This is a genomic window from Shewanella mytili (assembly GCF_046765975.1).
In the GTDB taxonomy this organism is placed as follows: Bacteria; Pseudomonadota; Gammaproteobacteria; order Enterobacterales; family Shewanellaceae; genus Shewanella; species Shewanella mytili.
Genome location: NZ_JBKOUD010000006.1, coordinates 1 through 57,671, shown reverse-complemented (window position 1 = coordinate 57,671; position 57,671 = coordinate 1). Strand labels below are relative to the sequence as shown.

The 57,671-nt window shown below is 52.1% G+C and carries 53 protein-coding genes and 1 pseudogene; 20 read left to right on the top strand and 34 right to left on the bottom strand.

Features of this window, described 5'->3' with window-relative positions; genetic code table 11:
• Positions 1-192 precede the first annotated feature (192 nt).
• A complete protein-coding gene (locus ACIDEJ_RS07800; RefSeq protein WP_411987523.1) occupies positions 193-318 on the top strand; it encodes a hypothetical protein in 126 nt (41 codons plus the stop codon).
• A gap of 9 nt (positions 319-327) precedes the next feature.
• On the opposite strand, the gene ACIDEJ_RS07795 is transcribed toward ACIDEJ_RS07800, so the two are convergent.
• The 3 genes from ACIDEJ_RS07795 to ACIDEJ_RS07785 form a co-directional block, all read right to left on the bottom strand.
• Positions 328-657: a hypothetical protein gene (locus ACIDEJ_RS07795; protein WP_411987522.1), complete on the bottom strand. Its 330-nt coding sequence runs from the start codon at positions 655-657 to the stop codon at positions 328-330.
• A gap of 166 nt (positions 658-823) precedes the next feature.
• Positions 824-2,530: a formate--tetrahydrofolate ligase gene (locus ACIDEJ_RS07790; protein WP_411987521.1), complete on the bottom strand. Its 1,707-nt coding sequence runs from the start codon at positions 2,528-2,530 to the stop codon at positions 824-826.
• Between the two features lie 134 nt (positions 2,531-2,664).
• Positions 2,665-3,501 carry a MaoC/PaaZ C-terminal domain-containing protein gene (locus tag ACIDEJ_RS07785; RefSeq protein WP_411987520.1) on the bottom strand — a complete coding sequence of 279 codons (837 nt, stop codon included), beginning with the start codon at positions 3,499-3,501 and terminating at the stop codon, positions 2,665-2,667.
• A 183-nt stretch (positions 3,502-3,684) separates the two neighbouring features.
• Between ACIDEJ_RS07785 and ACIDEJ_RS07780 the strand changes: the two genes are divergently transcribed.
• Positions 3,685-4,452, top strand: a complete 768-nt coding sequence (locus ACIDEJ_RS07780) for a methyltransferase domain-containing protein (RefSeq protein WP_411987519.1) — start codon at positions 3,685-3,687, stop codon at positions 4,450-4,452.
• A 73-nt stretch (positions 4,453-4,525) separates the two neighbouring features.
• Here ACIDEJ_RS07780 and ACIDEJ_RS07775 read toward each other — a convergent pair whose 3' ends face one another.
• Positions 4,526-5,395 (bottom strand): TraB/GumN family protein, encoded by an 870-nt coding sequence (locus ACIDEJ_RS07775; RefSeq protein ID WP_411987518.1) that lies wholly within the window; start codon positions 5,393-5,395, stop codon positions 4,526-4,528.
• A 43-nt stretch (positions 5,396-5,438) separates the two neighbouring features.
• Here ACIDEJ_RS07775 and ACIDEJ_RS07770 point away from each other — a divergent pair, with 43 nt between their 5' ends.
• Complete coding sequence (locus tag ACIDEJ_RS07770) at positions 5,439-5,753, top strand: prephenate dehydrogenase (RefSeq protein WP_411987517.1); 315 nt, start codon at positions 5,439-5,441, stop codon at positions 5,751-5,753.
• Between the two features lie 101 nt (positions 5,754-5,854).
• Positions 5,855-7,594, top strand: a complete 1,740-nt coding sequence (locus ACIDEJ_RS07765; RefSeq protein ID WP_411987516.1) for a GGDEF domain-containing protein — start codon at positions 5,855-5,857, stop codon at positions 7,592-7,594.
• A gap of 1 nt (position 7,595) precedes the next feature.
• On the opposite strand, the gene ACIDEJ_RS07760 is transcribed toward ACIDEJ_RS07765, so the two are convergent.
• Complete coding sequence (locus ACIDEJ_RS07760) at positions 7,596-8,144, bottom strand: DUF3016 domain-containing protein (RefSeq protein WP_411987515.1); 549 nt, start codon at positions 8,142-8,144, stop codon at positions 7,596-7,598.
• Positions 8,145-8,315: 171 nt separating this feature from the next.
• Between ACIDEJ_RS07760 and ACIDEJ_RS07755 the strand changes: the two genes are divergently transcribed.
• The 3 genes from ACIDEJ_RS07755 to ACIDEJ_RS07745 all read left to right on the top strand — a co-directional run bounded on the left by ACIDEJ_RS07755 (position 8,316) and on the right by ACIDEJ_RS07745 (position 10,022).
• Positions 8,316-8,621 carry a hypothetical protein gene (locus ACIDEJ_RS07755; protein WP_411987514.1) on the top strand — a complete coding sequence of 102 codons (306 nt, stop codon included), beginning with the start codon at positions 8,316-8,318 and terminating at the stop codon, positions 8,619-8,621.
• 136 nt (positions 8,622-8,757) lie between these two features.
• Complete coding sequence (locus ACIDEJ_RS07750) at positions 8,758-9,030, top strand: HU family DNA-binding protein (RefSeq protein WP_411987513.1); 273 nt, start codon at positions 8,758-8,760, stop codon at positions 9,028-9,030.
• A gap of 299 nt (positions 9,031-9,329) precedes the next feature.
• Positions 9,330-10,022 (top strand): TorF family putative porin, encoded by a 693-nt coding sequence (locus ACIDEJ_RS07745; RefSeq protein ID WP_411987512.1) that lies wholly within the window; start codon positions 9,330-9,332, stop codon positions 10,020-10,022.
• 153 nt (positions 10,023-10,175) lie between these two features.
• Here ACIDEJ_RS07745 and ACIDEJ_RS07740 read toward each other — a convergent pair whose 3' ends face one another.
• The 11 genes from ACIDEJ_RS07740 to ACIDEJ_RS07690 all read right to left on the bottom strand — a co-directional run bounded on the left by ACIDEJ_RS07740 (position 10,176) and on the right by ACIDEJ_RS07690 (position 22,819).
• Entirely contained in the window at positions 10,176-11,915 is a 1,740-nt protein-coding gene (locus ACIDEJ_RS07740) for a putative bifunctional diguanylate cyclase/phosphodiesterase (RefSeq protein ID WP_411987511.1), read from the bottom strand.
• 6 nt (positions 11,916-11,921) lie between these two features.
• Positions 11,922-12,356 (bottom strand): response regulator, encoded by a 435-nt coding sequence (locus ACIDEJ_RS07735; RefSeq protein ID WP_411987510.1) that lies wholly within the window; start codon positions 12,354-12,356, stop codon positions 11,922-11,924.
• Positions 12,353-14,413, bottom strand: coding sequence for a CHASE domain-containing sensor histidine kinase (locus tag ACIDEJ_RS07730; protein ID WP_411987509.1), 2,061 nt, complete (start codon positions 14,411-14,413; stop codon positions 12,353-12,355). Before ACIDEJ_RS07730 ends, ACIDEJ_RS07735 begins: the two co-directional genes overlap by 4 nt.
• 462 nt (positions 14,414-14,875) lie before the next feature.
• Positions 14,876-16,228: an alanine/glycine:cation symporter family protein gene (locus ACIDEJ_RS07725; protein WP_411987508.1), complete on the bottom strand. Its 1,353-nt coding sequence runs from the start codon at positions 16,226-16,228 to the stop codon at positions 14,876-14,878.
• A 161-nt stretch (positions 16,229-16,389) separates the two neighbouring features.
• On the bottom strand, positions 16,390-17,322 hold the full coding sequence (locus tag ACIDEJ_RS07720; protein ID WP_411987507.1) for a DMT family transporter: 933 nt from the start codon (positions 17,320-17,322) through the stop codon (positions 16,390-16,392).
• 92 nt (positions 17,323-17,414) lie between these two features.
• Positions 17,415-18,860: an MBL fold metallo-hydrolase RNA specificity domain-containing protein gene (locus ACIDEJ_RS07715; protein ID WP_411987506.1), complete on the bottom strand. Its 1,446-nt coding sequence runs from the start codon at positions 18,858-18,860 to the stop codon at positions 17,415-17,417.
• Between the two features lie 75 nt (positions 18,861-18,935).
• Complete coding sequence (gene arsJ / locus ACIDEJ_RS07710; protein WP_411987505.1) at positions 18,936-20,144, bottom strand: organoarsenical effux MFS transporter ArsJ; 1,209 nt, start codon at positions 20,142-20,144, stop codon at positions 18,936-18,938.
• Positions 20,144-21,163: an ArsJ-associated glyceraldehyde-3-phosphate dehydrogenase gene (locus ACIDEJ_RS07705; RefSeq protein ID WP_411987504.1), complete on the bottom strand. Its 1,020-nt coding sequence runs from the start codon at positions 21,161-21,163 to the stop codon at positions 20,144-20,146. Before ACIDEJ_RS07705 ends, arsJ begins: the two co-directional genes overlap by 1 nt.
• A gap of 29 nt (positions 21,164-21,192) precedes the next feature.
• Positions 21,193-21,429 carry a thioredoxin family protein gene (locus ACIDEJ_RS07700; RefSeq protein WP_411987503.1) on the bottom strand — a complete coding sequence of 79 codons (237 nt, stop codon included), beginning with the start codon at positions 21,427-21,429 and terminating at the stop codon, positions 21,193-21,195.
• A 9-nt stretch (positions 21,430-21,438) separates the two neighbouring features.
• Positions 21,439-22,434 (bottom strand): permease, encoded by a 996-nt coding sequence (locus tag ACIDEJ_RS07695; protein ID WP_411987502.1) that lies wholly within the window; start codon positions 22,432-22,434, stop codon positions 21,439-21,441.
• Between the two features lie 16 nt (positions 22,435-22,450).
• Positions 22,451-22,819 carry a metalloregulator ArsR/SmtB family transcription factor gene (locus ACIDEJ_RS07690; protein WP_411987501.1) on the bottom strand — a complete coding sequence of 123 codons (369 nt, stop codon included), beginning with the start codon at positions 22,817-22,819 and terminating at the stop codon, positions 22,451-22,453.
• 697 nt (positions 22,820-23,516) lie between these two features.
• On the opposite strand from ACIDEJ_RS07690, the gene putP reads away from it, so the two are divergent.
• From putP to ACIDEJ_RS07670, 4 genes are all read left to right on the top strand, one after another.
• Positions 23,517-25,013 (top strand): sodium/proline symporter PutP, encoded by a 1,497-nt coding sequence (gene putP, locus ACIDEJ_RS07685; protein ID WP_411987500.1) that lies wholly within the window; start codon positions 23,517-23,519, stop codon positions 25,011-25,013.
• Positions 25,014-25,083: 70 nt separating this feature from the next.
• Positions 25,084-26,232: a glutamate 5-kinase gene (gene proB, locus ACIDEJ_RS07680; protein ID WP_411987499.1), complete on the top strand. Its 1,149-nt coding sequence runs from the start codon at positions 25,084-25,086 to the stop codon at positions 26,230-26,232.
• Complete coding sequence (locus ACIDEJ_RS07675; protein ID WP_411987498.1) at positions 26,229-27,476, top strand: glutamate-5-semialdehyde dehydrogenase; 1,248 nt, start codon at positions 26,229-26,231, stop codon at positions 27,474-27,476. Before proB ends, ACIDEJ_RS07675 begins: the two co-directional genes overlap by 4 nt.
• Positions 27,477-27,740: 264 nt before the next feature.
• Positions 27,741-28,844, top strand: a complete 1,104-nt coding sequence (locus ACIDEJ_RS07670) for a phosphoribosylaminoimidazolesuccinocarboxamide synthase (protein WP_411987497.1) — start codon at positions 27,741-27,743, stop codon at positions 28,842-28,844.
• A 205-nt stretch (positions 28,845-29,049) separates the two neighbouring features.
• Here the strand turns inward: ACIDEJ_RS07670 and ACIDEJ_RS07665 are convergent, their stop codons facing one another.
• Positions 29,050-29,571, bottom strand: coding sequence for a hypothetical protein (locus tag ACIDEJ_RS07665; RefSeq protein WP_411987496.1), 522 nt, complete (start codon positions 29,569-29,571; stop codon positions 29,050-29,052).
• 264 nt (positions 29,572-29,835) lie between these two features.
• Here ACIDEJ_RS07665 and ACIDEJ_RS07660 point away from each other — a divergent pair, with 264 nt between their 5' ends.
• Positions 29,836-30,480, top strand: coding sequence for a nucleoside triphosphate pyrophosphohydrolase family protein (locus ACIDEJ_RS07660; RefSeq protein WP_411987495.1), 645 nt, complete (start codon positions 29,836-29,838; stop codon positions 30,478-30,480).
• On the opposite strand, the pseudogene ACIDEJ_RS07655 reads toward ACIDEJ_RS07660, so the two are convergent.
• The 6 genes and pseudogenes from ACIDEJ_RS07655 to ACIDEJ_RS07630 form a co-directional block, all read right to left on the bottom strand.
• Positions 30,446-31,478: pseudogene (locus tag ACIDEJ_RS07655) on the bottom strand (NAD(P)H-dependent flavin oxidoreductase). The gene ACIDEJ_RS07660 and the pseudogene ACIDEJ_RS07655 sit on opposite strands and share 35 nt — an antisense overlap.
• A gap of 60 nt (positions 31,479-31,538) precedes the next feature.
• Entirely contained in the window at positions 31,539-32,411 is an 873-nt protein-coding gene (gene ubiA, locus ACIDEJ_RS07650; protein ID WP_411987494.1) for a 4-hydroxybenzoate octaprenyltransferase, read from the bottom strand.
• A 105-nt stretch (positions 32,412-32,516) separates the two neighbouring features.
• Entirely contained in the window at positions 32,517-34,682 is a 2,166-nt protein-coding gene (gene uvrD, locus ACIDEJ_RS07645; protein ID WP_411987493.1) for a DNA helicase II, read from the bottom strand.
• Between the two features lie 180 nt (positions 34,683-34,862).
• Positions 34,863-35,609, bottom strand: coding sequence for a fumarate reductase iron-sulfur subunit (locus ACIDEJ_RS07640; RefSeq protein ID WP_411987492.1), 747 nt, complete (start codon positions 35,607-35,609; stop codon positions 34,863-34,865).
• Positions 35,606-37,594, bottom strand: coding sequence for a fumarate reductase flavoprotein subunit (locus ACIDEJ_RS07635; protein WP_411987491.1), 1,989 nt, complete (start codon positions 37,592-37,594; stop codon positions 35,606-35,608). The genes ACIDEJ_RS07640 and ACIDEJ_RS07635 overlap by 4 nt, the downstream gene beginning before the upstream one ends.
• Before the next feature lie 141 nt (positions 37,595-37,735).
• The gene (locus ACIDEJ_RS07630; protein ID WP_411987618.1) at positions 37,736-38,458 is read right to left on the bottom strand and encodes a fumarate reductase cytochrome b subunit; all 723 of its coding nucleotides are present in this window, start codon (positions 38,456-38,458) and stop codon (positions 37,736-37,738) included.
• Positions 38,459-38,823: 365 nt separating this feature from the next.
• Between ACIDEJ_RS07630 and prmA the strand changes: the two genes are divergently transcribed.
• The 7 genes from prmA to ACIDEJ_RS07595 all read left to right on the top strand — a co-directional run bounded on the left by prmA (position 38,824) and on the right by ACIDEJ_RS07595 (position 44,007).
• Positions 38,824-39,711: a 50S ribosomal protein L11 methyltransferase gene (prmA, locus tag ACIDEJ_RS07625; RefSeq protein WP_411987490.1), complete on the top strand. Its 888-nt coding sequence runs from the start codon at positions 38,824-38,826 to the stop codon at positions 39,709-39,711.
• Between the two features lie 168 nt (positions 39,712-39,879).
• Positions 39,880-40,851 carry a tRNA dihydrouridine synthase DusB gene (dusB, locus tag ACIDEJ_RS07620; protein WP_411987489.1) on the top strand — a complete coding sequence of 324 codons (972 nt, stop codon included), beginning with the start codon at positions 39,880-39,882 and terminating at the stop codon, positions 40,849-40,851.
• A gap of 12 nt (positions 40,852-40,863) precedes the next feature.
• Positions 40,864-41,169 carry a DNA-binding transcriptional regulator Fis gene (gene fis / locus ACIDEJ_RS07615; RefSeq protein WP_037441607.1) on the top strand — a complete coding sequence of 102 codons (306 nt, stop codon included), beginning with the start codon at positions 40,864-40,866 and terminating at the stop codon, positions 41,167-41,169.
• A 279-nt stretch (positions 41,170-41,448) separates the two neighbouring features.
• On the top strand, positions 41,449-41,709 hold the full coding sequence (locus ACIDEJ_RS07610) for an AlpA family phage regulatory protein (RefSeq protein ID WP_411987488.1): 261 nt from the start codon (positions 41,449-41,451) through the stop codon (positions 41,707-41,709).
• Between the two features lie 415 nt (positions 41,710-42,124).
• Positions 42,125-42,364: an AlpA family phage regulatory protein gene (locus ACIDEJ_RS07605; protein WP_411987487.1), complete on the top strand. Its 240-nt coding sequence runs from the start codon at positions 42,125-42,127 to the stop codon at positions 42,362-42,364.
• Between the two features lie 433 nt (positions 42,365-42,797).
• A complete protein-coding gene (locus ACIDEJ_RS07600; RefSeq protein WP_411987486.1) occupies positions 42,798-43,430 on the top strand; it encodes a YagK/YfjJ domain-containing protein in 633 nt (210 codons plus the stop codon).
• 445 nt (positions 43,431-43,875) lie between these two features.
• Positions 43,876-44,007: a hypothetical protein gene (locus tag ACIDEJ_RS07595; protein ID WP_411987485.1), complete on the top strand. Its 132-nt coding sequence runs from the start codon at positions 43,876-43,878 to the stop codon at positions 44,005-44,007.
• On the opposite strand, the gene ACIDEJ_RS07590 is transcribed toward ACIDEJ_RS07595, so the two are convergent.
• The 10 genes from ACIDEJ_RS07590 to ACIDEJ_RS07545 form a co-directional block, all read right to left on the bottom strand.
• Complete coding sequence (locus tag ACIDEJ_RS07590) at positions 44,004-44,387, bottom strand: hypothetical protein (protein WP_411987484.1); 384 nt, start codon at positions 44,385-44,387, stop codon at positions 44,004-44,006. The genes ACIDEJ_RS07595 and ACIDEJ_RS07590 overlap by 4 nt on opposite strands.
• Before the next feature lie 21 nt (positions 44,388-44,408).
• Positions 44,409-45,134, bottom strand: a complete 726-nt coding sequence (locus ACIDEJ_RS07585) for a M48 family metallopeptidase (protein ID WP_411987483.1) — start codon at positions 45,132-45,134, stop codon at positions 44,409-44,411.
• Positions 45,131-48,292: a type I restriction endonuclease subunit R gene (locus tag ACIDEJ_RS07580; protein ID WP_411987482.1), complete on the bottom strand. Its 3,162-nt coding sequence runs from the start codon at positions 48,290-48,292 to the stop codon at positions 45,131-45,133. Before ACIDEJ_RS07580 ends, ACIDEJ_RS07585 begins: the two co-directional genes overlap by 4 nt.
• Positions 48,289-48,960, bottom strand: a complete 672-nt coding sequence (locus ACIDEJ_RS07575) for a hypothetical protein (protein ID WP_411987481.1) — start codon at positions 48,958-48,960, stop codon at positions 48,289-48,291. The genes ACIDEJ_RS07580 and ACIDEJ_RS07575 overlap by 4 nt, the downstream gene beginning before the upstream one ends.
• Complete coding sequence (locus ACIDEJ_RS07570; protein ID WP_411987480.1) at positions 48,948-49,793, bottom strand: hypothetical protein; 846 nt, start codon at positions 49,791-49,793, stop codon at positions 48,948-48,950. The genes ACIDEJ_RS07575 and ACIDEJ_RS07570 overlap by 13 nt, the downstream gene beginning before the upstream one ends.
• Before the next feature lie 12 nt (positions 49,794-49,805).
• Positions 49,806-51,062 carry a restriction endonuclease subunit S gene (locus ACIDEJ_RS07565; protein ID WP_411987479.1) on the bottom strand — a complete coding sequence of 419 codons (1,257 nt, stop codon included), beginning with the start codon at positions 51,060-51,062 and terminating at the stop codon, positions 49,806-49,808.
• Entirely contained in the window at positions 51,055-52,779 is a 1,725-nt protein-coding gene (locus tag ACIDEJ_RS07560) for a type I restriction-modification system subunit M (protein WP_411987478.1), read from the bottom strand. Before ACIDEJ_RS07560 ends, ACIDEJ_RS07565 begins: the two co-directional genes overlap by 8 nt.
• Positions 52,780-53,097: 318 nt before the next feature.
• A complete protein-coding gene (locus ACIDEJ_RS07555) occupies positions 53,098-53,553 on the bottom strand; it encodes a helix-turn-helix transcriptional regulator (protein ID WP_411987477.1) in 456 nt (151 codons plus the stop codon).
• Positions 53,550-54,887 carry a type II toxin-antitoxin system HipA family toxin gene (locus tag ACIDEJ_RS07550; protein ID WP_411987476.1) on the bottom strand — a complete coding sequence of 446 codons (1,338 nt, stop codon included), beginning with the start codon at positions 54,885-54,887 and terminating at the stop codon, positions 53,550-53,552. Before ACIDEJ_RS07550 ends, ACIDEJ_RS07555 begins: the two co-directional genes overlap by 4 nt.
• Before the next feature lie 169 nt (positions 54,888-55,056).
• Positions 55,057-56,280 (bottom strand): tyrosine-type recombinase/integrase, encoded by a 1,224-nt coding sequence (locus tag ACIDEJ_RS07545; RefSeq protein ID WP_411987475.1) that lies wholly within the window; start codon positions 56,278-56,280, stop codon positions 55,057-55,059.
• Positions 56,281-56,859: 579 nt separating this feature from the next.
• On the opposite strand from ACIDEJ_RS07545, the gene ACIDEJ_RS07540 reads away from it, so the two are divergent.
• Entirely contained in the window at positions 56,860-57,123 is a 264-nt protein-coding gene (locus ACIDEJ_RS07540) for a hypothetical protein (protein WP_411987474.1), read from the top strand.
• A 45-nt stretch (positions 57,124-57,168) separates the two neighbouring features.
• On the opposite strand, the gene ACIDEJ_RS07535 is transcribed toward ACIDEJ_RS07540, so the two are convergent.
• The coding region (locus ACIDEJ_RS07535; protein WP_411987473.1) for an integrase core domain-containing protein at positions 57,169-57,671 on the bottom strand (503 nt) is incomplete at its 5' end.

Here is a 57,671-nt window from a genome sequence, read left to right as displayed (position 1 = left end):
AGCCCTCAAAATCCTTGATGAAACACCACCCAAAACTTGCAGCAGCAAGACTTGGCATCCCGCAAGACACCCGCCACGCACCAAGGGCTGATTAAACAGGGCAAAAAGCCCTTCAGTGGAGATTAAGTTGCGATTAAGCTATGACTAATAAACTCTGCAAGATGCACAGTAAATCTGTATTGGGGGATTGATATGCTTGCTTTTATTCGCAACAACCTGGGGCTTATCCTGTTCGCCATCCTGTTTTTCGGGATTGTATTTGGCGGGATCTATTATGTTGAACACTCACTGGAGTCTCAGGTACAGGTCATCAACTAATCGCTTTCCCTAGCGATATTTTTGGCGCTGTTGGCTATCGTCGGGCACCGGCGGTTTTTCCGTCACTTTGAGCTGATCCATCAAGTGCGACATCAACAGCGCAATCAATGCCAAAATCCCGAGGGGAATGCCAAAGTGACGACTGGCAGGCCACCACCACACCACGACCACCGCCAACAACATCAGGTAAAAGCTCACCATTTTGAGTTGCAGCAACCAAGGCGTGCGTCCCAGCCATACCTGACAATGGGGGCACTGGATCTGCGCGGCAAACCCCTTGCCCCGCTGATGTTCAATCATGTCTACTTTTATGGCCTTGCCGCAGTGGGGACAAATCATTGGCCGTTCTCCGTTGCTACAAACGTTAAAAACCGCCGCATTCTAGCAGAAATCCGCCCACACAGGGGAATGGCCGGTAAAGCCTGCGGCCTTGAACACGGACAAGCCCAACCCCCGATGACAGGCACCCCCTGACTGACACGTCTCCAACAATGACAGCGCTGGCCTAAAGCCCGCAGACATTGCCGTCTGCATCAATATCAATATGCAGATAACCGGGTTTCAAGCCCAGCCCCGGCATGGTCATCACATTACCGGCCAAGGCGGTGACAAATCCTGCCCCGGCGTTTAATTTCAGTTCGTTAATGGGCACCACAAACTGTTTGGGCACACCTTTAAGTGCCGGGTCATGACTGATGGACATGGGTGTTTTGGCCATGCATACCGGCAGCGTGTCGGCGCCAAGCGCTTTTATCTCCTGCAACTGCTGCTGCGCAGTCTCTGACAGAGAAAAACCCGCAGCGCCATATCCCAACTCCACCAAAGAGGCCAGACTGGCCTCCAGCCCGGCTTGCGGATCATAAAGGGGCCGGAAGGCTGCTGGCTGAGCCAATGCCCGGGTTACCGCCTGAGCCAATGCCAACGCGCCTTCAGCACCTTTGGCAAAAGCGTCGCTCACCACGCAATCTGCGGCGCCCGCCTCAATGGCAGCCTGGCGCAACCAAGCCAGCTCCTGCTCGCAATCCTGGGGGAAGCGGTTAATGGCCACCACCACCGGCACCCCGTAACGGCGCACATTGGCCACATGCCACGCCAGATTGGCAAAGCCTTGCTGCAAGGCATCCATGTCGCTGGCATTGATATCCGCAGGCGGTGTGGCCGCATGGCTTTTCAATGCCTTAAGCGTTGCCACCAGTACCGCACAATCCGGCTGATGTCCCGAGGCGCGGGTTTTAATGTTGCAGAATTTTTCAAACCCCATGTCGGAGCCAAAGCCGCCTTCGGTCACCACGTAATCCGCCAGTTTTAATGCCACTTCATCGGCAATAATGGAGGAGTTGCCATGGGCAATATTGGCAAAGGGGCCGGCATGGATTAAACAAGGCGCACCGTTCAACGTTTGCATCAGGGTGGGTTCAATGGCCTGGCGCATCACCGCGGTCATGGCACCGGCAACCCCGAGTTTTTCCGCTGTCACCGCTTGTCCGTCTTTGTCAAAGGCCAACAAGAGCTGGCCTATGCGCCGGCGCATATCATGCACATCCCGGCTAAGGGCCAACACCGCCATGAGTTCTGAAGCGGCGGTGATCATGAAGGCATTGCCGTGTTCCGGGCCGTTGTTACGCCCCTGCCCCACGGTTATCTGCCGCAACGCCCGATCGTTGTGATCGGTCACCCGTGGCCATAACAAGCGCTCAGGGTCTATGTTCAGTGCCGGCAAGCCGCTTTGGCGCTCAAATTCCTGCGCCCCCAAACGCTGCTCATGGTGCAAACGGGCATCCAGTGCGGCGGAGGCCAGATTATGGGCACTGCTGACGGCGTGAATATCACCGGTAAGGTGCAAATTGAGCTCTTCCATGGGCACCACCTGGGCATAGCCGCCACCGGCTGCCCCACCCTTCACCCCGAATACCGGCCCCATACTGGGCTGGCGCAAGCACACACACACTTTTTTACCCAGCGCATGCAATGCCTGGGTCAGGCCAATACTGGTCACCGTTTTGCCTTCACCGTAAGGCGTGGGGTTGACGGCAGTCACCACGATGAATTTGCCACAGGGATTGTCTGCCAAGCGTGGTAGCACATTTAACTGCACTTTGGCTTTGTCATCGCCAAGGGTGTGGTATTCGTGGGAAGCCAATCCCAGGGATTGGGCTACATCAGCAATGGGACGGCGCAAAGTTTGACGGGAGATCTCAATATCTGACAGCATGTAAGGCTTCTGCTCGTTGGGCGGTTTTATGGTGAAGCGCGCATACTAGAACAATCATCGCGCAGGCAAAAGCCGCCAGCCGTTTCGAGGGGTAAATACTGAATCCGTCTCACCGAAATCTAGGTTCAGGAGGGTCATTCCAGAAACGTGATGTTACCGGTCAGGTGAGGACGACGCCCTTTTTGATCCCGCAGTTCAAAACAGATCCCTTGCGCCATGCTTTGTGCATTGAAGCTCACATTGGCTGGCATGAAGAGTGGCAGTTTGAATGTGACATCTATGGCAAAGGGGCGCTGTGCAATCTGGGGCATCAGTTCGGCAAGACAACGGGCCTTGGACCACATGCCGTGCACCAGAATGCGATCGAATCCAAACCGTTTGGAAAGCAAAGGGTGTAAATGGATAAGGTTGTAATCTCCGGAGGCGCGGGCGTAACGGCGACCCAAATCTTCCCCAAGCGACCAAAACACCGGCGCCTGCCAGTCCATCTCTGAGGCCTTGGGCGGTCGGGTTCGGCGACCGGGTTTGTCAATGCGGTACAGATAGGTGGACACCGCTTCCCACACCAGCTCATCGCCATTGTAGACTTTGGATACCAGCTCGAATTCCAGCCCGGAGTCGGTTTCCCGGCTGTCGGTAATGGCGCAATCGATATCCAGCCATTCATACAAGGCTACCGCCCGGTAACAGCGAATTTGGTTACGCAGGTGGATAAGCCCGATAAGCGGGAAGGTAATGGCTTCGTGGGTAAAGATGGTGGCATGTAGCCGAAATGCCGCCACATACAAATAGGTAGGCGGCAGCATGCGGCCGTCAAAGGCAAAACCACACACCTCGGCATATTCCGCCACCTTAAGCGGCGACAGCTGTATCTGCCGGGCACTCACCTGCAGCCGGGGCAGGGGTTGCTGATCCCAGCCGGGTTTGCGCCCAAAGAAAATTTTGCGATATAGAGAAAACAACGAGGGCATAGCCCGCAATTCTACACAGGGTTCCGTGACCAACGATGACGACTCCTATTCATTCAGGCGCACATTATAACCATACTTTGCCCTAACGCTTAATCGGATAATGCGGCAGCTGCCTGCAGATACTGTGCGAAGGTGGTCGAGTGTGAGACACTATGCGTTTTTCACACCCTAAGTGATCCCGCCGTGCAGGACAAGAATTTCGACAAGCTGGCGCAAAAATTTGCCCACAATATTTATGGCACCACCAAAGGCGACATCCGCATGGCGGTACTGTGGAGAGACTTGCAAGAGCAGTTGCCGCTATTGGGCAACAAGCCGTTACGGATACTGGATGCCGGTGGCGGCTTTGGTTATTTCAGCCTGAAACTTGCCAGGCTCGGCCACCAGGTGGTGTTATGCGACCTGTCCCAGGAGATGCTGAAACAGGCGCAGCAATTGATTGATGAAGAGCCACATGAGGTGGATGTCACCTTGCACCATTGTGCCATCCAGCAACTGGACGCCTCGGCGCTGGGCCAGTTTGATCTCATTTTGTGTCACGCCGTGGCCGAGTGGTTGGCCGATGCCCAGCAAACGCTGGCGCATTTACTGACCCTGTTACGCTCTGGCGGCCTGTTCTCCTTGATGTTTTACAACAAAGAGGCCATGCGTTTTCATGCCCTCACTGCCGGTAATTTTGATTATGTGCGCAACGGTTTGAAGTCAAAAAAGAAAAACCGTCTTAGCCCCGAGCACCCACTGGACATCGCCACGGTAAGACAATGGTTCACCCAATGGGAGTTGAGGTTGTGCTGCGCATCCGGCGTGCGGGTCATCCACGATTACATGAACAAACGCCTGCCGGACAACTATGATGAACGCCAGTTAATCGAGATGGAGCTGGAATATTCCCGCCGAGAGCCCTACTTGTCATTAGGGCGTTATGTGCACTTTATCGGCCACAAACCCTGAGTTTTCCGGCAACTTGCCCGTATTGCTGGCCTTTGCAAATGCCGCCGTGTAAGGGGTTCTCGTGAATACTGGGTCACTTTTCTAACCGGCATGTTTCCTGCCAGCAGTCGCGCACGTTTGCTCCTGCCTGCTGCAAATACCGCAGCAGGCTGTCTGTGCCCGCCAAATGAGCACTGCCCACGGCCACAAATAATGGCGAGTCGTGTTGTTGCAGCAGTTGTTGCAGGCGCTGCGCCATCTGGCGGTTGCGTTGCCATAACATCTTTTCCAGCAACACATCGCCGCCCTGGTGTTGTAACTGGCTGCTGGTCAGTTGGGCAATGGCCGCGGCATTGCCCTGTTGCCAGGCATCCACCAGGGCTTGCATCTCTTCATCAGGCGCCGCGATGCTCTCGCGGACCATGCGCCATTGGGTGGGCAAATCAACGCCTGCCAGCAATTGCAATTGACTCTCGACAGTTTCCAGAGTCAACAAGGGTTTTCCATAATGCAGCAAGTGCTGCTCCACGCCATAGTCGGCCGTCAATCCCATTTCGGCGAAACGCAACATGCTTATCTGTATGGCTTGCAACCAGGGAGACAAGCGGGCCAGTTGCTGGCAGTTGCCCATGGGCCGGCAAAAATCATCCACACGTTGCTGGGTGTCGCGGTCAGCAACCACCTTTTGCAATCCGTAACGCTGCATCAGCGTCGCCACGGCAGGTGCCTGAACATCCGCTTCCAATACCAAGGCACTGGATTGTGACAATGCCTTGGTAATCCTGGCGGGCAACGGATAAAAGTCGGCTTTGCCCACATGCAGTGTGCCCAACAGCCAGGCGCTTTTCCCTTGCCAGGTCACCTGATAGAACAAAGGGGTCACGGAGGGTGCAGCCAGCGCCAGGTTGCTCACAAACAGGGCAATTGCACACAGTAATCGCCAGCGATGCCTTGTTGATGCCATTAGGCTTCCTTATAATTTCATAAACTCTTTAAAAGGAATGGTTATGACATACGCTAAGGTCATAGCGCAACTGAAAACCAATCTGCAAACCGCCTACCGGCAAGCGGTTGATGCCGACAACAGCCTGGATCAGCTGCAACAGCAAGGCCACGCCAAATTTGCCAAAATCTTTACCGATGAGCAGGGTTTTACCACATCAAGCACCCGATTTTTGCCCTATGTTCAAGAGCTGGCAGACATTGTGGCCCGTCTGGAAGAAGAAACCTCTCCGTCACAGGAACAACTGGAACATCTGGTAAAACAGCTGGCCATTTTGTTGCAAACCTTGGCCCGCTTCAAAGTACAAAACAAGGCGTAATGGTTGCGGCTCACAAAACCCGCACCGGGCATAGAGTTGTCATATTGATGTCATTCTGGCTTCATATGCTGCGGCGACGGCCCGGATAATGCGGTAAGTAGATGAGCACCGATCAAAAAGCCCTGTTGCTGCAACAGCTTCTCCAAGACGCAAACATTGCCATACACTTTCAGCCGATTATTCACATTGAAACCAATCGCATGTATGGCTACGAAGCCTTAAGCCGTGGCCCGGAGCACAGCCTTTTATATTCGCCCATCGAATTATTCAGTACCGCCGAGCGACTGGGGCGGCTCTCAGAGCTGGAAACCCTCTGTCGCGCCCAGGCACTGCAACAGTTTCAAAAACAGCAGTTACCGGGGAAGTTGTTTATCAATATCAGCCCCATGGCGTTGCTGGACCCCCGCCATCCCAAGGGCCATACCCTGCGCCTGGCGCAGCAATTGGGGTTGTCCCCCTCCTCCATTGTGATTGAGCTGTCGGAGCAATATCCTGCAGAAGACATTGATCTGCTCAAAAGCTGTCTTGATTACTACCGTCACCAAGGCTTTCAAATTGCACTGGATGATTTGGGTGCCGGCTATTCCGGATTACGGTTATGGTCGGAGCTGGCGCCGGACTATGTGAAAATCGACCGGCACTTTATTGAGCGCATTCATGAGTTTCCGGTTAAACAGGAGTTTGTGCGCTCCATCGTGACATTATGCCAGAGCCTCACTTGCCAGGTGATTGCCGAGGGGATTGAAACCGAAGCCGAGCTGGCGGTGCTGCAAAGGTTCGGCATTCAGCTTTATCAGGGATTCTTGTTAGGAAAACCACAGCCCAATCCCCCATTAACGCCCCTTGCCCATTTTCCCAGTTACCGCGCACGACCCCAGCCACGCTATAACGAAACCGCCCATTGCCTGTGTCAAAAAGCCCTGTCCCTGCCACCGGACACCCGCTTGAAAACCCTCAGTCAATTGCCCATCTCCCGGCCGGACTTGCAAGCCGTGGTGGTGATTGAGGAAGACGAGGCACTGGGGCTGGTTTATCGTCAAAGCCTTTTGGAGCTGTTTTCCACCCCCTATGGCCGAGCGCTGCACGAAAATCATCCCCTGACGGAAATCATGGATAACAAGGTACTGATGGTGGAAGGCAATGAGCCGTTATCAGCCGTGAGCCAACAGCTTACCGCTGACTGCCATCAGCAAATTGCGCAGCAGTTCATCATTCTGCAACAAGGGAAATTTTGCGGATTGGGGCATACCCGTGACTTGCTACAACGGATTACCGAGCAGCGCATACAAACCGCCCGCCACGCCAACCCGCTCACCGGATTGCCCGGCAACGTGCCTATCCAGCAGGAGCTGCAGCGGCTGGTACAGCAACAGCAGCCCTTTTACCTGGCTTATCTGGACTTGAATAACTTCAAGCCTTACAACGATGTCTACGGCTTTTCCAAGGGAGATGAAGTGATCCGTTGCGTGGCCGATTTACTGCAACTTTACAGCAAACAGCACTTTATCGGCCATGTGGGCGGCGATGACTTTGTCATCATAGGGGAAGACGGCTCCATCAAGCGTCAATGCCAGCAAATACTGGCGGAATTCGACATCATCAAGCAGCACTTCTTTACACCGCAGCATTGGGCGGAACAATCCTTTTTAGCCCGCAACCGCCAACAGCAATTATGCCAGCAACCCCTGATGAGCCTGAGTGCGGGGGTGATCCCGCCCTATCTGACACAAGGCGGCAATGAAGCCAGGCTGTCGCACTTGTGCGCGCTGGCAAAAAAACAGGCAAAACTCAGCCATGGTGGATTTTGCCTGTTACAAATGCCGCTCCCCCAGCCCGGTTAAATCACATCCTTGGGGCAATGGTTTTGGCAAACCACTCTTTGAGCAGGGCGTGCTCATACTTGAAGCTGGAGTTATCGATTTTGCTGATCCGGTCCATGAAACTCATGTCTCGCAGCTTTTCCGACCCCACCATAATCACCTGCTCGCCATCCAGTAACCGGTAGGAAAAGTTAATTCTGGGAGGATAAATATCTTTCACAATGCGGATATCGGAGGCGGGGCCCTTGCCAAAAGTGGGCCGTAAGTCTCCGGCCAAATCCACATCCGTGACCACCAGCTCCAATGTTTCATTGCCCTTCAACACCTTGGCAGCGGCCTTATCGAGGGTTTTGGTCAGGCTGTCAAACAAGCGCTGCTCAAAACGCTGCTGCAACTCGGTGGCGCTACGGATATCGGTGTACTGATGCGGCTGTTGCCATTCGATTTTCACCTTCCCAGACACCGTGACGGGATTGGACATCTCTACCACCGCGCTGTTATCCGTTGCCAGCACACAACCGGCACTGAGTACGCTGAGCATCCCCGCAAACAGCAGATAGCCTATTCTCATTTCAACCTCCTTGGCGGTAACCGGAGCGTTCCTGTGACGGCAACGCACTGCCGATTACCGCATTAACTTGACATGTAATACCCAATAGTTGGATGCCGGCGATAACACCTAGTTCCGGTTTCGGGTTAACTTTATTATTACCAATCACTTCCCCGTCAGCAGGAGCTTTCTGTGAAATTGTCAATGCCGGTTATCTTCACCCTTTGTCTGTTCGGCGCCGCACTCGTTGCGGTGCTATGGATTAATGATAGTTCGCCGAAAAACGTGACCAGCAATTGGACGGCATTTATTTATCATCACGGTTTTGGCTCAGCCAACTATTTAAAGCAGGAAGACTTTAGCGATTATGCCTCCTGCCGCCAATACGCCATGGCCCAATCGCAACAGTACGACAATGCCCCCTGGGAATGCGGTAAGGGTTGCCGCTTTGATAGCCGCCGCCAAGGGTATATGTGTGATGAAATGCGCAATCATTAAATGTCCTGGCCAGCGCTTAAACGCCACCATGGTCTACCATGGTCAACGGGGGCAAAAATTCACTTTCATTACACTACCCCTTATGGCAACTTAACAAGGCAGTAACAATATCCACATCAAGACAGAGAGTATAACAATGAATAAAACGGAACTGATTGCCAGCATGGCAGAAAAATCTGAGTTGACCAAAGCTGAAACCGCCTTGGCGCTGAAAGCTTTTGAAGCCGCGGTTACCGAAGCCCTTCAGGCCGGGGATAAAGTCTCCATCGTGGGCTTTGGTTCATTTGAAACCGCCGCAAGGGCTGCCAGAACCGGCCGCAATCCATTGACCGGGGCAGAAATACAGATTGCCCAATCCATTGTCCCCAAATTCAAGGCGGGAAAACTCCTTAAAGACAGTGTTAACTGAATCCGTCCCCTCCCGCTTATTGCCGGTACAGCACCCCGTTTCAGCAACGGGGTGTTTTTATTTCCCCCAACCATAACCCGTAACGCACCATATTTGTGCAGATAGCCCCATCATAATGCATCATTTTGTTAATATATAAGCAACGTATTAGTTAAGTTTTTGTAAAATATCACTATTCAATTTTGGCACAGCTTTAGCTCATCTTTTTACCGAATTTCACTAGCACAATAAAAAAAGAGCCGACGTTCCGGTGTCAATGCCGGATCTCTGGCAACGGTAAGAAGGGAAAGGAGATAGGTATGAAACAGAAACTACTGTCACTGAGCGCGCTTGCTGGCCTGATGATGCTGGCTCCCATGAGTCAGGCAAGTGTCACTGGCAATATTGGTGCAACTTCCAACTATTTATGGCGCGGCGTGACACAAACCGCCAACGGTGCAGCAGTGCAAGGCGGCATTGATTACAGCCATGACTCCGGGTTTTATCTGGGCACCTGGGGCTCCAATGTGGATTTTGGGGACAACACCAGTTATGAAATCGATTTTTACGGCGGTTTTTCCAACGCCATCAATGACGATTTCAGTTACGACGTAGGTTATCTGTATTACGGCTATCCCGATGCCGACGGCTCGATTGATTTCAGTGAGTTATATGCCAGCCTGACCTGGAAATGGCTGGAGTTCGGCGTGGCCAAATTCGTCACCGCCGGTGATGACGTGGCAGGCCCTGGCCTGGATGATAAAGACTACACCTACTACCATGTTGCCGCCAGCTATCCATTGGCCGATAGCATCTCTCTGGGGGCTTACTATGCCTATTCCACCGGGGATGTGGTCAGCAGCTGGTACGGGGTGGATAACTACTCGGAATACAATGTGTCGGTTACCAAAGACACATCACTGGGCGCTGTGTCATTCAAGGTGGCAGACACCAACCTGCCGAATGATGACGTGAAGTTCCTGCTCGGTTACACCTACGAATTTGAGTTCTGATTGTCAGCACCACATTACAACAATAAATAACAATAAAATCGTCAGGATCTGACATGTGCCAAACCCGCTAATGTCATGATCCGTCACAGACAGGCACCCAACGGATGTCGCCACAGTTAGCCTGCCATGGCCTTGGCAGGCTTTATTTTTCCGCTAGCCTTTATCGCATGTGCAATGTTGAGGCAGTAACGGCGCTATGTAATCCCGAGTGAAGTCAGCTGCTGGCACCGGGCGGCCATACAAATACCCCTGCAGTAACTGGCAACCATGGTCACGGCAAAACTGCGCCTGCAGGTCTGTCTCAACCCCTTCGGCCACGGATAACACATCAAAGCCATGGGCAAAATTGATTAATGCCACCAGCAATCGGCGAGCTTTTTCATCCTCTTCAATACCGGCAGTGAAACTCTTGTCAATTTTCAGCACGCTGATGGGAAAATCCTTGATGTGTTCCAGTGAAGAAAAACCGGTGCCAAAATCATCCAATGACAAAGTGATGCCCAATGCCACCACCTCTTCCAGTACTTCAGCCAATTGCTCCGGTTGCTCAATCAGGGCATTTTCGGTAATTTCCAGCTCCAGCAGTTCAGGCGGCAACCCGCTCTCACGGGTGGCCGTTTGTACCTGGGACAGCAGTTTTTCCCGGAGATCCTGGGAGGGTGAAAGATTTACCGCAATGCTCAGGCGCTTGCCCGTGGGGGCCAACATCCTAAGCCACTGCTGCATCTGCCGGCAGGCACTTAGCAGCACCCACTCGCAAATGGCATCCATCATGCCCAAATCTTCCGCTACGGGTAAAAACACATCCGGTGTAATCACGCCTTCCCGTGGATGCTGCCAACGCAACAGGGCCTCTACCCCTTCCAGTTCGCCGCTATAGGCATCGAATTTGCCTTGATAGCACAAAAAGAACTGCTGTTGTGGTAATGCCTGGCGCAAGCCGGTGGCGATGTAATGACGCTGCTGCACCGCCAAATCCAGTGCTTCGGAATAAAACTGTAACTGGCTGCGGCCACACTGCTTGGCCCGGTACAGGGCAATATCGGCGCACTTCAGTAATCCTGAGCTGTCGGAAGCCAGCTCGCCGTAGCCAGCGATGCCGGCACAAGCCCCAATGAACAGTGGCAGTTCGTCAATCACAAACACCGGCTCCAGGGCACGTAGCAATGCCGTGGCCATCTCCTGGGCATGTTGCAGCGCATCAGGGCCCCGCAGCACCACACCAAACTCATCCCCGCCGATTCTGGCAAGTAAGCCGTTGGCGGGCACGATATTGCGCAGGCGCTCAGCTATCGCCACCAGCAGCCGATCCCCCAAATGGTGGCCATGGGTATCGTTAATCACTTTAAAATCATCAAGATCCAGCAGGATGAGTGCCAGTTCCAAGTGTTCGACCCTAGCGGTGTTTAAGGCCTGATCCAGGCTGATTTCAAAACCGTAGCGGTTCAGGAGTGCGGTCAGGGAGTCATGTTCGGCCAGTTCACGCAAGCGTTCATGGGTTTTTTGTAATGCCCGGCTCAGGCTCGCCCGTTGTCTGGCATGGCGGATGGCACGGGTAAGGCTGCGAGTATTCACTTCATCTTTGAGCAAAAAATCCTGTGCGCCCATCTGGATGCAGCGATCCGCCAAAGTCTCGTCCTCATAGCGGGAGATCATCACAATGGCCGTGCCATCTTCCAGTAATGCATTCAGCGACTTTAGCAGCTCAAGACCATCAGCGTCAGGCAAGCGGTAATCCAGCAAAATGCCATCAAACGCTTGTTTGCGGATATGCTCCATTGCCCGTTTGGCGCAGTTTGCCTCTATCACCGTAAAGCCAATATCCGACTTCGACAGCGCCCGGATAATGGCAGTTCTGTCGATTTCATCGTCGTCAATCAGCAATAAATCCATACCCGCTCACTCTCCGTCCGATGGCAAAACCACCACTTGCCAATAACTTCCCAGCATATTGAATATGCTGACAAATTCATCCTTAATGTGGTGTTTTACCATATAGCCTGCAACATGATGCCGATAGGCAGCAACCTTATCCTCATCAGCAGCGGAAGTCGTCAACACAAATACCACCGATGAAGTGAAGGTTTCTTCATGGCGCAACTGTTCCAGAAATTCTAGTCCATTCATCCGCGGCATGTTGAGATCCAACAAAATCACATAGGGATGGCAGACCCGTTTTTCCCGCAGCATCTGCAAAGCTTCCAGGCCATCCCGGGCGCGCACCAGCGGGTTCAGCAGCTTTAATTTGTTCATCGCCCGCGCAACAGCCATGTGATCAATATCATCATCGTCTACCAACAGTATGGTTACTTCCTTGTAAGACTGTGCTTTCATTCGGGGTTATCCTCTAAATTTTTAGGCCAGGTAAAGCAAAAACGGCAGCCTCTCCCTTCTGATTCAAGCCAGATGCGCCCGCCAAAATTTTCCACGCACTTTTTCACCAGCGATAGGCCAAGGCCGCTGCCTTCGACTTCATCCCGTGGACGCAATGTCTGGAAAATGGCAAACACCTTTTCATGAAACTGCGCGGGGATCCCCGGGCCGTCATCCTCCACGCAAAAACAGTATTGCGCTTTGAGTTCACAACAACTGACCGAAATCACGCCCTTATCCCGATCGTGATGCTTAAGGGCATTGCTGAACAAATTGCGAAATACCAGCTCCAAAGGCACTCTTGCCGTGACAAACTCCGGCAATGCCGACTGGATTTGCAATTGGTACTCAGGTTGCAAATTCACCAGCGCAAACACTTCCTGCACCAATTGGGCGCTGTCGGTTTTCACCAGTTGGGCATCAATGCGCCCGATGCGGGAATAGGTCAGCAGGCCTTCGAGCAACCGTTCCATACGTTGCACCCGGCTGCGGATCAAGCGCAAATACTGCTGCACCTTGGGGCTGGCATTCTCGGCCAAATCTTCATGCAGCCAGTCGGATAACTGCTCAATGCCCCGCAACGGGGATTTAAGATCATGGGAAGCGATATAGGCAAAGCTGTCCAGCTCACTGTTAATCCGTTCCAGCTCTGCGGTATGACGGGCTTTTTCCTGCTCAATCTGTTTGCGTGAAGAGATGTCATTGATGGTCACCAACACCGCCGGCCCGTTGCTGAACATGACTGGCGTCAGCCCCACTTCCAAGGCAATCAGTTGGCCATCACTGCACTGCCCGTATAAATCATCACGGCTGGACATGGTTCTGGCGGTAGGATGCTGGAAATATTTCGCCATGTGGCCACTGTGGCGCCTGCGTACCACTTCCGGTAACAGCATGTTAATTTCATGCCCCAACATCTCTTCCCGGGTATATTTGAACATCTGCTCCGTATGGGCATTCACCAGTGTCATCATGCCCTGGGCATTTACAATCACCATGGCGGTGGGCGAGGCTTCTATCACCAGCCTGAAACGTTCTTCATTGGCCAGCAATGCCTGGGATAACTGGGTTTCTTTGAACCTGGCCTTGGCATTGGTATAAAGAAAATAAAACAGCAGCAACCAGAACAATCCGCCAAATGCCAGCAGCAAAGCACGCTGTATGGACTCCGTGGTGGAAACAAAACTGGCATTACTGCGAGTGACCAGCAACCACTGGTGTCCGCCAATATCCAGCCTGACATTATGATGATAATAGCTGCTGGGCGGACGAGGGCGGCTGCGATACATTAACGTCTCGGGATTGCTGGCGGCATTGAGGCTCCCATCATAAATCTCCAGTTGCAAGCTGGAGAAATGATCGCCGGTAATGCCTTCCATCAGGTTATTCATTCGAAATGGCGCATACACCATGCCTTGTGGCCGGCGCTGGCCATTGGCCTGTTCAGCAAACAACGGCAGGTACATTAAAAAGCCGGCCTGCTGATCCTGCCCGGTTTCCTGCACCAAGGTGATTTTGCCCGAGATGGCAGCTTCACCGGTTGCCAAAGCCCGGTCAATGGCTTTGCGCCGCACCGGCTCCGAGTACATGTCATAGCCAAAAGCCCGCCGGTTGCGCCAATCGAAAGGCTCCAGGTAAATAATGGCCAAATAACGCTGCCGCCGCCCCTCGGGATGGACGCGATATTCAGGAAAGCCTTCGGCCTGAATCTGGGCTTCCTGCCCGGCTATCTGCTCCGCACTCAAAAACTGGCTGTAGCCCATGCCCTGAATGCCCGGATAAAACTCGTTGAGGCGGGCATTGCTTACATAGTCATGCCATTCCTCACGGGTAACCCCGTTTGAGGCCCGAAATAATCCCAGCCCGCCCCGCAGCACCTGTTCATAAGTGCGCATCCGGTCACTGATGGCATTTTTCAGTAAGCGGGTTTGAAATTCGAACCGTTCCAGCCCCCGTTGTTCAATGTAAAAATTAAACAGGTAGCCCCCCACCAACACAAAAACCAGGGCAAACGTCATCACCGTCCACAGCGATAACGGTATGGAAAACTCGGGGAACTCTTGGTTCGTTTTTAATGATGTAATACCGCTGGTTTCCTTTACCATCTTAGGCAATTCACCCCTAAAGGATTAACAGATGAAGTCTGGTAGTTAATTGAAAAAAATCAAGATATGTCATTTGCATCAACACTTGGCTTCTGGTTTTCACCATACGGCGGCATTACGGCGCAAACGATACGCAACATGAAATGGGTCTACATAAAGTACTCCTGAATATAGCAAGGTTATTCGGAGCCGCACGGAAAACAGCAGGCCGCGAGGCACATTGCCCACTACAAGAAAGCAACAAGCGCGATAAGGAAAAAGATTAGGAAGGGGAAAAATGTTGGCTTGGCAACATCTGGGTGCCTTTAAAAAAGGACCCGGTTTTAGGGAAAGCCGGTAAGCGGCAGCAAACCGCTTACCGGCCATCAGGCAAGGTTATTTGCGCTGCGCCGCAAAATAATCCTTCGTGAGCCTGAATACCACCGGGCTTAACAGTAATAAGGCGATTAAATTGGGCAGGGCCATCATGGCATTCAGAGTGTCGGCCAATAACCAGATGAACTCCAGTTTGGCTACCGCCCCAATGGGCACCACCAATGTGAATATCACCCTGAAGGGTTTAATGGCTTTTACCCCAAATAAGAATTGCACACATTTTTCGCTGTAAAAGCTCCAGCCAAGAATGGTGGTAAAGGCAAAAATGCTCAAGGCGATGGCCACCACATAACTGCCGATGGGAAAGGCATGACCAAAGGCATAAGAGGTAAGCGCCGCACCGTTTTCGCCGGAATCCCAGGCTCCTGACACCACAATGGCCAAACCGGTAATGGAGCAGACCACAATGGTATCGATAAAGGTGCCAAGCATTGCCACCAACCCCTGGGTGACCGGGTTATTGGTCTGTGCCGCAGCATGGGCAATGGGCGCGCTGCCCAAACCCGCTTCATTGGAAAAAATGCCACGAGCCACCCCAAAGCGGATAGCCGCCCACACCGCCGCACCGGCAAAACCACCCTGAGCGGCCACGGGGGTAAAAGCACTTTCAATTACCAGCATGAAAGCTTCGGGAATTTGATCCATATAGACCACCAATACCGCCAAACCGCAAGCGATATAAAACACGGTCATCAACGGCACCAATTTCCCGGCCACATCGGCAATGCGCTTGATGCCGCCCATCAGCACCGCGCCCACCAGACACATCATTATCAGCCCGGTCAGCCACGGCGCCACATTAAAATTGGACGACAGTGCATCGGCCACCGAGTTGGCTTGTACCGTATTGCCGATGCCAAAACCGGCAAATGCGCCAAAAAAGGCAAACAGTGAACCCAACCAGGCCCATTTGCTGCCCAAACCGTTTTTGATGTAATACATGGGGCCGCCAATATGGTTGCCCTGTTCATCCACCTCGCGGTATCGCACCGCCAGCACCGCTTCCGAGAATTTGGTGGCCATGCCCACCAGTGCGGTGCACCACATCCAGAACAGCGCCCCCGGGCCACCCAGCGCAATCGCGGTAGCCACCCCGGCAATATTACCGGTACCTATGGTGGCCGACAGTGATGTCATCAGCGCATTGAACGGGCTGATTTGCCCTTTTACGTCAGCATCTTTTTCCGGAATGCGACCAGACCAGAGCAACTTGAAGCCCGTACCCAGTTTGAGTACCGGCATTAACTTCAAGCCAACCGAAAGAAATAAACCCACACCCAGGATCATCACCAGCATGGGGACACCCCATACCAACGAGTTGAGTTGATTGACCAGTGAGACGATAACCTCCATCCGAACCTCATATCATTGTTATTGTTATAGACAGCGTGCCAGCCAAGCCCGTTTTGAAGCGTTAACCCACACAGCGGGGATTCAGATTACAACGAATGGTTAACAATTGGAAATCGCCGTCAACATCCCGAGGGGGATACCCGAACCATATTTTGGCCGGACTATCGCGATTGCCGCTGATGCCAGTAGGGCAACAACTGCACCAGCATGACCGACAACACTATCAGCACCACCCCGATTTGCGACAGCCCGTTAAGATGAACCGCGCGGAAACTGCCGGGCCACCACGCCAGCTGCACCACCAAATCGGTAACGGCAAAACTGAGCAAGGGAATGAGTGCCATCAACACCCCCACCTGCGCGGCCGACCAGTATTTGAGGGCCTGACCAAAACAGCCATAAGCCACTAGCGTGCTAACGGCACAAAAAATGGCGATGCCCCACTGGGCTGAATCCAGCATGGTAAAGGTGCCGATGTTGCTAAAGGGCCAGAGCAGCATTAACGACAACCCGTAAATGAACAGCAGCACATTGGCAGGCGACAAACGCCGCCCCAGGGATTTTTGTAACAGCGCGTAGCCTACCCAGCTCAGCACCGACAACTGCACAATGGCAATGCCGGTGAGCATCAGCAGATGATTGCCATTCCCCGTCAGCACCGGATTGAAAAACAGCAACATGCCCATGGCCAACAGCAACAGGCAACCTAACTGACTACGGGAAAAACGCTCGCCAAAAAACAGAACGCCGCCCAAGGCCAGAAAAAACGAGGAGGTCTGAAAATTCAGCTGTACCGTTCCCGGTGACAGGTACTGCAGCGCCAGCACAAAACTCACATAGTTACCAATCAGCAGCAGTGTGGCCATCATCAGCTTTAGCCAGTCCCGTGGCCGTAACTGACGAAACTGCCCCAAGCCGCCCAAGAACCACTGTTGCCCCAGCGTCACCACAAACGCCACCCCGAAACGAAACCAGGTCAGGGTCACAGGGTCAATGAACTCCGCCGACAATTTCAGGGCAACGGGCATAACGCCCCAGAAGATCACTGTGGTGGACATGAATATCAGCCCCAAACGGGCAGCACTGGCAGACAAGGCATTCTCCGGGAAACAATCACAAAAAAACGCAGAGTTGCTCTGCGTCATATCGCAAGGCGGCATTGAGCCGGTATCAGCAGCGGCACATCTTACGCCGCTGAGCCGTACAACCAAGCAAATTTTGGCAATTGTCCCAAATCCAGCTTGTCGCCCATTTCGGCTATCACCACATCAGTCGCTGGCGACTGCTGCTGTACAACCTTTGCCAGCACGGTTTGCGCGTCCGGCTCACCATGAACCAATAACAGTGGCGGCGCATTTTTAAAGTGTTGATACCAGCACAACAACTCCTGCTGATCCCCATGGGCCGACAACCCGCCTACCGTGTGTATTACCGCATTAACCGGCACACTCTCACCGTGCACCGTCAATTCCGTCGCCCCGTCCACCAGTAATCGCCCGGGCGTGCCCAGTGCCTGATAGCCACAAATAATGATGTCGCATTCGGGGCGGAACAGGTTGTGTGCCAGATGACTGCGGATCCTGCCGCCATTGCACATGCCGCTGCCGGCGATAATGATCAGCCCTTGGTGGATATCATTGAGCGCCATGGACTCTTCCGTGCTCTGGATAAATTCCACATTGCCCAGCAACGGATGATTGCCGGGATTCAGGCGTAACAGGCACCGGAAATCCTCATCCATCAGCGGGTAATTGCGTACATAAACCTTGGTGGCTTCAATGGCCATGGGGCTGTCAAGACAGATTTTCCAGCGTCCCAACTCCCAATCCTTGGCATACAGATGGAACAGATACAATAACTCCTGGGCGCGCCCCACCGAAAATGCCGGGATCAGGATATTGCCGCGGCTTTCACTGATGGCCTTGGCAAAAATGGCCTTCAGCTCCTCCAGCGTGGCCTCCCAGGTACGGTGGCAACGATCGCCATAAGTGCTTTCCATCAATACCAAATCCGCATCATCAATCATGGTGGGATCTTGCAAGATGGGCATCCCCGCCCGCCCCAAGTCACCGCTGAACACCAGTTTTTTCTGCTGCGTGCCGTCATTCAGCCACAGCTCCAACATGGCGGAGCCCAGAATGTGGCCAGCATCGCTGAAACAAACCGTTATCCCCGGTACCGGCTCAAAGCGCACACCGTATTCCAGCGGAATGAAATGTTGCAGCACCGCTTCCACATCGTTTTCATCAAACAGGGGGGCTAACGGCGCCAAATCCTGTTTGGCGCGTTTTTCGTTTTCCCGCTCCATGCGCCGTTGCTGCAATGATGCGGCATCGCGCAGCATGAAAGCACAAAGCTCGGCAGTGGCCTTATGGGTATAGATGGGGCCGTCGTAGCCACGCTTCATCAGCAGGGGTAAACGGCCAGAGTGATCAATGTGCGCGTGGCTCAGCACCACCGCATCAATGGCATGGGGGTCAAATGAAAATGGCTCCTGATTACGCAGTTCATCCTTTTTGCTTCCCTGAACCAGCCCGCAGTCCAGCAGTAATTGGCCGCCATTGATCTCCAGCAGGTGACAGGAACCGGTCACCTCGCCTGTGGCGCCAAGGCATTGCAGCGTCATGGTCATAACACATCTCCGCCAGTCGTCCTTACTGTTAATGTACCCCTTATGGCAAGAAAAAGCCTGTTTTATATTGGGCTGTCATTGCCTTGGCAGGGCCCATGAGATGGCAAACGTCAGCAGCAGCAACCCGCTGCTAAACAGCAAACAGGCATTGAGGCCGTAATGCTGATACAACACGCCAGACAACACGGTGCCCAGTAGACGGCCCGCGGCATTGGCCATGTAATAAAACCCCACATCCAGCGACACGCCGTCTTCACTGGCATAATGCACAATCAAGAAGCTGTGCAGCGACGAGTTCACCGCAAACACCGCCCCGAATAGCCACAAGCCGCCGAGCAGCCACAGTTGTGGCGAGCCACCTTGATACAGCATCAGGGCCATCAATGCCGGCAGCAGCATCAGCAGGCCTGCCCAACTGACAGCCGCCGTGCGCCCGGGAATCCCAGCAGCGTTTTTGCCACGGCCGGTCAGCCATGGTGCCACGGCCTGCACCACGCCATAGGCAATCACCCAACTGGCAAGAAAAGCCCCCACCAGCCAGTTATCCCAACCCAGATGGCTACTCAGGTATACCGGCAAAGCCACCACAAACCACACGTCCCGGGAGGCAAACAAGCACAAGCGGGCGGCAGACAGGATGTTCACCCCGCGGCTTTTGGAAAAAATGTCGCGAAACTTGGGCTTGTTTTTGGCTTTTCCCAACGCCTGTTGCAGCAGCACTAGCGACAATAACCACACCAGCGCCAGCCCCGAGGCCATCAGCATTACCGCCCCTGAAAATCCCAGCCAGCTGAGCAAGGCGCCACCCAGAAAAAATCCCACCCCTTTGAGGGTGTTTTTGGAACCGGTCAAAAGCGCCACATAACGGTACAGTCGCCCTTGGGCAGCATCACCACTGACCAGGGTCTTCACCGCGCTTTTGGCGCTCATTTTATTGAGATCCTTGGCTATTCCCGATAATGCCTGGGCCAACATCACCCAAGGCACGGTGAGCCAGGCAGCAGGCACCAGCAACATGGCCAAGGAGACAATCTGTACCCCGAGGCCAATGTTCATGGTACGGTTAAGGCCGATGCGAGCCCCAAGCCACCCCCCCAACAGATTGGTCACCACCCCGAAAAACTCGTAAAACACAAACAGCATGGCAATGGCCAGCGCGCCGTACCCCTGCTGGTAGAAATACAGCACCACCAGCATGCGCAGCGCGCCGTCTGTCAGGGTAAAGGCCCAATAGTTACCGGTAATAATCAGATACTGCCTAAGCGCCGGGCTCATTGACGTCATTACCGGGAAACTCCGGCATCGGCCTGCCCTACCAGCAATGCCAGCTCGGCGGTGCGGTTGGCATACCCCCATTCATTGTCATACCAGCAATAGAGTTTCAGTTGGGTGCCGTTAATCACCATGGTGGACGGCGCATCAATAATGCTGGAGCGAGGGTCGGTGCGATAATCCACCGACACCAGCGGCCGTTCCTCGTATCCCAGTATTCCTTGCAACTCGCCATTGGCGGCATCCTGCAGCAGTTGGTTGACTTCCGCTACCGTGGTGGCCCGTTGCAGCTCAAACACGCAATCGGTAAGGGAGGCATTGGCTAGGGGAACTCGCACGGCATGGCCGTTAAGCTTGCCCTGCAGCTCAGGAAATATATGGGTAATGGCGGTGGCGCTGCCCGTAGTGGTGGGAATGAGGCTCTCGCCACAGGCACGGGCACGGCGCAGATCTTTATGGGGGGCATCGAGGATGGTCTGGGTATTGGTCAAATCGTGGATGGTGGTCATGGAGCCGTGACGGATCCCCAGTTGCTCATGGATGACTTTCACCACCGGCGCCAGACAGTTGGTGGTACAGGAGGCGGCGGTGACGATTTTGTGCAGCGCCGGGTCAAACAGCTGCTGGTTCACCCCCATGACCACATTGAGCACCCCGTCCTCTTTTACCGGTGCGGTCACCACCACCCGTTTCACCCCTTGCTGCAAATAAACCTCAAGCAATGCCTTGCTGCGCATCTTGCCGGAGGCTTCAATGACCACATCACAGTTTGACCAGTCGCTGTCAGCAATCGCCTTGTTGGCACTGATGGCAACGGCTTGCCCATCAATCAGCAATTGCTGGCCACTGGTTGCTATTTGCCGGCGCCAACGGCCGTGTATGGAATCGAACTCCAGCAGATGAGCCAACGTGGCCGGGGTACCGGCAGGGTCGTTAATCTGTACAAATTCCAGCTCCGGCCAATCCCAGGCTGCACGCAACACCAGACGCCCGATACGGCCAAAGCCGTTAATTCCCACACGGATTGTCATTCGCCTAACCTCTTTTTTGTTTGGGTGGATTACTGGGCCAGCCAAGCGGCTATCTGCTCTTTCTGCGGCATGGAGCCGCTGTGCACCACCTGCTCGTCAATCACCACTGCCGGCGTGCTCATGACGCCGTAGCCCATAATCACTTCCGGATTGGTTTCCTTGGTCACACGGGCATCAACGCCTGCCTCTTCCACCATCTGGGCAATCAGCTCGGCGGTTTTCACGCATTTTGTACAACCACTTCCCAACACAATGATATTTTTCATGTTAATTCCTTAAAGTACGGGACCAATCAGATTAAACAACCAACCAATAAGGGTGAATGCCAGCAGCAAAATGCCAAACACACTGGCAAGCAAGCGCCACTGCATCACCTGTTTCAATAAAATGAATTCCGGAAAACTGGCCGCCACGGTCGCCATGCAAAACGCCAGCGTGGTGCCTACCGGCAAGCCGTGAAGCAACAAGCTCTCCATCACCGGCACAATGCCGGTCACATTGGAATACAGCGGCACCCCTATCAGTACCGCCAGAGGGACAGACCACCATTGCCCCTGCCCCAAATGGGCCTCGACCCAGCCATCAGGCACAAAGCCATGGAGCGCCGCGCCCAAACCCACGCCAATGAACACCCATTTCCATACTCGCCCTACAATCTCTTTGGTTTCTGCCGTGGCAAAGTGGTGGCGCTGCTGCCAGTTCAGCTTAACGGAGGCCGGGGTATAGGCACCGCCGGCGCCGTTTTGCTGCCCCCGCTGCAACGCCTTGGCGGCAAACGATTGCAGCCAGCGCTCTGCATGAATGGCATCCAGCAACGCCCCGGACACCATGCCCACCAGCATGCCCACCAACACATACATCACGGTGAACTGCCAGCCCAGCAGCCCCAGCAACAGCAAAACAGCCACCTCGTTAATCAAGGGCGAAGTAATGAGAAATGCCATGGTGATCCCCACCGGAATGCCGGCAGAGGTAAACCCCAAAAACGCCGGAATACTGGAACAGGAACAAAATGGCGTGATGGCACCGAAAGCGGAACCCAGAAAATAGCCGGTCAGGCGGTTTTTGCCGGCCAGATAATCCCGCACCTTTTCCACATTCAGCGAGGCCCGCAGCAGTGCAATGACATAAATCATGACGATCAGCAGCACAAAAATCTTGGCGGTGTCTTCCACGAAAAAGTGCAGTGCCGCACCAAAACGGCTGGCAGGGGTCAGTGCCAATACGTCATATACCAGCCAATCCGCCAATAGGGTAAAAATTGCCAACATAGTGATACCTCAACCGTTATTTAGCATCACAGGAAGCCCTGACACCGGCATCGCAACAACGGGCCGGGCGCCATTGCATGGCATGCAAGCGCGCCACCGCGGCGGCCAACTGCCCGTGATTTTCCGCCAGGGTGGCGGCCAGCACCTGGCGGCACCATTGGGGCAAGGCATCATCAAACCGGTAAAAAACCCATTGCCCCTGGCGCCTGTCCTGCAAAATGCCCTGGGTCCGCAACTGGGCCAAATGCCGGGACACTTTGGGCTGACTCTCGGCCAGCGCTGCCGTGAGTTCACACACGCACAATTCGCCCTGCTGCTGGATTAACAACAGGCAGCAAAGACGGGTGTCATCCGCCAATGCTTTAAAAAAAACGCTAGGTTCCATGGGCATACTCCATCCAGCGGGAGGCCTTCATCTGCCTTTATGGGCATTACGGCCTAAACATATGGATATCAATATATACGCAATAACATATGTGTTGATGAATTTTTAATGACAAATGTGATCCATTGCAGGATATTAGGGGAATAATTAAGCAATTAATTATTTTTAACTCTAATTATTTTATGAGATTTTTAACACTGTCTACGGTGATTACCCCTGGTTTGAACCGCCGTAGCCAGTAAGGTAAAACCGTTGCTGCAGGTAATGAAAACCTGAGAAAATTAACGATTTTTCCGCTGTTTTTTGATGATAAATTTAATTTACAGACTAAATCAATCCTATGTTTCAAGGTGATTGTCACCCGGCTGATTTGATTCCTTTGGTCAGATATTGAATAATATTGCCTCGCATAAAATAATTTGAACACTAACTATTAAATGAGTATTAGCTCATTTACGTTGCACTTTTTTTATCGCAACCCTTTTGCGAGCCATTGATGAGGAGCTATGCCAATGCCTGCCAATAACACTCAGGAGGCTGACTGTTACCATTATCACTACCACTTCAGTGTCAGGGCACGCGCCGCCTGGTTACCGCTGCGCAGTTGCCAGTGGCGCCCATTGGCAACGTCTCGCTTCTCATGTCACAAACACTCATTCAATCAAGCCTCTGGCAAATAAATACAGGCATTCACTACATGGACTATTCAACTTACATCGCGTTGGCCATCTATTTTCTGGTCATGCTAGCGATAGGCCTGTTTGCCTATCGCCATTCTACGGATGATATTTCCGGATACATTCTGGGGGGGCGCAAGGTAAGCCCTCAAGTAACAGCGCTGTCCGCCGGGGCATCCGACATGAGCGGCTGGATGCTGATGGGGCTGCCGGGCGCCATGTTCCTGCAAGGCTTCAATACCCTCTGGATTGCCTTGGGGTTGTTAATCGGGGCCTTGTTCAATTATCTGTTGGTGGCACCGCGGCTGCGGGTTTACACCGTGGAAGCCGATGATGCGCTGACCCTCCCGGACTTTTTCAGCAAACGCTTTGGCCTTAGCAACGGCCCGGTGCGGATGATTTCCGCCATTGTCATCATTTTGTTCTTCACCCTGTATACCTCGTCAGGACTGGTGGCGGGCGGCAAACTGTTTGAAACCGCGTTTCATCTGGATTATCAGCTGGGCTTGCTGATCACCGTGGGCGTGGTGGTGGCCTATACCCTGCTGGGGGGATTTTTGGCCGTAAGCCTGACCGATTTTGTGCAGGGCTGCATCATGTTTGTGGCGTTGATTCTGGTGCCTTATGTGGCCTACAGCCAATTTGACGGTGCCAGCGACATGATGTTCAACGCCCGCAGCAGCATAGATTCGCTATCGGAGTCCATGAGCCAAATCAGTGTGCTGACCATCATTTCCAGCCTGGCATGGGGGCTGGGATATTTTGGTCAGCCCCATATCATTGTCCGCTTCATGGCAATCCGTTCCGTCAAAGACATAAAACTGGCCCGCAATATCGGCATGAGCTGGATGCTGGTGACCATTCTCGGCGCGCTGGCGACAGGTCTTGTCGGGGTGGCCTACGTGCATAAATTCGACCTGGTCCTTAAAGATCCTGAAACCATCTTTATCGTGTTCTCACAAATCCTGTTTCATCCGCTGATCACCGGCTTTTTGCTGGCGGCCATTCTGGCGGCGGTCATGAGCACCATCTCCAGTCAGCTGCTGGTCTCTTCCAGCTCGTTGACCGAAGACGTGTACCGGGCCCTGTTCCATCAGCACATCGACGAGAAAAAGCTGGTGAACATCGGGCGACTCGGCGTATTGCTTGTGGCGGCAGTGGCCACATGGCTGGCACTGGATCGATCCAGCAGCATTCTGGACTTGGTCAGTAACGCCTGGGCAGGGTTTGGCGCCGCCTTTGGGCCACTCGTTTTATTCAGCCTGTTCTGGCATAAGATGAATCACGGCGCCGCCGTGGCCGGTATTGTCTCCGGCGCAGCCACTGTATTGTTCTGGATTTACGCACCGGTATTGGCCGATGGCAAAACCCTCTCCAGCGTGGTGTATGAAATCATTCCCGGCTTTCTGGTCAGCTCCGTCAGCATCATTCTGGTCAGCCATTTCGGCAAAGACCCTTCCCAAGAAGTGCAGCAAACCTTTGTCAGCACCCACGAAAAACTGCAAGCGCTGCGCTAGTGTTGCCACCCCATTCATCAGGGCAGTCAATCACTGCCCTCTTTTTTAACCTGACAACGTCAAGGACGCCATGAACACTCATCGCAAACAACGCATTGTGCTCAAAGTGGGCAGTGCCCTGATTGCACCACAACGTCAGGGTTGCAGTTCCCGTTACCTGCTGGCCATCGCCCAGTTTATTGTGCGCTGCCGCGCCAAGGGGCTGCAGGTCATTTTGGTTTCATCCGGCTCCATTGCCGCCGGGACTCACCGCTTTCCCCAAAATGCCCATGACGAACAGCTGTCGGAACCGGCGCAACTGGCACTGAAAAAGGCCATGGCCGCCGCAGGACAAACGGAAATGATGGCCACCTGGGACAAATTTTTTGATTTTCCCACCGCGCAAATATTACTGACCCACGCAGACCTGCGGGATCGAGAGCGCTACCTCAGCATTCGCGACACCATCAGCACCTTATTGACACACGGCATTTTGCCCATCGTGAATGAAAATGACACGGTGACCACCGATGCCCTGAAAGTGGGGGATAACGATAACCTTTCTGCCATGGTGGCAGCTGCCGCCGATGCCAGAAGTCTGGTGATCTGTTCCGATATTGACGGGTTGTACAACAAAAACCCCCACCTGCATGCGGATGCCAGACTGCTCCCGGAAGTCACTCATATTGATGCCGGGATTTATGCCATGGCCGGTGGCAGCCACAGCGCTGTGGGTACCGGTGGCATGCGGACCAAAATCCAGGCGGCGGAAAAAGCCGTGTCCCACGGCATCGACACTTACATTGTCAACGGCTTTAAAGAGTCCAGTTTCAATGAGCTGCTGGCAGGGCGCAATCCCGGTACCCTGTTTCGCGGCTCAGACACGCCCATGCTGGAGCGCCTGCATTGGTTTACCCATACGGTTCGCGCTCAGGGCGAAGTGATTGTGGCGCCCCAGGATGAAGTGCACAGTGCTGCCGACTGCGCCAGGATCTCCAGTGACGAAGTGCTCGATGTGAGTGGCACTTTTGCCGAAGGCGATACCATCGTCTTGCGCAATCACGACGGCACCGAGCTTGCCAAAGCCCGCAGCAATTACAGTAGCCGCTTATTAAAATTCATCGCCAAGCAGGACAATTCCGAACTGGTGGACAGCTTTACCCACCAGCGGCGGTTGATTGCCACACAGGATATTGCCCTGCTGTCCCCAAAGGCCACCCCGATGGAGGAGAAATCATGAGTCAAATCATACAACTTGCCCAAGCCGCCAAAGCCGCTTCCCGCCAATTGGCCTGTCTGGACAGCACCCGCAAAAACCAGGTGCTAAACGCCATGAGCACCGCGCTGATGGCAGAACAGCAAGCCATACTCAGTGCCAACCGGCAGGACTTGCAAGCAGCCGATCAAAACGGTGTTTCTGCCGCCATGCGTGACCGTCTGGCACTGACGCCCGCACGCATTGAAGCCATGGCCACAGGCATTGACACCATTGCCGCCTTGGCCGACCCGGTAGGTGAAAAACGCGCCTTGGGCGTACCCCCAAGCGGTATTAGTGTGCGTAAATTACGGGTGCCCCTTGGGGTGATTTGCATGATTTATGAAGCCCGTCCCAATGTGACCGCCGATGCCAGTGCCCTGTGTTTCAAGGCCGGTAATGCGGTGATCCTGCGCGGTGGCAAAGAAGCGCTGCACAGCAGTCTGGCCATTGCTGCCGTATTGCAACGAGTCTTGCGCCAGTTTGACTTGCCCGAAGCCTTAATCAGTGTCATTCCCCATCCGCAACGCAGCCTGATGCTGCAACTGTTGCAACAACGGGACAGCATCGACCTGGTGATCCCCCGGGGCGGGGAAGGCTTGATAAATTTTGTCACTGACAACAGTAAAATTCCGGTCATTCAGCACTTTAAAGGGGTTTGCCATTTGTATGTGGACAGCTCGGCTGATGTGGAAAAGGCGCTGGATTTACTGCTGAACGGCAAAACCCAGCGTCCCGGCGTGTGCAATGCACTGGAAGGGCTGCTGGTGCATCAAGATATTGCACCGGTGTGGTTACCCATTGCCGCACAGGCCATGGCCGACAGCGGTGTCAAAATCCACTGCGATGCCGCCTCTGCCGGCTATTTCAAGACGCCGCATCTACTCCAGGATGAAGACTTCGGCCAGGAATACCTGGGGCTGGAAATTGCCGTGAAACAGGTGGACTCCCTGAATGCCGCCATGGCGCACATTGACCGTTTTGGCAGCCACCATACGGAAGTTATCTGCACCGAAGATGCCCAGGCCGCCCGGCAATTTCAGCAACGCGTGGATGCCGGTGTGGTCATGGTGAATGCCTCATCCCGCTTCAGTGACGGCGCCGAGCTGGGACTGGGCGCGGAAATCGGGATTGCCACCAGCAAGTTACATGCTTACGGCCCCATGGGGCTGGAAGCCCTCACCACCGAAAAATACCTGGTGAACGGTAATGGCCAAATTCGCGCTTAACCGCGATTCCTGGCGGCGGATGTTCCATTAAGCGAACGCTGTGTTGCCAGCAACAGCAAATGTGGTCAGTGGCAAATCATGGCAGCTGGGGTAGAATAAACCATCTTTTGTCACGGGCCGGTTTGCCAGTGGAACAACGCCAATTGCCTTGTCACTGCCTATTGTTAATGCCGTATCGGCTGCCTGCCTGTGCCTGTCCGGCAATAATTATCACCCAAGACGCCGGACATCCCCTCAATCCCTATCATCAAAGGAACGCCAGCCATGGGTCTTGCTGATTCTGTTTTAGCCGTTAATAACAACTTACCTATCCGTACCGACAAACCGGTACACAGCGGAAAAGTGCGCAGCGTTTACTGGTTGACTGAAGCAGACAGCGCCCGGCTTATCCGCGAAAAAGGCTATGATGTTCCCGCTGACACGCCGCTGGCCATCATGGTGATAAGCGATCGCATTTCGGCCTTTGACTGCATTTTCCACGGCGAAGGCGGCTTGCAGGGCATACCTGGCAAGGGCGCTGCACTCAACGCCATCTCCAACCACTGGTTTGGCTTGTTCAAAGACAACGGATTGGCCGACAGCCACATTCTGGACATTCCCCATCCACTGGTATGGATTGTACAAAAAGCCCGTCCAGTAAAAGTGGAAGCCATTATTCGCCAGTACCTCACCGGCTCCATGTGGCGCGCCTATGAACAGGGCGAGCGGGTATTTTGCGGTATCACCCTGCCAGAAGGGCTGCAGAAAAACCAGAAACTGCCGGAATTGCTGCTTACCCCGTCTACCAAGGGCATCCTCAAGGGGATCCCCGGTGTGCCGGAGCAGGATGACGTGAACATCAGCCGCGGCATTCTGGAAGCCAACTGGCAAGCCTTCGGCTTTGAAAAGCCTGAAGATATAGATCTCTATGAAAAACTGTTAAAACAAGGGTTTGCCGTGATTTCCCAGGCACTGGCCAAGATTGATCAAATCTTTGTGGATACCAAGTTTGAATTTGGCTACGTGACTGACAAGCAGGGACAATCCCAGCTTATCTACATGGACGAAGTGGGCACGCCCGACTCCTCCCGCATCTGGGATGGCGCCGCCTACCGGCAAGGCAACATTGTGGAAAACTCCAAAGAAGGCTTCCGCCAGTTCTTGCTGCAGCACTTCCCAGACCCGGACATTCTGCTGAACAAACAGCGCATGCCAGAGCGGGAAGCCCTGGCCCGGGATAACGCCCTGCCGCTGGCAACCATGATGGCGGTATCCGACACCTACACCGGCATTGCGGAAAAAGTGATTGGCGGCAAACTCACCTTGTCAGACAACCCCAAGGCTGAAATTGTGGAAATCCTGAAAAACGAATACCAGTTGGTGGACTAGAGGCCTATTGCTGCCGACTAACCGCTGGCAAAAACGCCATGGGGCCAAAGCGGGCCCCTACAAGGCACGGAAACAACAAAGGCGCTTTAGGGCGCCTTTGACCTGTTGCGTCTCTGTTGCGGCACAGAGTGGTAAAAAGATACTGCGCAAACGGGTAGCCCCTTATGGTGGCGGCCATGTTGTCGTAAAATCGCTCACGTCGGCATCAATGCCCGCACTGACCGTTATCCAGCGCAATGGCATTGTTTTGCAGTAACAGCCGCACCTGCGGGGCTTCACTGATTTGGTAACGAGGAGCCGTATCCGTGGCTTCCGTCAGCCCGGGCGTTGCCGGCAAATACACCATCTGCGGGAAAATCCCCCGCGCCTGGGCAGCCTGGCTTTTCACATCGCATTGCTCATCACCGGCCACGGTTGCCAAACCGATAATCCGGCGCTGCCCATCCAGCATCAGCAGTATGGTGCCATCATCCTGCACCAACCGTGCCTGATAAGCGCCGCAACCCGCTGCCGCCTGACTGTAAAGCAACTGCCCGCTTTGCTCAGCTTCGGCAACTGGCATGCCCAAATACAACGGGCCGATACCCACCTTGCCCTGCTGTTGCCATAACTGGTCGATACGGGCGCAGCCACCCTCCTCCATCGGCAATTCATCCTGAGGCATCTCCGTTGCCATCACCCAAGGGCTCAACAAAAGCCAGGGTGCCATAATCAAAGCAAACTTCATGATAACCCCCGTTAATTTCACCGATTTATCCGTCTGGCGCCCCTGTTGGCCTTGGGGAATAAAGCCCCGGGACGGTAGGCTATCAGTTTGGCAAAACTGTCATGTAAGTGTCACGCACTTTTACATCGCCAGGCAGGTTATGTCACATCGCAAGAGGCTGGCCAGCGCCAGTTCATGTGAGATGACGCATCGGCAATTTTGCATCCGCCAGGATGATTTTCTAAGATGGGCCATTACCCAATCATCATGTTTACAGGCAGCAGCATGCAGCTTTCTTTATTGACCCCGGCACTTTACCGCAAGCTTTATCACGACATCCGGGAGTTTCGCCTCACCTTTGACTTGCCCGTCGAGCAGCCCCAATCCCTGGATACTCAACAAGACAGGCTGCATACCTCGCTTATCATAGAAGAGCTCACTGAGTTGGCCCAGGCCGGCAACAAGGTGGAACAGGCAGATGCCATTGTGGACAGCGTGTACGTGCTGATGGGAAGGTTGGTGCATCTTGGGGCGCTGACCCCGGCACAGCATCCGGAGATAAGCTATTTGGTGGAGTTGCTGCTGCAAGTGGCCCAGCAGCGCCATATTGAGTTTGTGCCCTGCTGGGATGAAGTCCACCGCAGTAACATGAGCAAGGTGTGCCGCAATGAACAGGAACTGACACAAACCATCGCCCATTATGCCAAGCAAGGCATTGAAATCCGGGGCAGCCGCAACGGTGACTACCTGATAGCCAAATGCGCCAAGGATGTAGTACTGGCAGACAAAACCATCCGCCGCGGCAAAGTGTTAAAGTCCATCCATTATCATCCAGCCCAGCTGCAGCCCTTGTTGGTGCAGGCAACAGGCCATGACGACCCGGAGCAAAACGCCGTTACGGCACAAAACCCCGACATAAACTGCGGGTAAGTTCAGCCGCCGGAATTTGCCGACAACCACTGGGGTTTTGTCCGCACCACAAGGGGCTGAAATCAGCATTGCCCTGCTGCTCGGCCGCACTGCGCAATGGCCCAATGGCCGCGGCTGCCAACGGAAAATCCGGAATGTCTGCATCTGCCAGCTCCCGCATCAGCCGGTTCACCAAGCCCCGGGCCGGGCGGCCACTGTAAACCCGGGTCAGCGCAGTGTGACCATTGCGGGCAGGGTCCGTTAAGGCCTGGCGATGCAACGCACTGATGGTGCTTTCCGGACATAACAGATAAGCCGTGCCCACCTGCACCCCCGCTGCCCCCAAGGCCATGGCCGCCGCTACCGTGCTGGCATCCACAATGCCACCAGCGGCGATTACCGGAATATCCAGCGCCGCCACCAATTGGGGCAATAAGGCAAACGTCCCCTGTTGCAAGCTCACATCATCACTGAGGAAATGCCCACGATGACCACCAGCTTCCAGCCCTTGGGCGATGACCCCATCCACACCCTGCGCCTGCAACCATAACCCCTCGGCAACCGTGGTGGCACTGGCCAGAATGCGGCTGCCCCAGGATTTCACCTGTTGCAGTAAAGGCGTGGCGGGCAAGCCAAAATGAAAGCTCACCACTTCCGGTTGCAGCGGCGCTATGGCATCCGCGATGCCCTTGTCAAACGGTCGTCGCGGCACCGCTTTGCCCGGCGCTGGCGGCCAGTTCCTGATAATAAGGCTGCAACTGTTGCCGCCAGGCCTGCAAGCGTGACGCTTGGGCTGGCGGCGGGGTATGACAGAAGAAATTGAGATTAAGGGGTGCCTTGCTGTGTTGCCGAAACCGGTGCACGGCCTGCTGGATTTGTCCGGCATCCAGCATGGCACAGGGAATGGAGCCAAGCGCGCCTGCCGACGCCACTGCCAATGCCAGGGATACATCCTGAGCACCCGCCATAGGTGCCTGAATAAGTGGCCACTGAGTGGCCAGCAATGCTTGCGAAGACATCCTTATCTCCTGTTGTGAAGGGGATATGGCAGGCGCGACCCGTTATTGGCCGTTTTGCTGTCAGACGGCAACGCCCAGCAGGTAATCCATGCCCAGCGCCACAAACAGTGCCATGCCCGCCCAGTTGTTATTCAAAAAGGCTTTCAGGCAAGGTGCCCGCTCTCGGTCAAAAATCAGCCGCTGCTGATACAAGCCAAAGCCGATGAAAGCCAGCAGCCCCACCAGATACATCGCGCCCCGCTCGCCCACAAAGCCGGCAATCATGAAACAGGCAAGTGCCGACAACTGGAACAGACCGATGAGCTGCCGGTCGTATTTGCCAAACAAAATGGCGGTGGATTTAATCCCCACTTTCAAATCGTCATCCCGGTCCACCATGGCATACATGGTGTCGTAAGCGATGGTCCAGCACCAGTTGGCGGCAAACAGCCACCAGGCTTCGGCAGGTACCTCACCGATTTGCGCGGCATAAGCCATGGGGATGGACCAGCTCCATACCACCCCAAGAAACATCTGGGGCATGTTGGTGAAGCGCTTGGTAAAAGGATAAATGACCGTCAGCACCATGCCCACATAAGACAGCTTCACCACCAGCGGGTTAAGCATCAGCACCAGTCCGAAAGCAACAAGCCCCAGCACGATAAACAGCAGCAAGGCTTCTTTTACGGTCACTTCACCACTGGCCAGCGGCCTTAATTTGGTACGCGCCACGTGGGTGTCCAGATGGCGATCAGCGTAATCGTTGATGATGCAACCGCAGGCGCGCATGATGAAGACGCCGATAACAAAAATCACCAGCACCTTGAGATCCGGCAAGCCGCCGGCCGCCAGCCACAATGCCATCAAACACGGCCACAGCAACAAAAACGTCCCGATGGGGCGATCGATGCGGGCAAGACGTGCATATGCGTTGAATTTTTCCCTAATATTCATGAAGCTGCACTCTCCAACTACCTCTGCTTTCTAGCTTTGCCAAATGCATTATGACGCACTCGTAATGTGATTTACACCACAAAATAATTTTTCCCTTGGGGAAGATCACAGCGTTTGCAACTTGGCGTAAGTGACCACTAACCATTTGCTGCCAAAATCATCAAAATTCACCTGCACCCGCGCCTGAGCGCCACTGCCTTCGCTGTTGGTCACCGTGCCTTCACCAAACTTGAAGTGCATTACCCGCTGGCCGCGATGAAAACCGCTGTCGTCAAACGATTGCTGGCTGCGGCTGAAACGGCTGCTGGACACCGGGTTGGATACCTGTGCCTTGAGGCGCACCTCTTTCATGCACTGCGGTGGGATTTCCTTGATAAAGCGTGACGCCCGGGCATAGTTCTCCCGGCCGTAAATCCGCCGGGATTCCGCATACGTGATATACAGCTGCGACATGGCGCGGGTCATGCCCACGTAACACAAACGCCGCTCCTCCTCGAGCCGGTCGCCCTCTTCCAGCGTCAGCTGGCTGGGGAAAATGCCCTCTTCCACCCCGGCCATGAACACCACAGGAAACTCCAGCCCTTTGGCGGAGTGCAGCGTCATCAACTGCACCGCATCGCTGTAATCGTCCGCCTGTCCTTCGCCGGCTTCCAGTGCGGCATGGGATAAAAAGGCATTCAGTTCACCCATGTCCAGCAGTTCTTCCGGCACTTCAAAGGTACGGGCCGCCGTCACCAGTTCTTCCAGGTTTTCGACCCGGCTCTGGGCCTTCTCGCCCTTTTCCTGCTCATACATCTGCTTCAGGCCAGAGGCCTGGATCACCTGATCGGCTTTGCGATACAACGCCAATTCGTCGGTATCATGCTCCAGCATCACAATCAGATCGAGAAAACCGCGCACCGCATTGGCGGCCCGGCCTCCCAGCATTTTTTGCTCCAGCAGCTGGCCGGCCGCTTGCCACAAAGTAAGCTGGTGCTGGCGCGCCGTGCTGCGCAAAATCTCCAGCGTGCGCTCACCAATGCCACGAGGCGGTGTATTCACCACCCGTTCAAAAGCGGCATCATCATCGTGATTGGCCATCAAGCGCAAATATCCCATGGCATCCTTGATTTCCTGCCGCTCGAAAAAGCGCAGGCCGCCGTAAATGCGATAGGCCACCCCTTTTTGCAGCAGGGCTTCTTCCAGCACCCGCGACTGGGCATTCGAGCGGTACAAAATGGCGCAATCGGCCAGATTGCCCCCCAAATCCTGCCAGTCGCAAATGCGGCCGACGATATAGCGCGCTTCGTCCAGCTCGTTAAAAGCGCAATACACAGAAATGGGCTCGCCTTCGGGATCTTCGGTCCACAAATCCTTGCCAAGCCGCCCGGGATTGTTGGCTATCAGTTCATTGGCCGCTTTGAGAATATTGCCGGTGGAACGGTAATTCTGCTCCAGACGGATGGTTTTGGCCTGGGGAAAATCCTGCAAGAAACGGTGCAGGTTTTCCACTTGGGCACCGCGCCAGCCGTAAATCGACTGGTCATCATCCCCCACTATCATCACTTGGGCACTGTTGCCTGCCAGCAGGCGGATCCAGGCGTACTGAATGGCGTTGGTATCCTGAAACTCATCCACCAGAATGTTATGAAAACGCTCTTGGTAATGAGCCAGCAGATGCTCCTTGTTGAGAAACAGCTCATGGGCCCTGAGCAGGATTTCGGCAAAATCCACCAGTCCTGCCCGGTCGCAGGATTCCTGATAGATGCGGTACAGCTCCAGCAGTTTCTGCTCCAGCGGAAACGGCCCGGCGTCAATGGCATTCGGGCGCAGCCCTTCATCTTTTTTGCCATTGATATAGCCCTGCACCATTCGCGGCGGATACTGCTTGTCGTCCAGATTGAGGCTTTTGATAATGCGTTTTATCAAGCGGTGCTGATCTTCACCGTCAAGGATCTGGAAATTCTGTGGCAAGTTGGCTTCCTGCCAGTGGGTACGCAGCAAGCGGTGGGCCAGCCCGTGAAACGTGCCAATCCACATGCGATTCATGTTGTGGCCAATGAGCCGCTCCACCCGCTCCCGCATTTCGGCAGCCGCCTTGTTGGTGAAGGTCACCGCCATGATGGAGTAGGGGCTTTGATTTTCTACCTGCATCAGCCAGGCAATGCGGTGGGTCAACACCCGCGTTTTGCCACTGCCGGCCCCTGCCAGTACCAGCATGCTTGACTGCGGTGCGGCCACCGCCTCACGCTGCCTGTCATTCAGGCCATCCAACAGGTATGACACATCCATTAACTGCTCTCCCCCTCAAAACGAGGGCGCATTATAGCAGCAATGGCCTGCTGCCCGCATGGCTTATGCGCGGTTTTAGGCGCCTGCGACTCGCCGCAACTGTGCCATGTCAGGGGCGTTCCACAACAAAAAAGCCGGGGAGTGCCCGGCGTTACAACGGCAATGGCAATGTTTGCCCGATTACACTTTGCTGCGGGCAATAAGCGTGCCGGCCATTTTGCGGCGCAGGTAGGCTATCTGCTGCATATGAGGCAAATCCTTGGGGCAGTTGTCTTGGCATCCCAGCAAGGTCATGCAGCCAAACACACCATCTTGCGTGCCAATCACATGATAAAAATCATCGGCGCTGCGGGCATCACGGCTGTCCATTTCAAAGCGGGCGATTTTCATCATGCCCACCGCGCCCACAAAGGTGTCGCGCATCTGGGCGGTGGCGCAGGCTGACACACACACGCCGCATTCCACGCAGCGCTCCAGCTCATACAGTTTGGCTGCCTCATCCGGTGCCATGGGATCTTCCAGGTGGTGGATATCCGCCTGCTGCGCTTTGGGATGCAACCACAGTTTGAGCCTTTCGGCCAGCTCCCGCATGAATTTGCCGGTGTTCACCGACAGATCGCCAATCAGCTCGAATCCGGGTAACGGCATCAGGGTAATCACCCCGTCGCCGTATTTGGCGGTCAAGGTGCGGCACGCCAGAGTAGGAAAGCCGTTAATCACCATGGCGCAGCTGCCGCAAATGCCGGCGCGGCAGACAAAGTCAAACTGCAATGACGGGTCCTGCTCCGCCCGCAGGCGGTTAAGGGCAATGAATACGGTCATCCCCGGCGTTTCATCCAGCTGGTAATCCACCATTTTCGGGGTGTCACCCGGCAGTTGCGGGTCATAACGAAAGATTCTGAAGGTCAGACTACGGCCCTGGCTCATGATTTGTCTCCGCTGGCGATGGGGTCACTTAAACGCTGGTTTTCCGGTTGCAGATGGGGCGGCAGGCTAAAGGGCATTAACGCCTGCTGGCATTGCTGGCGCGAAGCATCAGCCCCCAGCTGCTCAAGGATGTCACTGATCTGTTGCTGGCGCTTGGCGGTATCGGGATGGGCAATGGCATTGTCAGCCCCGTAACCCCGGTAGCCGGGGGGCAACTCCATCTGCATCACATCCAGTGTTTCGTAGTGCAACTGCGGGGCCAGCGCCTTTGCATCCGGCCAGCTGGCCAGGGTACGGTTCAACCATTCCTTGTCATTACGCTGCGGATAATCTTCCCGGGCATGGGCACCGCGGCTTTCAGTCCGCGCCAGGGCGCCGCAAGCCACCGTTAATGCCACTTTGAGCATGCGCCGCACCCGCAGCGCCTCCACCAGCTCAGGGTTGGCATGGCGTTTTTTGCATTTAAGGCGGATATGGCGCGAACGGGCCAACAGGGATTTAAGCTCATCCACCGCTTTTTGCAGCTCAGGGCCGTTACGGAAAATGCCCACGTAATCCATCATGATGCGCTGCATGTGCAGTTTCAGATCAAAGGCATCTTCGCCGTCGCTGGTGCTGAGCAGGGTGTCAATCTCTTGCTGTAGCTCGGTGGCAAACCGCTCTACCAGGCGGGTATCCAGTTGCAGGGTTTCCTGCTCGCAAAAATCCGCCACATAGCTGCCAATGATCATGCCGCCCACCACGGTTTCGGCCAGTGAGTTCCCACCCAGCCGGTTAAAGCCGTGCATGTCCCAGCAGGCGGCTTCGCCCACACTGAACAAGCCTTTAAGCTGGGGGCTTTCGCCACTGGGCTTGGTACGAATGCCCCCCATGGAGTAATGCTGGGTGGGACGCACGGGGATCCACTCCGTGGCCGGGTCAATCCCCAGAAAGTTCTCGCAAATCTCTTTCACTTCCCGCAGGTTGGTTTCCACATGCTTGCGCCCCAGCAGGGTGATATCCAGCCATAAATGGGGGCCATAGGGACTTTCCACCCCAAAGCCCTTGCGCATGTGTTCGGTCATGCGGCGGGAGACCACATCCCGGGATGCCAGCTCTTTTTTCTCCGGTTCATAATCCGGCATGAAGCGGTGTCCGTTTTTATCCCGCAGCAGGCCGCCGTCGCCCCGGCAGCCTTCGGTGGTCAAAATGCCCACCGGCACAATGGCCGTGGGGTGAAACTGCACCGCTTCCATGTTACCCAGTGTGGCCACGCCGGTTTCCAGCGCCAGGGCCTGCCCAATGCCTTCGCAAATCACCGCATTGGTGGATATTTCATAAATGCGGCCATAGCCGCCGGTGGCAATGGTGGTGCATTTGGCAATATAGGCCCGCAGCTCGCCGGTAATGAGGCAGCGGGCAATCACCCCCTGGCAACGCTTGCCGTCATGGATGATTTTCAGCGCTTCCACCCGCTCATGCACCGGCACGCCCAGGGCAATGGCCTGGTTATCCACCGCATACAGCAAGGAATGGCCGGTACCGTCAGCGGTATAACAGGTGCGCCATTTTTTGGTACCGCCAAAATCCCGGGCATTAATCAGGCCATGGGCCTGCTGGGCCTCTTCAATGGTCACCCGTTCTGCGTTAACCACCACTTGTCTTGGCCCGGCAGTGACCCGGGTCCAGGGCACGCCCCAGTTGGCCATCTGCCGCACCGCCTTGGGAGCGCAATGGCTGAACATGCGGGCCACGGTTTGATCGCAGCCCCAGTCCGACCCTTTCACGGTATCCTGAAAATGCACATCTTCGTTATCCCCCATCCCTTTGACCGTATTGCCAAGGCTCGCCTGCATGCCGCCTTGCGCCGCCGCAGAATGAGAACGTTTGGGCGGAATGAGCGACAGCACCAGGGTATCAAGCCCCCGGGCCTTGGCCTCAATGGCAACCCGCAGCCCGGCAAGGCCGGCTCCCACCACCAACGCATCGGTATAAATGAGTTTCACGCATTCTCCTTTGGGAGTGACCTTCTCCCGTATTTTGTTCGCATTCCCCCGTGCCATGAGGCAATCCGGGCTGGCAAGTGATGACAAAGGGAGCCCCTTGCCGTCATCACCGCCGCGTTATTGTTGTACTATCGGGATAAATCAAGGAACAAACGGTGCCACCGGCAGGCTCAGCCCAAGACCAATCACCACATAGGCCGACAAACTGCATAACCCCAAAAGCAGCAGATAACCGATGAGGATTTTGGCCAACAGCCGCAAGCCGTTGCGCCGAAAGCTCACGCCCCACTTCAGCGCCAGCCGGTACAATCCCAGCATGGCGTGCACCACCACCGCCGGCAGCAACAAGATGTACACCAGCCAGAAATTGTCGTGCCAGACCCTTGCTGCCGACAGATGGGGGCCAATCTCGGGATTGGTGATCATGGTGACCAGATGCATGGGCACCAAAAAGAACATCATGAAACCTGTGATCATCTGCCAAAACCACAAGCGGCTGTCCTGATGATTTATCAAGAGATTGTGGTTACGCAGTGCTTGCCACTGGCGTTTTTGGGCAGGGAAACGCCTGAGGGCGGTGGCCGCATGCACCATCACCACCAGCAACATGAATACGGAAAACAGCTGGGTTACTGCCGCAGAACCGTGGCCGTCATGGGTAAACCAGCCGCCTTCCAGTATCTGCACCATCTGGTAAAAAACGGCCTTTCCCAACAAGATGGTGGATTCAAAATGCAGATGTGCCAGCAAAAAAAGCCCCAGCAGCAAACCGGACGCACTTTGCAGCATGTCGGCAATGGCAGACCAGCGATGGCTTTGGGGATACCCCAACCACCGCTCGCCAATACGGTATCGAGTCAGCATGGTAATAAAGTTATTCACAATCAGGGACGCAGGCATATCAACATATCGCAGCCCATCAAACTGCCAACCGCCAAGCCTCGCTTTCGTGATCTCGTTCAACATTTATGCAACATTGCCCGGATATGGCTCACACTATTTGCGGGCTAACTCACTATTGGTAATACCAATTATCCATTAATAATCAAACGCTTAATTGAATTTTTATCACCAAAATGTCAGCAAAATACCGTTATGAATCATCCGTTTCGGCATTTTATGAAAATGACTTTCATACAATCACCCGGCAAGGGCTGGCTTTACTGGCAAGGCAACCAGCCCTTGCCTTACAATAGGCGGGTTTATTTTCATAGCGAGAGATTCCTTTCATGCCCTGGATCCAACTACGCATCCACAGCAACAGCGAACACGCTGAAGCCCTGAGCGACCTGCTGATGGAGCGCGACAGCGTGTCCATCACCTTTGAAGATGGTAAAGACACCCCGATTTTCGAACCCAAACTGGGCGAAACCCCCTTGTGGGCCGACACCGTAGTGGTGGCACTGTTTGATGCAGGCACCGATCTTGCGCCGGTTATTGACGAGCTGGCCCAGCTGCCTTTTCTCAAAGATCACTTCAACTACAAAATCGAGCAGATTGAAGACAAGGACTGGGTACGGGAATGGATGGACAGCTTTCACCCCATCCAGTTTGGCAAACGGCTGTGGATTTGCCCCAGCTGGCGGGAAATCCCCGAGCCTGAAGCCGTTAACGTAATATTGGACCCCGGTCTGGCCTTTGGCACCGGCACCCATCCCACCACCGCCTTGTGCCTGGAATGGCTCGACAGCCTGCCACTGGCAGATAAAGAGGTGATCGACTTTGGTTGCGGCTCAGGCATTCTGGCCGTAGCCGCACTGAAACTGGGTGCCAAATCCGCCACCGGCATCGATATTGACTATCAGGCCATTGACGCCTCCCGCGCCAATGCCACCCGCAATCAGGTGATTGACCGGCTGCAACTGTATTTGCCACAGGAACAACCCGCCAACATCAGCGCCGATGTACTGGTAGCCAATATTCTGGCCGGCCCCCTGCGCGAACTGGCCCCCCAAATCGCCTCATTGGTGCGCCCCGGCGGCAAACTGGCACTGTCTGGCTTACTGTGTGAACAGGCCGAAGAACTGCGGGAAATCTACAGCCAATGGTTCACCATGGATGCCTCTGTTCACAAAGAGGACTGGAGCCGCTTGACAGGAGTACGCAAATCGCTGTAATGGGCCGCCAAGGCGCGCCACTACTGACTTCTGCGGTTTCACATCGATGACTTCCATGGATGTAAAAGTCAAGAAAAAAGTTTTACTTTAGGTTATTTATTGACCTTTTCATGGCTAGCAAAAAGGCGTACTATAGCGCCCCTTTGAAGCGCTAGGTGAAACCGCAAAATGCAAATTGGCCCCTATCAACTGACAAACCAGCTGATCGTGGCACCAATGGCAGGTGTCACCGATCAAGCCTTCCGTAATCTCTGTCTTCGTTATGGCGCTGCCATGGCCGTGTCAGAGATGCTTTCATCCAATCCCGAACTTTGGGATACGGATAAAAGCCGCCAACGCATGCGTCATTCCGGTGAGGAAGGCATACGCTCGGTACAAATCGCCGGCGCCATTCCTGATGAGATGGCCTGGGCCGCCCACTACAATGTGGAACAAGGTGCCCAGATCATTGACATCAACATGGGCTGCCCGGCAAAAAAAGTGAATAAGAAGCTCGCAGGCTCTGCACTGCTGCAATCACCTGAATTGGTGAAACGGATCCTCGATGCCGTTGTAGCAGCCGTGGATGTACCGGTAACGCTGAAAATTCGCACGGGTTGGGATCCGGAACACAGGAACGGTGTTCAAATCGCCCAGATTGCCCAAGCCAGTGGCATTGCTGCATTAGCAGTACATGGCCGCACCCGGCAATGCCTTTATAAAGGTGAAGCCGAGTACGACACCATTAAGGCAATCAAACAAAATGTCTCGATACCTGTTATCGCCAATGGGGATATCACCTCACCGGAAAAAGCCCGCTTCGTGCTGGACTACACCGGCGCGGATGCCCTGATGATAGGCCGGGGCGCACAGGGACAACCGTGGATTTTTAAAGAGATCCAGCATTACCTGGATACCGGCACATTGCCGGCACCGGTAGACAATGCAGAAAAGCGTCAAGTGATGCTGGAGCATTTGACCAAACTATATGATTTATATGGTGAATTTAAAGGCATTCGCTTTGCCAGAAAACATATGGGTTGGTATCTGAACCAGGAAGAACAGCGTCAGTTCAGGGCTGAGTTCAATCAGCTGGAAAGCGCTGCTGAACAGTGTTCCATGGTGGAACGCTATTTTGATGAATGTGTACTAGATAAATAAGAGCAGAAACGAATGTTTGATCAGACAACTCACACAGAAGCTCATCCGCTTACCGTAGGCAAAATCGAAACCGCTAACGGCACCATCAAGCCACAGCTGCTACGCGACGCCGTAAAGCGCGCTGTTAGTAACTTCTTCTCCCAGCTGGATGGTCAGGAAGCTCAGGAAGTATATGAAATGGTGCTTTGCGAAGTCGAAGCCCCTCTGCTTGATATCATTATGCAGCACACCCGTGGTAACCAGACCCGCGCTGCCAACATGCTCGGTATCAACCGCGGCACCCTGCGCAAAAAATTGAAAAAATATGGCATGAATTAATATAAATTCATAACGTATTGAGATAAAAAGGCCTTTCCTTAACGAGAAGGGCCTTTTTGCTTTTCATGTACCCCCATATGTACCCCCGGCGTTTTATTACCCCTGCCATTTGCCCTGCCATTTGCCCTCCCTTTTGCCCCTTCAAAAGGTCATACAATAAGTTTTGGCTGATACGTTTTAAGGCAATTTACTAAAACCCCCTAAAATTTCGCGTTTACTTACGCCGCCCTCAACATTCACTCCCGTGCAATCAAGCGCAATGAATACGAGGAGAGACTAATGACAAACGTAAATTTAGCTGTGATGGAAGTAGATACGACCAATGAGTTTGTGTTTGAACGCATAGTCAAAGAACAAGAGCGTCGACTCATCACATCTGTAAGCAGAGCCGAAGCCTTTCAACTCGAACGCAAAGGTATGTTTCCAAGACGAAGAAGGATCTCAAATCGCTCTGTGGGATGGTTGCTTTCCGAACTACTCGATTGGGTCAAGTCAAGAGAGGCCGTTATCTCAAGTAACCCTAGTGAGGGTGTTCAATAATGCAGGACAATAACGTTAATCAGTCAATTCAATTAGACCTCTTTCCGCTGATAGGCATCACTGAGATGTGTGCTGCATTGCAAAAAAGCCGCGCCACAGTACATAGGTGGGTAAAAGCTCAGAAGCTTATCGCGCCAGTCTATCGTAACGGTCGCACCGTCGGTTGGTGCCCTGAGGAATTTAAACGCTGGCAGTCCTGCCAAGGCTAACGTTCCCTAAATTAACACGCCAATCCGTCGCTGGTGGCCAAAAGCCACCAGCCAACACGTGTTAATTATTGCCTACACATAACACCCCATTCTGCCCATAATCGATCTTAAAACACTAAAATCCCCGAAAATTTAGTTTTTAGTTGTATCTTAAGCAAACTCCTCGACTCAAGCGCCGACAGCGCTTTGAAGCCAAGGAGAAACCAATGAATACATCCTTCTTTACAACAGAATCTGATCACAATGAAATTATCATCAATGAACAGCAACGGCGATTCATTACATCGGTAAGTAGAGCGCAAGCCTTTCAATTAGAGCGACGGGGCCAATTTCCCAAGCGCATCAAGCTAGACGCGAATATCAACGGGTGGAAGCTAAGCGAGATAGTCGCATGGGTACGCGCTTGCCCCGTGGTGGAGCTAAAGCAACTGGAGGGCAATCAATGACTCAGTCAACCGTTGTTAACACCAACCGCCCGAAGAAAACCCGTCTATGCCAGCAAGTCGCATTAACTCATACCGTTGAGCCTGTTTTGACCTGCGCGCAAATCGCCACACGATTAGGGCGGGAGGCTAAAACGGTGAGGCGTTGGCTGCAACAAGCCAAGGATGCGCCTAGAGCATTTAAGGATCAAAACAGATGGATGGTACGACTATCAGATTATCAACACTGGGAACGTCAAGCTAAGCGATAAGGTCTATCTGTCAATGACGCAAGGGCAATACGTTGCCCTTTTCTTAACATTAACGAGAGACAACTTGGGCTGTTCTTGTGGGTTGTCGAACTGAATTAATCGAAATTAATAAGCAGAAAACTCTATGCCATAAGGGCTTGAGCCATGAGCTGTTACATTTTTGCACTAGGTAATTAAATATTATTATGTCTCAAGCTGTTGTTAAAAAACCTGCTTTAGCGATTTCATCAGATGATGAGCACGCTCTGTTGCCGAGTATCACTCCAACGGTAGACGTCGTGCTAGGTGGCAACGTATGGAAGGTAATGTCCTTCCCCACAGGGATCAACCGAACGCTGCTTAATAGGCTAAACAACTGTCTTGACGCTTTCCTATCATGGCACTCTAAGGCCTATATGATCCGCTTTGATATTTCGCTATATGATTCGTTACCTCACAATCATAAGATCAGCAAATTTAGAAGCATAGTCGTCAAGGCCTTGCAATCACATTACCAATCGACCGTGGCATTCGGCTGGGTAAGAGAACAAAATAGTGTTGCAGATAAATGCCATTATCACTGTTTTGTGCAGCTCAATGGCCACAAAGCCAATAGCACCAATACAACCTTCAACATTGTGCAACACGCCTTGGCATTGGTTGTCGATATCAACGCCTATTTTCCCGACAACTGCGCCTACATGATCAAACGTAATTCGCTTAAAAGCCGCCAAGCGGCATTGTTCAGGCTCAGTTATCTAGCTAAAAATGCCTCAAAGAACGGTAAGCCAAACGCCGCCAAAGGTTATTACTTTAGCCGCATCACACATAAACGATAAACTAGCCGACTTTCAGCCTATCCCCTCATTTCATCATCAAATTGTCGCTTTACCACAAAAAAATGTTAAGAAAAGGTTAACCGTATCAAAGATTATTTGATTAATTCGGCTTTTGACTTAATGTTTTGATCACGAGCCCTAGGTAAGCATCTATTTTTCAATAGGTTAAATTTTAACTAATGCGATAAAGTGATCAAAAAATGCGTCCACCAGAGAGTGATCACTTTTTGATGATCACTCAAGCATATCGGTAACATGACATAAGCTTCGGGTTTGTGATGAAAGCCACTTTCAGCGGGTTACAAAATGTTGGTTATAACGAGAGTCAAAACGCAGTGTGTACTCTTATGAACAGTTGTGATCAGACGTACCATTTCAGGAAGCAATAGATACTGATTCAATTTTTAAAGGGGGTTCTTTTCTAGGTATTGACTAGGAGAGAACCATGAAAAAAGAAGCTCGACTTATTCGTATTTACGGTGCCAATGAGGCTGGACTGGCCATGTTACCGAAGAAGGTATCAGGCACGCAGATTTCTCGGTTTTGTGTGGGTGAAGAGCTGGGCTGTGCTCACTAATAAACAATTCCCTGTTCGCGCTCTTTCTTAATATCAGCCAACCTAGCTCGCTTCTGCGCATTCGTTAGGGGTATAGCAGCTTGTTCGAGCATCACATCGTAATTTTCATCAGGTGTGACCTCATAACCCATGTTTTGCAAAATTCCCATCATAGTGCTTATCGAGCAAATAACCGGAGCTCCCGCCTCATGAGGTATATGGCTATTCAGATAGCTGCCATCAAGAATGTTAGATAGACGTTGAATGTACTCATCTGGTGTAGATGTAAACCGGAAAGCTGAGTCGAGCTCCTTTTCATAACACTTGCGAATACCACAAGGCTTAGCCACCAGCACAAACACATCAATGTCACCGCTCACTAGCAGCTTAACAAACGCCATCCTTCACCCCCATTTAAGTAATTACACCAGCAGCAATTGAGCGTTGTCTCTCAACCACTCTTTGCACTCACGGTAATCCGGCATTACCCGCTCGACTTCGCACCAGAATTGCGGTGAGTGGTCGTGGTGCAGCAAATGGCAAAGCTCATGCACCACTACATAATCAACGATTCGGTTAGGGGCTAACACAATCAGCCAGTTGAACTCTAAGTCGCCATAGGGGGTACAGCTGCCCCAGCGGCTCTTAAAGTCTTTGATACGCACTACGCCCGTTTCTACGCCAACAATCGACTGATAGCGCTCGACCTTTTCGCGGATTTTCTTATCCGCATTGCGCTTGTACCAGTGAGTTAGCGAACGGCGCACAAATTGCGCCTGTGAAGCGTATTCAGGCGCGGTCACAGTAATCTTGCCGTTGACCAACTTAGTCGCCGTAACATTGCCCTGCACCACCTTTAGGCGGTAATTACGACCAAGATAAGGGAAGGCTTCGCCAGAGACATACTCTTTGCCACGCGATGGCCGTGCATCGGCGTGAATAGCGAGCTTCTCTAAAATCCATTGATGTTTGGCGGCCACTAGCTGGTGGATTTTCTCTATCGGTAACGCCTTCGGCACCACAACAGCAACAACGCCCTCTTCCACTTTAATCGTGGCGGATTTACGGCGCGCAGTGCGAATGACCTTAACCTCGTAGCCCGCCTGTTTTATCACATCACAGTCTTGCATCACGTCTTGCGCTGTCATTTATTGCCGAACTTATGCTTAGCCAAATCGATAAAGCGGTCTTGCAGAATGACCACCAGCGCCTTATCACCAAAGGATTGATCCATCACCACTCGCTTAATGTTCTTCTTCATACGCTTCACTTCATCGTCTTTTTTGAAGAAGTCGACGATCAGTGTGGCCTCATCAAACATCTGCACCAGCTGTTGAGTGGTCGCCTTAATCTCTTCATGGAGCTGATCGTCAATCACATCACCGTCTCTCGCCTTCGCTACCTCAACCATCATAATGTTGTAAAAGGCAAACTCAGTCTCGTTCAAGCCTACGTCTTGCGCCGCTTGTTTATGAGCCGCGTTAAGATCATCGGTCATTTCCAGCAATAGCTCTAACTGACGCTCCCAATTACCTGCGGTTTTCTCAATGATGTCTCGCAGCCGCAAGCTCAGCGAACGGTAGTATTCGGGGTCATCGTCTAACTTGATGTTGATATGGTGCTTCAGCGCGCTCTCAATTTCAGAGGCTTTGGATTCCGCCGACTTTTTCTTGAGCACGTGTTCTTTAAAGTTGGCCGCCAGCAAATCTATCGGCGGGATTTTCGGATCAACTCCGGTACTCAAGATGTGCTCGTCCACCAGCTGGCGCACCTTCTCGCCCACATCGAGCAAGCCCATGCCGTCATCGTGATACTGGTTGCGCGCCGCATGATGCACCTTGCCCCACAGCTTCATATCTGGGATATACGACTTAGCAGAGGCATCCGGCAAAATCACATTGAGTTGCTTGGCAAAACGCTTATAGGCAACTTCAAATTGCGCCCGCACCACATCGTCTTTGAGCGCTAACACATAGTCATCGATTTCATCGCTGGTTACGCCTTTGAAAAACGCTTTAACGCGCCGATGTGCGTCTTCTAGCTTGGGCAGTTCGTCTTTCAGGCTTTGGTAAGTCCCTTCAACGTCATCACTACTAAACAGCTCCAGCGCTTCAGTGAGATAACTGGCTAAGCCGTAGTAGTCGACCACATAGCCGCACTCTTTGCCCTTATAGTTACGGTTCACCCGCGCAATGGCCTGCATCAGCGTATGGTCTTGTAGCTTGCGGTCGATATACATCACCTGCGCAATCGGCGCATCAAAGCCCGTTAACAGCATGTCTTTCACAATCAAAAAGGCGGTGTTGTCGTACTTACGCTGTTTCTCGTCTGTGCCGGGAATATCGATGCCAAACGGCTTTTTAAAATTGGCGATAACCTTCTTCTGGTGAACCTTGTCAGTATATTGGGCAATGTACTGTTCATCGTTGTGATCGCCCGAAATAATCACTTCTGACGGTGGCGCACCGAGTTCATCTAGGATCTTTTTAAACACAGTAGCCGCGTGGCGACTACCCACCACAATCATCGCTTTAAAGCCATCAGGCTGTATGCGCTCGCGGTAATGCTTTAATAGGTCGATACACACCCAGCGAATACGCTGAGGCGCTTCACGCACGGCGCGCTCGACGCCATATTTACGCTTAATCTCTTGCTGCTCTTCTTTGGTGTATTCACCAAAATACTCTTCAAACAGTGCATCAAGCGACTCACCCGCCACGGCGGTTTTCACCTCACGGCCTTCATACAACAGCCTTACCGTGGCTCCATCCTCTACTGCCTCATTGATTTTGTACTTATCAATGTAGCCACCAAAGGCGGTATCCATCTTTTGGGTTTTCAGCAACGGAGTGCCCGTAAAACCGATTTTAGGGGCGTTAGGTAACGCGGCGTTAATCGTGGTCGCTAGGCCGCCAAATTGGGTACGGTGCGCTTCATCAGCCAGCACAATAATCTTGTCTGAGGTATTGAGGTCAACAAAGCTATTGTCGCCCTGCTGCTCAGCTTCCTTCTCTGCGTCTTGGAATTTCTGCACCATGGCAGTCACCAGATCTGAGCTGTCTTTTTTCAGCAAATCACGCAGCGAGGCCACAGAGTCAGCGTTGTAAACGGTTTCACCTTGCGCACCTTGGAAGGTGGTTGAGAGCTGCTCATCAAGCTGTGTTCTATCGGTGACAAACACCAGCTTGTATTGCTTAAGCTCGGGGTCATGGCGCATTTTTACCGCCAGCATCACCATGGTCAGCGATTTACCGCTGCCTTGGGTATGCCACACCACGCCCGACTTCTCTTTGCGGGTTTTGCCCGTCTTAAGCCGTTTAATCACCTTGTTTACGGCGCGAAACTGTTGATAGCGCGCCACCTTTTTAATTAAGCGGCCATCATCCGGCTCAAACAGCACGAAGTTGCGCACGATATCGAGAAAGTTCTCACGGCTAAACATACCGACTAACAAGCGCTGCTGTGCCGTAACCTTAGCGGATTGGTAATCAGCTGGTGGCTCGGCCACTTGCTTAAACTCATCATCAGCAGGGTCAATAGTGGCAACAGGTAACTCCACATTGAGCTTATTGGTGAGCGGCAGCACATCATCGCTATCTTGTTGCGCAATCTCTGCATCAGTCAGCGGGTAAGCATCTTTCCAATCACCATAGTATTGTGCGGGCGAGCTAATTGTACCGACACGGGCAAGATCTCGGCAGGTCGAAACCATCAGTTGGTTATACCAAAACAGCTTTTCAGCGCCTTCAAACTGCTCAGGATGGCGCTGATTAGCGTAGCGACGCAGTTGGTCAATGCCGTGATAAATAGGCGTTGAGATATAAGGCGATTTACACTCGATCACTGCCAACGGCAGGCCGTTAACGAAGCACACAATATCAGGGATGATGGTTTGATTGGGGCCTTCAACCTTAAACTGGTTGGCACAGATAAACTCGTTGCTGTCGATATTATCAAAGTCCACCAGCTTAACGGTTTGGCCTTTTTTGCCTTTGCCAAGGTCTTGCTCAACCGACAGATAGCCCACCATGGTTTGATAAAAGCCGTGGTTATACTCCATCAAACCTGTGCATTGCGGGTGCGTCACCATGCGCACCACCTTTCTCAGGTTCTCTTCATTGATCCACGGGTTTATGCGTTCAATGGCTTGCGTTAGGCGTTTAACCAGCACCACATCGCGTAAATAATCACGCTCTTGATTGCTGTGCTCAGGTGCCAACGTTTTACCGGGAACGTAACGCCAGCCTAGCTGGTGGAGCTGCGCAATGGCGGGACGTTCTACCTTGTCAAATTCATCATTGCTCATGAGGCAACACCCTGCCCACCAGCAACACGTTCATGCTCCGCTTTAGCCGCCGCAACGGTGCTATCTATTTGCTGTTTAATACGCTCAACTAACTGCTCCACACCGTCATCTGACATCAGCTTAGCTAACGGGCACTCATAGCCAGATAAGAAACAAGGTTCATCGTTCTTATCTTTTGCAGGCGTTGGAGTATTACTGAAGTCAGGGTAGTCAACACCCGCCCAAATATTGTTATACCAACTATCTTCAAACACTTTGTAAGGCGCACAAACAATAACTCGCAACAAGCTCTGAGCTTTATCGACTGTTATTGGCAAATTTAACGCGTCTGGTTCGCTCTTATGACCATGACCGTGGTTATCAAGACCTGAATCAGTAACAACTACAAATTGAAGCAGATAGTCCCCAACGCGCACTTTATTGATAGCCTGAAACTTACCGTACAGATAGTGGGTATTCATACCGGGCAGCAGATCCCAAGACCAGTACTGCGTTATGTCGCGGTGAACAGCAGGCGTATGCCCGAAGTGCTCATTACCCCAATAGTAGAAATCGACCTCAAGCTTGCTCGCCATATCGGTGATGGCAGGAATAATACGCTGATAATACGCCGCCAATAAACGGTGCGCGGTACGTACCTGCAATAGCAAATCATCTACTTGTTCCATGTGTTGATGTCCTTGAGTGAAATGGGGTGCGATGTGGCAAACGTGGCTAAGTCGTGCCAACTGTGTGGTGCTTGGGGCGCTGAAAACGGTTGAGGTTCTGGTTGAGCTGGCGCTTTGGGGTTCGGTTTATCGCGCAATAGCGGTTGCTGTAAGCTCAGCCGTGGTAGCGGGTGGTCAAGTAACGTTTCCCAGCTATAGAATTGTGTTCTGAGCTGATACAAGCCCGCGGTTTGCAGAATATCTGCAATAATGCGCTTATCTTGTGTATTAGGCTCACACGCTAACTTACCATTATCGAGTTCCAGTAAGTCGTTAACGACTCGTTGCCACACCACGGCATTAATACCATCGAGTTTTTTACTTAGCTGTTGAGCCCAGTTACCAAGCACTAATTTGTTTGGTATACGCCCAATGGCTAAAAAATACAGTGGTAGCTGGCTACGCTCTCCAGATAGAAGAAACGACTCAACCTCACGCCGCCACTGGTCAATGTCTTGGTCTCCACCATTAGGTGGCTTGATCTCCAAAATCACGGTAGCACTGGCAAAATTAAGGACTACATCTGGCTCAACCCTTCTCTTTTGGTCATTACTCACCAATTGATAACTAGGCCAGAAATCGATCTTTTCAAAATCATCAAAGGCTGGCTCAGTCACGCGAAGCCAGCGCTGCATTAAAGTTGCTTGTACAGGCGCAGACAGATAGGCAAAGCGACCAAATACCGCCGCTGTCATCAGGTCTTCCCGCCCCTTGAATACCTCACGCCAGCTTATCGACTGGCCTTTGTCGCCGTCGATACGCCCCGCCTTTCCATGGAGAATTGCCTGTAACATTACTCGTCCTTGCTAGTCGATGGTTACTCGCACCTTGCCCGTTAATAGATCCTGCATGAGGGCTTTTTTAAGCGACTGAAAATGAGTCAACTTAGTAAGTTTAACTGCCAAAACATTGCTAAGTGAATTCAGAGATTCAACAATTTCAATCTGCTCGCTTAGGTGAGGGACTGGCAGGATAAAGTCACCAACCTGCTTTAGGCTTAGAGATGGTTGAGCTTGTGTCGTTATTTCTCTATCGACTTGCAATTGAAACGCAGCTGACGAAATAAAGTACTTTAAATACTCTGGCAAAACTCGACCTTTATTCACGCGAACCAACGCAATATTTTGGTTGATATTAGCTGGTAAAGGCGAAAGATCATCAATAAGAAAGAAGGTCTTCCCTGTTTTTGCACCAACAATAGAAAGGACAACATCCCCTCTTTGCAAACTTGATCTTTTTAGCTGCTCATCTGCATCGCTTGATATATATCGAACATCGTCCAATATAAGTGTTCCGTCTTCAGAAGCATTCACACTTCTATAAAATCGAATTCCTTCAGAAGCATAGCTATGACCAGAAGTGGTTGGTGTTGCACCTTTTGTGATCAAGTTGCTAACTGAACCCATAGAACACGCAACCCAGTCCTTCGGAATCCGGCCAACAGGGGAATCCTTAAACTCGGTGTGAGGCTTACCATCGACGCCGACGCCTTTGGTCAACAGCTCCTGCATCATGCCCGTTTTCAGGTCTTTGAGCTTGTCGATTTGCGCCTGTGTCTTCTCAATCACATCATCCACTGAGGTCAGGATCTTGGCGATTTCTTGTTGTTCTGGGAGGGAGGGAAACATCAATTTAACTGATTTAACAGCACTTAATGATAGAACCAGTTGAGAAGTTCCAACACTCTCAAGAGCAAATTTATCGGAGTGAAAATTAACCAAATATGTCAAAAACTGATTATAAGTATCTCCGCACTTATGAGTGAAAACGGGATAATATTTACTCACAAGACCAATAATACCTAAATTGTTCTTATTGAAGGTAAACCGATTATTATCACTTCTTGAGCGATACGTGATGAATTTGTGAGGCACGATATTGAAGCCTATCGTACATTTTCTAGTAATTCTATTTTCACCATAGTAATCAGTCTGTCTTATCAAACCTGATTTTGAGGAGGTTAAAACCTCATATTCGCCATCAACAACGCACTTTTTACTATATTCACAAATATAGTTTCCTACTTTATCAATAACCCACCCTTCAGGAATCCGCTCACTCATAACCCAGCTCCTTGAGATAGCCTTGCATCACGCTCTCAGCGGTAGCGACTTCATCGTCAAGTTGTTTGAGTGATACTTGATACTTGTCCCACCAGCGCTCTAACTGGCTAATGACGGCTGGCGTGGCATCCATGGCAAACTCGCGGATCTGCTCTTTGGCGCTGATATCGGTGCGGAACTGGTAGTAACCCTCAGATTTCAGGGTAAACACGCAGCTAACGTCGAAGCCTTGCAGGATCTCTTCTTGGATATACTCGTCTTCGACCTCGCGCACAGGCACGCCGCCATGCAGGATGGCGCGCACATCAAAGATCTCTGCTGGTGGCGCAGTATCAGCGTAGCGGCGAATATTGAGGTTGTAGTCGTTGTCGGCAATCTCGCTCAGCTCGACCACTTGAGCGTAACGCTTGATGTTTTGGTAGTTGTCGAAGGTGGTGACGATTTTCTCAATATCTTGCGGGCGCAGTTTGTTCTGGTTTTTGCCTTCTTCGTACTCCAGCTCACCATTGATAAACAGCACCTTGCCTTTACGCTCAGCCGCTTTGTGTTTATTGATGATCAGCAAACAGGCCGGAATGCCAGTGCCGTAGAACAAGCCCGATGGCAAACCAATGACCGCCTCGAGCAAATCATCTTCGAGAATGCCCTGACGAATCGCCTTTTCGCTCGAACCTCGGAACAACACCCCATGCGGCATGACCACACCAACCATACCTTCTGCGTTGGTGCTGGCGATCATGTGCTGCACAAAGGCTAAGTCGCCTGCGTCTTTCGGCGGCGTACCATAAGGGAAACGACCAAAACCGTCGTTATCGCACTCTTCTTTACCCCACTTCGCCAGTGAGAACGGTGGATTGGCAATCACGCGGTCAAAGCGCATCAGCTCACCGCCTTCGGTATGCTTAGGTTCGCGCAGGGTATCGCCTTTACGAATGTCGGCACTGAGCACGCCATGCAGGAACATGTTCATCTTACAGATGGCCCAAGTGTTTAGGTTCATCTCTTGGCCGAACAGCGACAGGTTGCCGGGGTTCTCGCCATGGGCGGCGAGGTAGTTACGGGTTTGTACCAACATACCGCCGGAGCCGGAGGTTGGGTCATAGATACGCATACCCGCTTTAGGCTTGAGTAAGGCCACCAGCAGCGAGACCACTTCACTTGGGGTATAGAACTCACCGCCCTTTTTGCCCGCGCTATCAGCGAACATTTTAATGAGGTATTCGTAGGCGGTGCCGAGCAGATCAGGCCGTTCAAAGTCTTCGTTACGCAGGCGGTATTTGTTGAAGTGCGACAGCAAATCTTGCAGCTTTTTATCAGACAGCTTGTTTTTGATGTTGAAGTCGATAGTGACCAACACGCCTTCAAGGCTGCCGTTGTACTCTTCAATCGCTTCAGTGGCTTTGTTGAGCGTCGCGCCGATATCGTGTTTAAGGTCTTTTAACGCTGACCAACGAGCGCGTTGCGGCACGAAGAAGGTGTTATCGTATTCGTCTTCATCTTGCGCCAGCGCTTCAGCTTGCTCTTGGGTTTTGCCTTTGCCGAGGTAATACTGCACCACACTTTCTTGCGCCTCTTCAAAGGCATCAGACAGGCGTTTTAAGAACATCATGCCGAAGATGTAGTCTTTGTACTCTGAGGCGTCCATATTGCCGCGCAGGATGTCAGCGGCTTCCCACAGGAAAGATTCAAGCTGTTGGAGAGTGAGTTTTGGGGTCATTTATCAATGCAACCTTAAAATGATTCTGGATGTATCTTAACACCTACGAACCAAATTAGGCTGTGTGAAATGTATCGATTTCAGGCTGTTATGCGACAGCGCCAATTGACGGCTGGAGGCGCGGTTCAATGACCCGAGAACTGTGGGACGATTCTGATAGTTGTAAAGCTGCTACTGCGACGTGATTCAAGACATTAGCTAACCTGCCACAGTCCTCAGCGTTTACTGCAAATAGCACGGCGCTTGGCGAATATCCTAGCCATAAGCAAACGGATTAGCTGTGTGAGTGCTAGGGTGTTAGCCAATGCACTCTAATTATCAGAGAAGCCATGTTGTACCTGTTGAGATTGGCACAATCCCGACCTTAAGACCAAAAGGCTTGAATAGTCGGTCGAGAATATCGGTCTTAAAGCTACCTCGGTCGTTCTCAACGTCAGAGAGGGTTTTGCGTGACACCTTAGCTAAGGTTGCATACTGATCTTGCGTTAAACCTAACACCTCAACTCGCAATGTTTTAAGCGCTTGCCCTTGGCTTAGCGCACCATGTAATAGCTGTTGTGTGACGGCGTGAATCGCGTTCTTTCGTTCGATGGCATTCACACCGCTTGATTGCTTAGAGGCTCGTTTAGCGGCTTGTATTGGCGCTCCTACAACGTTTTCAGATTGCTGACGCTGCGACGCTTCAGTAACAACCGCACTCCGTTGCTGACGATTCGCTCTAAGACGAGCAATGGTTTCTTTTGCCGTTTCAGCAGTAGATGGTTTATCACTCATAGTAGCCCCCAACGAGCTAGCTTTTGTTCAACATAAGCAAAGCCAATAGCTGGCATGTCGATGATCCGTTGTGGCACACCGCGCTCAATTAAGCGTTGCTTCAAGCCAAGGCATTGTTGCGCAGTGAGCTTTAACTCTTTCATTAGCGTCTGAGCAGGCACTAAATCAGCCAATGCGTCAGCAATGCCCTGAAAGTTATACTCACCCCCAACTTCTAGCGGTGCTTGCCATTTTGTGGTTCTGGCCACCCCTTCTGGATCGGCCTTCATTGGTGCAAAGTCATAGATAGGGGCAAGCTTTATCCACCCATCGCCTTTAAGAAACGCTGTATTGCGGCCATGATTATCACTGTTGCCGAATAGGATATTCAAAAGGTCTCGCTGCACCCATTCAAGCACAAACGCGCGTACGTCAAACTGAAATCCTTGTTCTAATGCCATATGGCTATGAGCGATTTTATCGATTAACGTTCTTATGGTTTGCTCATGATCTAAGGTAACACCCGCGCCCTTGCCAAGTATCGAATAGACCGACTCCATCGCATAACGTTGCTGGCCTAGTTCGTTAAAGTAAAGATCAAAGCGTGGCAGCCACAATGATGGATAGTTAAGGCCTTCTTCAAGCCGCATATTAGTCGTAGGGATGGTCTCAAAGCCCATTTCAGCCAATTCGTGATAATAGTGGTATTCAGCGCGTAAGATGTCGCAATCAATGGGTAACCGCGGGCCTCTCGGATATTTCACCAAGTAATGAAGGTCTCGGTTTTGCGGCTCGTCTTGGTAGCTATCAATCCAGATATTCTGTTCATCGTCGCAGCGTAATAACAGCTTGGGGGCTTCACCGCCCGCACCAGTTGCGCCACCAGCAGCAGCGCCTCGATGTTGCGCATAATCCAAAAAGTCAGCAGCTCGATTCTTAACGTCATCGACAGTGAAGGTCAGCTGATCAGCAATAGTCGTGCGCTCAGGCAGCGACTCCTTGACACGCAAATTACCGACGGGAGCGATAGTGCCATATTTCAGCAAAACAAAATTTTGCTCGTCGACACTCAGATCAGCGATATCGAGGTATTTCATCCAATAGCGACGGCTTGCACCGCTAGGCATAATGTCATCGAGAAAGCATAGCCATCCCGGCTCATCAAAAAACAGGCTCACGGGGTGATTTAGCGAGACGGCGTGCATGTCGTCTTTGTCTAACTCTGCCAAAGCGTAAGCTTGCTCGTAATCTAATGAGGTGAGCCTATAATTAGCTTGCTCGCTCTCAGGAAAAGAGAGCTGTGCAATATCTCTCCATTGGCCATTGATGAACGCCTGAATGGTCAAATGTTCCATAAGAGCTCCAAAATACAAAACGAGTAAAAAAATACTCATTAAGTCAAAATAAAACAGTTAATGAGTAATTAACTACTCAATTATTGCTTCAGTCTAGAAAATATACAAAGCTTTTATGCGAAATAAACGTCAGGCTTCTCAATAAATAAAAACTATAGAGAGGGGGACATTAGCCAAACGCCCTGTAATCATCCCATGATGCGGGAGTGATGGTAGCTAGCCATAAATCGAGTGCCGCACGCTTCTCATTCATGTACTGACTACGGTTATAGATGCCCTCAACACCACTAATGGTATGCCCTAGTAGATGTTCAACTACATGGGGCAATATACCAAGGTCGTTGAGCCGAGTGGCTAAGGTGCGTCGTAGATCATGCAGAGTCCACTTTTCATCATGCTCTAAGCGCTTCCAAATATTGCCACCTAACATGCTAACGGCTTCAGGCTTTTTCAGCTCGCCGAGCAAGTAACCGCTCTTTTGATTTCTGGCTTTAAGCTGTAGCAGCCATGGCCGCATTGCATCAGGGATTGGCCGCAGGATAATTTCTGAATTCTTACTGTTGTCACGTGGAATCGTCCAAAGCCCTTTATCAAAGTCCCATTCATCCCATGTTGATAAGCGGACTTCTTGCGTTCGAGCACCAAAGACCACCAGCAACCAAATCAAGTCTGCGTAGTAACGATTGCATTTGCGGGTTTGAATAAAAGCCAGTAGATCATGGAGCTCAACTTCTGACAGCACGCGGTCTTTTTTACGTTGCTTGGCGCCAACATCAGGCACGGTTAAATCTTCAAGCTCGCGACTAATTGCGTATCGCCGAACGCGGCAAAACCTTAAGGCTTGTTTGGCATTCTGGAAGATATAGCCAGCTGCTACTGGCGCAGGGCGTTGCTTACGTTTGGGCACACCGCGACGTATGCGGTCAAAGCATTCCAACCAATGTCTGGTTTCTGTTTGCTCTAGAGGTAAATGGCCGATGTAAGGATAAATGTGCTTTTCAAATTGCACGCGATGACGATCTGCATTGGCGCGATTGTCATCCGCATAGTTAACAAACCAATACTCGATAGCCTCTTGAACCGTCACCGGCTGTAAGGTGGCTTGCCGTTCAACTTGTCGCTGAAGTTTGGGATCATACCCATCAGCCAACCACGAACGGCACTGTTGCGCTAAATCACGAGCCTTCAGTAACGAAATTTCTGGATAATCCCCCAAATCAATCCGCTTGCTCTTATGCTTGTCCTCAAGCTTAACCTTATAACGATATTGCCATCGGATTTTACCTTGCAGGGATACCCGAGCACCTAACCCGTTACCATCTGAAAGTGTTTTGGGACGCTCCTGACGTTTGTTTAACAGTACCTTCAAGTGTTTGTCGTATAGCTTGCCCATGACTACCTCTTTTTGTGGGGTACATGACGTAATTTCATGTACCCCCATATGTACCCCGAGTTAATCATAAGAACCAAAACAACTCAATACAAACCAATACAAGATATGACAACAACCTCAATAATTTCAATAAATTAACCAGACAAACCAAGACAACAAAAAACATGCCAAAACACCATATTATTTCCTATGGCATGAACTAATATAAGTTCATAACATTTTGAAATAAAAAGGCCTTTCTTTAATAAGAAAGGCCTTTTTGCTTTTCATGTCGAATTTCCGATGCATTTGATGTTTTTTTAAATCAAGAAATCACGAATGATTAAATTTTAGTTTAAGTTCATCAAGGGGGTAATATGATTGATAAGAAAAAATGTTTAAGACGTATGTTTGGTTATATGGCTTTCTGTATCATATTATCCCCATTAGTTTATTATGGTTTTAATGAATATGGTGTTAAACGACTGCATGATGTTCGTTTTTCTGCGGGGGTGATATCATTAGTGGTTTCTGTTATATGTTTTTTTTATTGGTTAGTACTATTCAGTAAATGTAAAAAATAACATCTTGGGGAATTATATGAAAACTCATTGTTGTGGAAAGAAATTTTATTTATTTTTCTCTAAAGGCGCAATTAAAAATGGTCAATGCACAAATTGCGGGGAACATATTAAAATTTCTATAAACATTAAACTTTTGGTTTTATTATCAGTAATTGCAGTAGCTTTTTACTTTGTTTTGTTAAAGCCGACTCTAATTGCATTGGATATTGAATTTTTCGGTATAGTTCAATTTTTAGGAATTTTAGTTGCTTGGCTATCTTTTGATGTTTATAAAAATTAATTTTCATTATTAATTTTTATAAAAGTGATAGTCAATATGTAGTGGTCAAGTCATTTTGGCCACATCGTTGTAGCTATTCCAGTAACGTTTTTCCGATTCATTTGGCGTTAAACCACCGTTGTACGAATGCGGTCTCAGTCGACTGTAATAGCCATGAATATATTCACCTATCTTCTGCTTTGCTTCCGTAAAGCTCCCGTAACCTGTAGTTGGCACCCATTCGGTTTTAAGGCTTCTGAAGAAGCGTTCCATAGGGCTATTGTCCCAACAATTTCCTCTGCGACTCATGCTTTGCGTTAAGCGATAGCGCCAGATTAACTGACGGAATTTACGGCTTGTGTAGTGACATCCTTGGTCGCTATGGAACATCACGTTCTTTGGCTGTCCACGATACTCAATGTCGAGTAAGTTAGGAATAGCAACATGTTCCTGAGTAGCTTTCCTGTAAGTGTGTTTTGGCAACTGACAGCTGAATAAGCTCAGCGCTTTCATGAGCTTGCCTGCACGGTATCGGCTAAGTGTAATGTCGTGAGACTCATCATTCGAAA

Excerpts from the sequence above, each read along its gene's own strand:
- ACIDEJ_RS07800 (WP_411987523.1), top strand. The coding sequence starts at position 193 with ATGCTTGCTTTTATTCGCAACAACCTGGGGCTTATCCTGTTCGCCATC.
- ACIDEJ_RS07795 (WP_411987522.1), bottom strand. The coding sequence starts at position 657 with ATGATTTGTCCCCACTGCGGCAAGGCCATAAAAGTAGACATGATTGAA.
- ACIDEJ_RS07790 (WP_411987521.1), bottom strand. The coding sequence starts at position 2,530 with ATGCTGTCAGATATTGAGATCTCCCGTCAAACTTTGCGCCGTCCCATT.
- ACIDEJ_RS07785 (WP_411987520.1), bottom strand. The coding sequence starts at position 3,501 with ATGCCCTCGTTGTTTTCTCTATATCGCAAAATTTTCTTTGGGCGCAAA.
- ACIDEJ_RS07775 (WP_411987518.1), bottom strand. The coding sequence starts at position 5,395 with ATGGCATCAACAAGGCATCGCTGGCGATTACTGTGTGCAATTGCCCTG.
- ACIDEJ_RS07770 (WP_411987517.1), top strand. The coding sequence starts at position 5,439 with ATGACATACGCTAAGGTCATAGCGCAACTGAAAACCAATCTGCAAACC.
- ACIDEJ_RS07765 (WP_411987516.1), top strand. The coding sequence starts at position 5,855 with ATGAGCACCGATCAAAAAGCCCTGTTGCTGCAACAGCTTCTCCAAGAC.
- ACIDEJ_RS07760 (WP_411987515.1), bottom strand. The coding sequence starts at position 8,144 with ATGAGAATAGGCTATCTGCTGTTTGCGGGGATGCTCAGCGTACTCAGT.
- ACIDEJ_RS07750 (WP_411987513.1), top strand. The coding sequence starts at position 8,758 with ATGAATAAAACGGAACTGATTGCCAGCATGGCAGAAAAATCTGAGTTG.
- ACIDEJ_RS07745 (WP_411987512.1), top strand. The coding sequence starts at position 9,330 with ATGAAACAGAAACTACTGTCACTGAGCGCGCTTGCTGGCCTGATGATG.
- ACIDEJ_RS07740 (WP_411987511.1), bottom strand. The coding sequence starts at position 11,915 with ATGGATTTATTGCTGATTGACGACGATGAAATCGACAGAACTGCCATT.
- ACIDEJ_RS07735 (WP_411987510.1), bottom strand. The coding sequence starts at position 12,356 with ATGAAAGCACAGTCTTACAAGGAAGTAACCATACTGTTGGTAGACGAT.
- ACIDEJ_RS07730 (WP_411987509.1), bottom strand. The coding sequence starts at position 14,413 with ATGACGTTTGCCCTGGTTTTTGTGTTGGTGGGGGGCTACCTGTTTAAT.
- ACIDEJ_RS07725 (WP_411987508.1), bottom strand. The coding sequence starts at position 16,228 with ATGGAGGTTATCGTCTCACTGGTCAATCAACTCAACTCGTTGGTATGG.
- ACIDEJ_RS07715 (WP_411987506.1), bottom strand. The coding sequence starts at position 18,860 with ATGACCATGACGCTGCAATGCCTTGGCGCCACAGGCGAGGTGACCGGT.
- arsJ (WP_411987505.1), bottom strand. The coding sequence starts at position 20,144 with ATGACGTCAATGAGCCCGGCGCTTAGGCAGTATCTGATTATTACCGGT.
- ACIDEJ_RS07705 (WP_411987504.1), bottom strand. The coding sequence starts at position 21,163 with ATGACAATCCGTGTGGGAATTAACGGCTTTGGCCGTATCGGGCGTCTG.
- ACIDEJ_RS07700 (WP_411987503.1), bottom strand. The coding sequence starts at position 21,429 with ATGAAAAATATCATTGTGTTGGGAAGTGGTTGTACAAAATGCGTGAAA.
- ACIDEJ_RS07695 (WP_411987502.1), bottom strand. The coding sequence starts at position 22,434 with ATGTTGGCAATTTTTACCCTATTGGCGGATTGGCTGGTATATGACGTA.
- ACIDEJ_RS07690 (WP_411987501.1), bottom strand. The coding sequence starts at position 22,819 with ATGGAACCTAGCGTTTTTTTTAAAGCATTGGCGGATGACACCCGTCTT.
- putP (WP_411987500.1), top strand. The coding sequence starts at position 23,517 with ATGGACTATTCAACTTACATCGCGTTGGCCATCTATTTTCTGGTCATG.
- proB (WP_411987499.1), top strand. The coding sequence starts at position 25,084 with ATGAACACTCATCGCAAACAACGCATTGTGCTCAAAGTGGGCAGTGCC.
- ACIDEJ_RS07675 (WP_411987498.1), top strand. The coding sequence starts at position 26,229 with ATGAGTCAAATCATACAACTTGCCCAAGCCGCCAAAGCCGCTTCCCGC.
- ACIDEJ_RS07670 (WP_411987497.1), top strand. The coding sequence starts at position 27,741 with ATGGGTCTTGCTGATTCTGTTTTAGCCGTTAATAACAACTTACCTATC.
- ACIDEJ_RS07665 (WP_411987496.1), bottom strand. The coding sequence starts at position 29,571 with ATGAAGTTTGCTTTGATTATGGCACCCTGGCTTTTGTTGAGCCCTTGG.
- ACIDEJ_RS07660 (WP_411987495.1), top strand. The coding sequence starts at position 29,836 with ATGCAGCTTTCTTTATTGACCCCGGCACTTTACCGCAAGCTTTATCAC.
- ubiA (WP_411987494.1), bottom strand. The coding sequence starts at position 32,411 with ATGAATATTAGGGAAAAATTCAACGCATATGCACGTCTTGCCCGCATC.
- uvrD (WP_411987493.1), bottom strand. The coding sequence starts at position 34,682 with ATGGATGTGTCATACCTGTTGGATGGCCTGAATGACAGGCAGCGTGAG.
- ACIDEJ_RS07640 (WP_411987492.1), bottom strand. The coding sequence starts at position 35,609 with ATGAGCCAGGGCCGTAGTCTGACCTTCAGAATCTTTCGTTATGACCCG.
- ACIDEJ_RS07630 (WP_411987618.1), bottom strand. The coding sequence starts at position 38,458 with ATGCTGACTCGATACCGTATTGGCGAGCGGTGGTTGGGGTATCCCCAA.
- prmA (WP_411987490.1), top strand. The coding sequence starts at position 38,824 with ATGCCCTGGATCCAACTACGCATCCACAGCAACAGCGAACACGCTGAA.
- dusB (WP_411987489.1), top strand. The coding sequence starts at position 39,880 with ATGCAAATTGGCCCCTATCAACTGACAAACCAGCTGATCGTGGCACCA.
- fis (WP_037441607.1), top strand. The coding sequence starts at position 40,864 with ATGTTTGATCAGACAACTCACACAGAAGCTCATCCGCTTACCGTAGGC.
- ACIDEJ_RS07610 (WP_411987488.1), top strand. The coding sequence starts at position 41,449 with ATGACAAACGTAAATTTAGCTGTGATGGAAGTAGATACGACCAATGAG.
- ACIDEJ_RS07605 (WP_411987487.1), top strand. The coding sequence starts at position 42,125 with ATGAATACATCCTTCTTTACAACAGAATCTGATCACAATGAAATTATC.
- ACIDEJ_RS07600 (WP_411987486.1), top strand. The coding sequence starts at position 42,798 with ATGTCTCAAGCTGTTGTTAAAAAACCTGCTTTAGCGATTTCATCAGAT.
- ACIDEJ_RS07595 (WP_411987485.1), top strand. The coding sequence starts at position 43,876 with ATGAAAAAAGAAGCTCGACTTATTCGTATTTACGGTGCCAATGAGGCT.
- ACIDEJ_RS07590 (WP_411987484.1), bottom strand. The coding sequence starts at position 44,387 with ATGGCGTTTGTTAAGCTGCTAGTGAGCGGTGACATTGATGTGTTTGTG.
- ACIDEJ_RS07585 (WP_411987483.1), bottom strand. The coding sequence starts at position 45,134 with ATGACAGCGCAAGACGTGATGCAAGACTGTGATGTGATAAAACAGGCG.
- ACIDEJ_RS07580 (WP_411987482.1), bottom strand. The coding sequence starts at position 48,292 with ATGAGCAATGATGAATTTGACAAGGTAGAACGTCCCGCCATTGCGCAG.
- ACIDEJ_RS07575 (WP_411987481.1), bottom strand. The coding sequence starts at position 48,960 with ATGGAACAAGTAGATGATTTGCTATTGCAGGTACGTACCGCGCACCGT.
- ACIDEJ_RS07570 (WP_411987480.1), bottom strand. The coding sequence starts at position 49,793 with ATGTTACAGGCAATTCTCCATGGAAAGGCGGGGCGTATCGACGGCGAC.
- ACIDEJ_RS07565 (WP_411987479.1), bottom strand. The coding sequence starts at position 51,062 with ATGAGTGAGCGGATTCCTGAAGGGTGGGTTATTGATAAAGTAGGAAAC.
- ACIDEJ_RS07560 (WP_411987478.1), bottom strand. The coding sequence starts at position 52,779 with ATGACCCCAAAACTCACTCTCCAACAGCTTGAATCTTTCCTGTGGGAA.
- ACIDEJ_RS07555 (WP_411987477.1), bottom strand. The coding sequence starts at position 53,553 with ATGAGTGATAAACCATCTACTGCTGAAACGGCAAAAGAAACCATTGCT.
- ACIDEJ_RS07550 (WP_411987476.1), bottom strand. The coding sequence starts at position 54,887 with ATGGAACATTTGACCATTCAGGCGTTCATCAATGGCCAATGGAGAGAT.
- ACIDEJ_RS07545 (WP_411987475.1), bottom strand. The coding sequence starts at position 56,280 with ATGGGCAAGCTATACGACAAACACTTGAAGGTACTGTTAAACAAACGT.
- ACIDEJ_RS07540 (WP_411987474.1), top strand. The coding sequence starts at position 56,860 with ATGAAAACTCATTGTTGTGGAAAGAAATTTTATTTATTTTTCTCTAAA.